Source organism: Streptomyces cylindrosporus, from assembly GCF_022698165.1.
GTDB classification, from domain to species: Bacteria; Actinomycetota; Actinomycetes; order Streptomycetales; family Streptomycetaceae; genus Streptomyces; species Streptomyces cylindrosporus.
This window is the reverse complement of sequence record NZ_JALDAY010000005.1, coordinates 341,119-397,045: the sequence shown is the minus strand read 5'-3', so window position 1 is coordinate 397,045 and position 55,927 is coordinate 341,119. Positions and strand designations below refer to the sequence as shown.

At 70.1% G+C, this 55,927-nt stretch carries 53 protein-coding genes, 1 tRNA gene and 1 riboswitch (2 of these 55 running past the window's edge); of the genes, 30 read left to right on the top strand and 24 right to left on the bottom strand.

The window, feature by feature from the left end; all coding sequences use genetic code 11:
* On the top strand, positions 1-2,747 hold the 3' portion of the coding sequence (locus tag MQP27_RS18115; protein ID WP_242766226.1) for a hypothetical protein. Its footprint begins 442 nt before the window's first position; the window shows 2,747 of its 3,189 coding nt (coding positions 443-3,189); the start codon falls outside the window, past its left edge; its stop codon occupies positions 2,745-2,747.
* Positions 2,748-2,761: 14 nt separating this feature from the next.
* On the opposite strand, the gene MQP27_RS18110 is transcribed toward MQP27_RS18115, so the two are convergent.
* On the bottom strand, positions 2,762-4,357 hold the full coding sequence (locus MQP27_RS18110; protein WP_242766225.1) for a Na+/H+ antiporter: 1,596 nt from the start codon (positions 4,355-4,357) through the stop codon (positions 2,762-2,764).
* Positions 4,358-4,444: 87 nt separating this feature from the next.
* Between MQP27_RS18110 and MQP27_RS18105 the strand changes: the two genes are divergently transcribed.
* The 3 genes from MQP27_RS18105 (at position 4,445) to MQP27_RS18095 (ending at position 6,494) form a co-directional block, all read left to right on the top strand.
* A complete protein-coding gene (locus MQP27_RS18105; protein ID WP_242766224.1) occupies positions 4,445-4,705 on the top strand; it encodes a UBP-type zinc finger domain-containing protein in 261 nt (86 codons plus the stop codon).
* A gap of 269 nt (positions 4,706-4,974) precedes the next feature.
* Positions 4,975-5,388: an ATP-binding protein gene (locus tag MQP27_RS18100; protein ID WP_003992877.1), complete on the top strand. Its 414-nt coding sequence runs from the start codon at positions 4,975-4,977 to the stop codon at positions 5,386-5,388.
* A 17-nt stretch (positions 5,389-5,405) separates the two neighbouring features.
* The gene (locus MQP27_RS18095; protein WP_372511222.1) at positions 5,406-6,494 is read left to right on the top strand and encodes an RNA polymerase sigma factor SigF; all 1,089 of its coding nucleotides are present in this window, start codon (positions 5,406-5,408) and stop codon (positions 6,492-6,494) included.
* Positions 6,495-6,496: 2 nt separating this feature from the next.
* On the opposite strand, the gene MQP27_RS18090 is transcribed toward MQP27_RS18095, so the two are convergent.
* Positions 6,497-6,946 (bottom strand): hypothetical protein, encoded by a 450-nt coding sequence (locus MQP27_RS18090; RefSeq protein WP_242766222.1) that lies wholly within the window; start codon positions 6,944-6,946, stop codon positions 6,497-6,499.
* A gap of 171 nt (positions 6,947-7,117) precedes the next feature.
* On the opposite strand from MQP27_RS18090, the gene MQP27_RS18085 reads away from it, so the two are divergent.
* Together MQP27_RS18085 and MQP27_RS18080 are read left to right on the top strand one after the other, a co-directional pair.
* A complete protein-coding gene (locus MQP27_RS18085) occupies positions 7,118-8,086 on the top strand; it encodes a diacylglycerol/lipid kinase family protein (RefSeq protein ID WP_242766221.1) in 969 nt (322 codons plus the stop codon).
* Positions 8,087-8,405: 319 nt separating this feature from the next.
* A complete protein-coding gene (locus MQP27_RS18080) occupies positions 8,406-8,663 on the top strand; it encodes a WhiB family transcriptional regulator (protein WP_006142322.1) in 258 nt (85 codons plus the stop codon).
* Positions 8,664-8,833: 170 nt separating this feature from the next.
* Here the strand turns inward: MQP27_RS18080 and MQP27_RS18075 are convergent, their stop codons facing one another.
* Together MQP27_RS18075 and MQP27_RS18070 are read right to left on the bottom strand one after the other, a co-directional pair.
* A complete protein-coding gene (locus MQP27_RS18075; RefSeq protein ID WP_242766537.1) occupies positions 8,834-10,300 on the bottom strand; it encodes a sensor histidine kinase in 1,467 nt (488 codons plus the stop codon).
* A 421-nt stretch (positions 10,301-10,721) separates the two neighbouring features.
* Positions 10,722-11,342 (bottom strand): TetR/AcrR family transcriptional regulator, encoded by a 621-nt coding sequence (locus MQP27_RS18070; RefSeq protein WP_242766220.1) that lies wholly within the window; start codon positions 11,340-11,342, stop codon positions 10,722-10,724.
* Positions 11,343-11,437: 95 nt separating this feature from the next.
* Here MQP27_RS18070 and MQP27_RS18065 point away from each other — a divergent pair, with 95 nt between their 5' ends.
* Positions 11,438-12,190, top strand: a complete 753-nt coding sequence (locus MQP27_RS18065) for an SDR family oxidoreductase (protein ID WP_242766219.1) — start codon at positions 11,438-11,440, stop codon at positions 12,188-12,190.
* A 223-nt stretch (positions 12,191-12,413) separates the two neighbouring features.
* On the opposite strand, the gene MQP27_RS18060 is transcribed toward MQP27_RS18065, so the two are convergent.
* On the bottom strand, positions 12,414-13,484 hold the full coding sequence (locus MQP27_RS18060; RefSeq protein ID WP_242766218.1) for an SIS domain-containing protein: 1,071 nt from the start codon (positions 13,482-13,484) through the stop codon (positions 12,414-12,416).
* 256 nt (positions 13,485-13,740) lie between these two features.
* Here MQP27_RS18060 and nagB point away from each other — a divergent pair, with 256 nt between their 5' ends.
* On the top strand, positions 13,741-14,526 hold the full coding sequence (nagB, locus tag MQP27_RS18055) for a glucosamine-6-phosphate deaminase (protein ID WP_242766217.1): 786 nt from the start codon (positions 13,741-13,743) through the stop codon (positions 14,524-14,526).
* Positions 14,527-14,790: 264 nt separating this feature from the next.
* Here the strand turns inward: nagB and tnpA are convergent, their stop codons facing one another.
* Entirely contained in the window at positions 14,791-15,207 is a 417-nt protein-coding gene (tnpA, locus tag MQP27_RS18050) for an IS200/IS605 family transposase (protein WP_242766216.1), read from the bottom strand.
* A 25-nt stretch (positions 15,208-15,232) separates the two neighbouring features.
* Between tnpA and MQP27_RS18045 the strand changes: the two genes are divergently transcribed.
* Positions 15,233-16,474, top strand: coding sequence for an RNA-guided endonuclease InsQ/TnpB family protein (locus MQP27_RS18045; RefSeq protein WP_242766215.1), 1,242 nt, complete (start codon positions 15,233-15,235; stop codon positions 16,472-16,474).
* Positions 16,475-16,531: 57 nt separating this feature from the next.
* Here MQP27_RS18045 and MQP27_RS18040 read toward each other — a convergent pair whose 3' ends face one another.
* The 4 genes from MQP27_RS18040 to MQP27_RS18025 form a co-directional block, all read right to left on the bottom strand.
* Positions 16,532-18,610, bottom strand: coding sequence for a glycoside hydrolase family 3 protein (locus MQP27_RS18040; protein ID WP_242766214.1), 2,079 nt, complete (start codon positions 18,608-18,610; stop codon positions 16,532-16,534).
* A gap of 8 nt (positions 18,611-18,618) precedes the next feature.
* On the bottom strand, positions 18,619-19,482 hold the full coding sequence (locus tag MQP27_RS18035; protein ID WP_242766213.1) for a carbohydrate ABC transporter permease: 864 nt from the start codon (positions 19,480-19,482) through the stop codon (positions 18,619-18,621).
* On the bottom strand, positions 19,479-20,468 hold the full coding sequence (locus MQP27_RS18030; RefSeq protein WP_242766212.1) for a carbohydrate ABC transporter permease: 990 nt from the start codon (positions 20,466-20,468) through the stop codon (positions 19,479-19,481). The genes MQP27_RS18035 and MQP27_RS18030 overlap by 4 nt, the downstream gene beginning before the upstream one ends.
* An 87-nt stretch (positions 20,469-20,555) precedes the next feature.
* Positions 20,556-21,836, bottom strand: a complete 1,281-nt coding sequence (locus tag MQP27_RS18025; protein WP_242766211.1) for an extracellular solute-binding protein — start codon at positions 21,834-21,836, stop codon at positions 20,556-20,558.
* Between the two features lie 306 nt (positions 21,837-22,142).
* Between MQP27_RS18025 and MQP27_RS18020 the strand changes: the two genes are divergently transcribed.
* The 10 genes from MQP27_RS18020 to MQP27_RS17975 all read left to right on the top strand — a co-directional run bounded on the left by MQP27_RS18020 (position 22,143) and on the right by MQP27_RS17975 (position 34,436).
* Positions 22,143-22,907, top strand: a complete 765-nt coding sequence (locus MQP27_RS18020; protein ID WP_242766210.1) for a GntR family transcriptional regulator — start codon at positions 22,143-22,145, stop codon at positions 22,905-22,907.
* A gap of 87 nt (positions 22,908-22,994) precedes the next feature.
* Positions 22,995-25,133, top strand: a complete 2,139-nt coding sequence (locus MQP27_RS18015) for a carbon starvation CstA family protein (RefSeq protein WP_242766209.1) — start codon at positions 22,995-22,997, stop codon at positions 25,131-25,133.
* Positions 25,105-25,305 carry a CstA-like transporter-associated (seleno)protein gene (locus MQP27_RS18010; protein WP_242766208.1) on the top strand — a complete coding sequence of 67 codons (201 nt, stop codon included), beginning with the start codon at positions 25,105-25,107 and terminating at the stop codon, positions 25,303-25,305. The genes MQP27_RS18015 and MQP27_RS18010 overlap by 29 nt, the downstream gene beginning before the upstream one ends.
* 116 nt (positions 25,306-25,421) lie before the next feature.
* Entirely contained in the window at positions 25,422-25,673 is a 252-nt protein-coding gene (locus MQP27_RS18005) for a DUF3311 domain-containing protein (protein WP_242766207.1), read from the top strand.
* On the top strand, positions 25,670-27,289 hold the full coding sequence (gene mctP / locus MQP27_RS18000) for a monocarboxylate uptake permease MctP (RefSeq protein WP_242766206.1): 1,620 nt from the start codon (positions 25,670-25,672) through the stop codon (positions 27,287-27,289). Before MQP27_RS18005 ends, mctP begins: the two co-directional genes overlap by 4 nt.
* A 107-nt stretch (positions 27,290-27,396) precedes the next feature.
* Entirely contained in the window at positions 27,397-27,900 is a 504-nt protein-coding gene (locus MQP27_RS17995; RefSeq protein ID WP_242766205.1) for a GNAT family N-acetyltransferase, read from the top strand.
* A 53-nt stretch (positions 27,901-27,953) separates the two neighbouring features.
* Positions 27,954-28,083, top strand: a riboswitch (cobalamin riboswitch).
* A gap of 124 nt (positions 28,084-28,207) precedes the next feature.
* Positions 28,208-30,553 carry a ribonucleoside-diphosphate reductase subunit alpha gene (locus tag MQP27_RS17990; protein ID WP_242766204.1) on the top strand — a complete coding sequence of 782 codons (2,346 nt, stop codon included), beginning with the start codon at positions 28,208-28,210 and terminating at the stop codon, positions 30,551-30,553.
* Positions 30,553-31,563 (top strand): ribonucleotide-diphosphate reductase subunit beta, encoded by a 1,011-nt coding sequence (locus MQP27_RS17985; protein WP_242766203.1) that lies wholly within the window; start codon positions 30,553-30,555, stop codon positions 31,561-31,563. Before MQP27_RS17990 ends, MQP27_RS17985 begins: the two co-directional genes overlap by 1 nt.
* A 261-nt stretch (positions 31,564-31,824) precedes the next feature.
* On the top strand, positions 31,825-33,873 hold the full coding sequence (locus MQP27_RS17980) for a putative Ig domain-containing protein (protein WP_242766202.1): 2,049 nt from the start codon (positions 31,825-31,827) through the stop codon (positions 33,871-33,873).
* A 110-nt stretch (positions 33,874-33,983) separates the two neighbouring features.
* A complete protein-coding gene (locus MQP27_RS17975) occupies positions 33,984-34,436 on the top strand; it encodes a hypothetical protein (RefSeq protein ID WP_242766201.1) in 453 nt (150 codons plus the stop codon).
* Here the strand turns inward: MQP27_RS17975 and MQP27_RS17970 are convergent.
* The gene (locus tag MQP27_RS17970) at positions 34,403-34,579 is read right to left on the bottom strand and encodes a hypothetical protein (protein WP_242766200.1); all 177 of its coding nucleotides are present in this window, start codon (positions 34,577-34,579) and stop codon (positions 34,403-34,405) included. The two genes, MQP27_RS17975 and MQP27_RS17970, sit on opposite strands and share 34 nt — an antisense overlap.
* A 93-nt stretch (positions 34,580-34,672) precedes the next feature.
* Here MQP27_RS17970 and MQP27_RS17965 point away from each other — a divergent pair, with 93 nt between their 5' ends.
* Positions 34,673-35,638, top strand: coding sequence for a GlxA family transcriptional regulator (locus MQP27_RS17965; protein WP_242766199.1), 966 nt, complete (start codon positions 34,673-34,675; stop codon positions 35,636-35,638).
* Positions 35,639-35,648: 10 nt separating this feature from the next.
* Here the strand turns inward: MQP27_RS17965 and MQP27_RS17960 are convergent, their stop codons facing one another.
* From MQP27_RS17960 to MQP27_RS17915, 10 genes are all read right to left on the bottom strand, one after another.
* On the bottom strand, positions 35,649-37,031 hold the full coding sequence (locus MQP27_RS17960) for a bifunctional albaflavenone monooxygenase/terpene synthase (protein WP_242766198.1): 1,383 nt from the start codon (positions 37,029-37,031) through the stop codon (positions 35,649-35,651).
* Positions 37,028-38,116: an epi-isozizaene synthase gene (gene cyc1 / locus MQP27_RS17955; protein ID WP_242766536.1), complete on the bottom strand. Its 1,089-nt coding sequence runs from the start codon at positions 38,114-38,116 to the stop codon at positions 37,028-37,030. The genes MQP27_RS17960 and cyc1 overlap by 4 nt, the downstream gene beginning before the upstream one ends.
* A gap of 297 nt (positions 38,117-38,413) precedes the next feature.
* A complete protein-coding gene (def, locus tag MQP27_RS17950; protein ID WP_242766197.1) occupies positions 38,414-39,064 on the bottom strand; it encodes a peptide deformylase in 651 nt (216 codons plus the stop codon).
* A gap of 61 nt (positions 39,065-39,125) precedes the next feature.
* Positions 39,126-40,106: a tetratricopeptide repeat protein gene (locus MQP27_RS17945; protein WP_242766196.1), complete on the bottom strand. Its 981-nt coding sequence runs from the start codon at positions 40,104-40,106 to the stop codon at positions 39,126-39,128.
* A gap of 108 nt (positions 40,107-40,214) precedes the next feature.
* Positions 40,215-41,426 (bottom strand): HD-GYP domain-containing protein, encoded by a 1,212-nt coding sequence (locus tag MQP27_RS17940; RefSeq protein ID WP_242766195.1) that lies wholly within the window; start codon positions 41,424-41,426, stop codon positions 40,215-40,217.
* A gap of 634 nt (positions 41,427-42,060) precedes the next feature.
* The gene (locus tag MQP27_RS17935) at positions 42,061-43,419 is read right to left on the bottom strand and encodes an HD-GYP domain-containing protein (protein WP_242766194.1); all 1,359 of its coding nucleotides are present in this window, start codon (positions 43,417-43,419) and stop codon (positions 42,061-42,063) included.
* Between the two features lie 130 nt (positions 43,420-43,549).
* Positions 43,550-43,861: a mycothiol system anti-sigma-R factor gene (rsrA, locus tag MQP27_RS17930; RefSeq protein WP_242766193.1), complete on the bottom strand. Its 312-nt coding sequence runs from the start codon at positions 43,859-43,861 to the stop codon at positions 43,550-43,552.
* Positions 43,858-44,541: an RNA polymerase sigma factor SigR gene (sigR, locus tag MQP27_RS17925; RefSeq protein WP_242766192.1), complete on the bottom strand. Its 684-nt coding sequence runs from the start codon at positions 44,539-44,541 to the stop codon at positions 43,858-43,860. Before sigR ends, rsrA begins: the two co-directional genes overlap by 4 nt.
* A 256-nt stretch (positions 44,542-44,797) precedes the next feature.
* Positions 44,798-45,427: an alpha/beta hydrolase family protein gene (locus MQP27_RS17920; protein WP_242766191.1), complete on the bottom strand. Its 630-nt coding sequence runs from the start codon at positions 45,425-45,427 to the stop codon at positions 44,798-44,800.
* 1 nt (position 45,428) lies between these two features.
* Positions 45,429-46,244 carry an SOS response-associated peptidase gene (locus tag MQP27_RS17915; RefSeq protein WP_242766190.1) on the bottom strand — a complete coding sequence of 272 codons (816 nt, stop codon included), beginning with the start codon at positions 46,242-46,244 and terminating at the stop codon, positions 45,429-45,431.
* Between the two features lie 50 nt (positions 46,245-46,294).
* Between MQP27_RS17915 and MQP27_RS17910 the strand changes: the two genes are divergently transcribed.
* The 4 genes from MQP27_RS17910 (at position 46,295) to MQP27_RS17895 (ending at position 49,883) form a co-directional block, all read left to right on the top strand.
* Positions 46,295-47,014, top strand: a complete 720-nt coding sequence (locus MQP27_RS17910) for a M50 family metallopeptidase (RefSeq protein ID WP_242766189.1) — start codon at positions 46,295-46,297, stop codon at positions 47,012-47,014.
* Between the two features lie 125 nt (positions 47,015-47,139).
* The gene (gene aroA / locus MQP27_RS17905) at positions 47,140-48,459 is read left to right on the top strand and encodes a 3-phosphoshikimate 1-carboxyvinyltransferase (protein WP_242766188.1); all 1,320 of its coding nucleotides are present in this window, start codon (positions 47,140-47,142) and stop codon (positions 48,457-48,459) included.
* Between the two features lie 13 nt (positions 48,460-48,472).
* Positions 48,473-49,483: a ribosome small subunit-dependent GTPase A gene (gene rsgA / locus MQP27_RS17900; RefSeq protein WP_242766187.1), complete on the top strand. Its 1,011-nt coding sequence runs from the start codon at positions 48,473-48,475 to the stop codon at positions 49,481-49,483.
* Between the two features lie 76 nt (positions 49,484-49,559).
* Positions 49,560-49,883, top strand: coding sequence for a DMT family transporter (locus tag MQP27_RS17895; protein WP_242766186.1), 324 nt, complete (start codon positions 49,560-49,562; stop codon positions 49,881-49,883).
* A 52-nt stretch (positions 49,884-49,935) separates the two neighbouring features.
* Here MQP27_RS17895 and MQP27_RS17890 read toward each other — a convergent pair whose 3' ends face one another.
* A complete protein-coding gene (locus tag MQP27_RS17890) occupies positions 49,936-50,541 on the bottom strand; it encodes a TetR/AcrR family transcriptional regulator (RefSeq protein ID WP_242766185.1) in 606 nt (201 codons plus the stop codon).
* 169 nt (positions 50,542-50,710) lie between these two features.
* Here MQP27_RS17890 and hisN point away from each other — a divergent pair, with 169 nt between their 5' ends.
* The 6 genes from hisN (at position 50,711) to MQP27_RS17860 (ending at position 55,472) form a co-directional block, all read left to right on the top strand.
* Entirely contained in the window at positions 50,711-51,511 is an 801-nt protein-coding gene (gene hisN, locus MQP27_RS17885; protein WP_242766184.1) for a histidinol-phosphatase, read from the top strand.
* A gap of 159 nt (positions 51,512-51,670) precedes the next feature.
* A complete protein-coding gene (locus MQP27_RS17880) occupies positions 51,671-52,069 on the top strand; it encodes a CBS domain-containing protein (protein ID WP_242766183.1) in 399 nt (132 codons plus the stop codon).
* Between the two features lie 68 nt (positions 52,070-52,137).
* Positions 52,138-52,557 carry a Fur family transcriptional regulator gene (locus tag MQP27_RS17875; protein WP_242766182.1) on the top strand — a complete coding sequence of 140 codons (420 nt, stop codon included), beginning with the start codon at positions 52,138-52,140 and terminating at the stop codon, positions 52,555-52,557.
* Positions 52,558-52,696: 139 nt separating this feature from the next.
* On the top strand, positions 52,697-53,464 hold the full coding sequence (locus MQP27_RS17870) for an ABC transporter ATP-binding protein (RefSeq protein WP_242766181.1): 768 nt from the start codon (positions 52,697-52,699) through the stop codon (positions 53,462-53,464).
* A complete protein-coding gene (locus MQP27_RS17865; protein WP_242766180.1) occupies positions 53,461-54,333 on the top strand; it encodes an ABC transporter permease in 873 nt (290 codons plus the stop codon). The genes MQP27_RS17870 and MQP27_RS17865 overlap by 4 nt, the downstream gene beginning before the upstream one ends.
* A complete protein-coding gene (locus MQP27_RS17860; protein ID WP_242766179.1) occupies positions 54,330-55,472 on the top strand; it encodes an ABC transporter substrate-binding protein in 1,143 nt (380 codons plus the stop codon). Before MQP27_RS17865 ends, MQP27_RS17860 begins: the two co-directional genes overlap by 4 nt.
* Before the next feature lie 67 nt (positions 55,473-55,539).
* On the opposite strand, the gene MQP27_RS17855 is transcribed toward MQP27_RS17860, so the two are convergent.
* Together MQP27_RS17855 and MQP27_RS17850 are read right to left on the bottom strand one after the other, a co-directional pair.
* A tRNA-Met gene (locus tag MQP27_RS17855) sits at positions 55,540-55,613 on the bottom strand.
* A 73-nt stretch (positions 55,614-55,686) separates the two neighbouring features.
* Positions 55,687-55,927, bottom strand: the 3' end of a protein-coding gene (locus MQP27_RS17850) for a tetratricopeptide repeat protein (RefSeq protein WP_242766178.1). It continues 1,580 nt past the right edge of the window; the window shows 241 of its 1,821 coding nt (coding positions 1,581-1,821); the start codon falls outside the window, past its right edge — the gene reads right to left on this strand; it ends in the stop codon at positions 55,687-55,689.

Below are 55,927 nucleotides of genomic sequence, written 5' to 3'. Positions count from 1 at the left end.
CCGGTTCCGTGCGCAGATGGTGCGACGGGCCCCTGCGCCCGTTCCTGAGCACGTGGTCGACTCCCGCCCGTTCGTACGAGCTGTACCACGCCAGCGCACGGGAGTTCTTCGGCGGCGAACCGCCGGCCGACGCGGCGGCCCAGGACCGCCTGCTCGCGCTGGCCGCCGGGCTGAGGGCCCGCACGACCGCCGCGCACGGCCGTATCTCGGACCACTACCTGGACGCCTACGGCGGTCTGGACGCCGCGCTGCCCCTGCTGGCCGAGGATCCCTCCCTGGGCGGCCTCGACGGCGGCTACGCCCTGCGCCATCTGTCCACCCACCTGCTGGCGGCACAATCCCCAGAGCGGCTGCACGGCCTGCTCACGGCCGAGGTGGACAGGGGGTCGTACGCAGCCGAGAACATCTGGTTCACGGCCCACGACCACGCCGGCACCACGGATGCCTATCTGGACGACCTGTCGCGCGCTCAGCAAGCGGCGGAACAGGCCACGGAGGAGGCACTCCAACACCGCCGTCCGGCCCCGTCTTTCGTGCACGAGCTGCGCTACGCATGGATGCGGGCGAGCATCAGGAACCTCACGGACCAGATCCAGCCCCGGCTGCTGGAGCGGCTGGTGGCGACAGGGGTGTGGGGGCTGGAGCGGGGGCTGGCGCACGCCCGGCGGGCCAGCGATCCGTTCCAGAAGGCACGGGCGCTGCTGGCGCTGCATCCGCATGTTGGGGCGGGGCTTCGGGACGAGCTGGCGGAGGAGGCGTTGCGAGCGACGCGGGAGACAGCGAGAATCACGCGCTTCCGGCTGTTCGATTTCCAGGTCGAATCGCCGGCGATGGTACTTCCGATCCTGCCTGCCGAGAGGCGTGCTGCTCTCGCCGAGGAGCTTTTCCAGGAACTGGAACAGAATGATTTCCTCGACGCGCGCACGCGGGCCGAATTCACGGGCGAACTCATCGAACACCTGCCTCCCGAACGGCGGTCGGCAGTGGCTCGGTCGGCTTGGCGGGCCGCCACGTCTCCGCCGCACGGAATCATCTTCCCGCAAGCCATCGCGACCACAGTGCGCCGCGCAATGCCCTGGCTGACGTCCGCAGAGCAGGCCGCAGCGGTTTCGGATGCGCTCGCGGTCATCAGGAACAACCTGACTGCCGGCGCTTTCGTCACAGCGTTCGGGGAACTGCTGTCAAATCTCGAAGGGGAGCTACGGGACGCGGCCTGGCAGGAGGCGCTGGAAACAGCTCGTACCAGCGAATTCGCCAATCATGGCCCGCAGTTGCTTGCCTCCCTGCTTCCGTACGCTCCGAAGGCTCGACGACAGGCCCTCTTCGAGGAAGCGTCGACGATGGTCCGCTCCCTGCCGCGGGGCCCCGCGCAGACCAACGCGATCATCGCGTTGCTGCCGCACATGGAGGAGGGGCAAAGACAGGCCGAACTCTCCCGCCTGCTGAGCGAACCGGCTCTGCGATACGCGACGCTTGATCAGCTTGCTCAGTGGCTGACCGCGGCTCAACTGCGCGAAGCGCTGCGCCGTGTCCGGCTCCGCGATGTGCACGCACGCGTGGAGCGACTGGCGGGCCTCGCCGCCTTGCTGCCGCCGGACCGGCGAACCTTGGCCCGCGACTTCCTCGTCGGTCTCGTCCACAGCGCACCGGCCGGACAGGACCGGGCTCTGGCGCTCGCCGGCCTGCTCCCGTTGCTGCCCGAGGGGCAGCGTAAGGACTTCGCCGCCGAGGCACTACGGCACGCCGAGGACCTCCCCTCACCGGAGGATGAGCTACAGGTCCTCGACCTGCTGGTCGGCCACCTCGATGGGGACACCCGGGCGTCCGTGATCCACAGGGCGTTCACCGCCTGGACCACGATCCCCCTGCTCATGCATCACAGGTCGAAGAGCTTCCCAGGGCTGTTTCCCCAGGAACTGATGACCAAGGCCCTCGAAGGCATCGAGACGAGATCCTTCGTATCCGACACGCTCTCCCGGCTGTCGCCCCACCTGGACCAAGAGAACCTGGAACGCGCCCTCGACCTGGCAAGGAGGCGCCCCAGAGCCCTGGATCGCGCCGACGCCATGATCAGGATCGCGGCCTCGCTCACTCCTCGACAGCTCGGACTCGTACTGGCCGATCTACGAGAGATGCCACCCGATGAAAGCGTCTACGCGCTGCCCCAGCTGGTGAAGTTCCTGCCGACCGAACAGCGGGCCCAGGTCGCGATCGACTCCGTGCGGACCGCGCGCGAGTCCCGCTACGAGGGAGTGCTCACGCATGCCGTGGCGGCCGTTCACGAGTATCTGGGCGCGGACCGGGACCGCTTGGTCGCAGAGGCACTCAAGGCACCACAGAACCGCAGCACCAGCCATGCGCGATCCGCACTCCTGCCCGCCCTCGCCGAGCCGAGCCGCCGTGAAGTGGCCGCCCAGCTCATCGAACTGAGCCGTCCCTCCGCCAGGAACGGATATGGCACCCTGCCCTCCGGTTTCGTGGACCAGTTCACCCCCGCCTGGGTCGACGACCTGCTCCTGACGGACGACCCCCGCCCGCTCAGCCCTGCCTACCTCCGCGCGGACTGCGGAGACGGCCACGACGGCTTGCTCCGCTTCGCCCGGCTGTTCCGCCGCTGTGCGCCCTGGGCCGACCCGGCCCTCCTGCTGCCCGTCGCCGAGACGGTCCTCGGCCGCTACGCCGACCAAATCGGCACCCCGCATGCCGTCTTCGACGCCACGGACGACGTACTCACCTGGTGGCCGTGACCCGAACACCACCCCTACGCCGTCTCCCGGTAAGCCGCCGCCTCCTCGAGGTCCAGCCTCCGCAGCAGGGTTCGCAGCATCTCGTCGTCGATGTAGCGGCCGTCCCGGAGGCGTACGAACATCGCTCGTTCCGCGCCGATCATCTCGCGGGACAGACGGCGGTAGGTGTCGTCGACGGATTCGCCGGTGACCGGGTTGGTCTGGCCGAGGCGTTCCCAGACGGCGTTGCGGCGGCGTTCCAGGACGTCGCGGAGGCGGTCGGCGAGGGGCGGGGGGAGAGTGTTGCGTTCGTCGGTGAGGAGTTCGTCCAGGCGCTGTTCGGCGACCCGGGAGGCCTGGGCCTGGGCGTTGGCCTCCGCGAGGGTCTCGGCCTGGGCGTCCTTGGCGGGGAACTTCACCAGGCGGATCAGCGGGGCCAGGGTGAGGCCCTGCACCACCAGGGTGCCGATGACCGTCGTGAAGGTCAGGAAGAGGATGAGGTTGCGCTGCGGGAAGTCGCCGCCGCCGTCCACCGTGAGCGGGATCGAGAACGCGATCGCCAGGGAGACCACGCCCCGCATCGCGGCCCAGGAGGTGACGATCGGGCCTCTCCAGGTGGGGTTCTCCTCGCGCTCCCTGATGCGGGAGGAGAGGAGACGGGGAACGAACGTCCCCGGGTAGACCCACAGGAACCTGGCCGCGACGACCACCACGAAGATCGCGAACGCGTACCAGGCGGCGTCGACACCCTCGTACTCCCCAAGGCCTCTGAGCACGATCGGCAGTTGCAGGCCGATCAGCGCGAACACCGCGGACTCCAGGACGAAGGCGACCATCTTCCAGACGGCCTCCTCCTGGAGGCGGGTGGCGAAGTCGACCTCCCAGTTGCGGTGTCCGATGTAGAGGGCGACGACCACGACGGCGAGGACACCGGAGGCGTGCACCTGCTCGGCGACCGCGTAGGCGACGAACGGGATCAGCAGCGACATGGTGTTCTGGAAGAGGGCCTCCTTCACGTGCGTGCGCAGCCAGTGGATCGGCAGCATCAGCACCAGGCCGACGACGACACCGCCGACGGCCGCCAGCAGGAACTCGCCGACCCCGCCGATCCAGGAGGCGCCCTCGCCGACCGCGGCCGCAACGGCGACCCGGTAGGCGGTGATCGCGGTCGCGTCGTTCAGGAGGGACTCGCCCTGGAGGATCGTGGTGATCCGGGAGGGCAGTCCGACCCGGCGGGCGACCGCCGCGGCCGCCACCGCGTCCGTCGGCGCCACCACCGCGCCCAGCACCAGAGCGGCGGGCAACGGCAGCTCCGGGACGATCAGATAGGCCGCCCAGCCGACCGCGAAGGTCGCGAAGAGCACGTATCCCACGGACAGCAGCGCCACCGGCCGCATGGTGGCCCGCAGGTCGAGGTACGAGCTCTCGACGGCCTCCTTGTGCAGCAGCGGCGGCAGCACCAGCGGCAGCACGATGTCCGGGTCGAGCGTGTAGTCGGGCACCCCCGGGATGTACGACACCACAAGGCCGGCCGCGACCAGCCACAGCGGGGCCGGCACCGGGGTGCGCCGGGCGGCCGCGGCGATCGCCGCGCTGCCCGCCACCAGCAACAGCAGTGGCATCACGTCCATGAACCTCGCCCGCCCTCGCTCATCGTCGTACGCCCGCCCTCTGTTTTTCCGCGCGGCCATCCGCGCGCCCGTCGTAACCTGGCAATCATGAAACAGTGCACGCACGCCGACGCGCTGCCGCTCCCGGATCCCGAGCCGCGGAGCGAGACCTGCCCCGAGTGTCTGCGGGACGGCACACACCCGGTCCAGCTGCGGCTGTGCCTCACCTGCGGCCACGTCGGCTGCTGCGACTCCTCGCCGGGCCGGCACGCCACGGAGCACCACAAGGACTCGGGCCACCCGATCATGCGCACGCACGAGCCCGGCGAGAACTGGCGTTGGTGCTTTGTCGACCACGTACTTGTGTGACCCTGGAGGACCGGGGACGGCCCGCGATCCGGACGGTTCGACCGTCTGACGTCTGGGTACGTCAACCCGGCGCGCGTTCTTCCCAATTGGAGCCGCAGACCCCTAGACACGGAGCGTGTCCACAGGTTTACTGTGAGTGACGGCAAGGGGTCGGGGTCCCGGGGACAGGAAAGTTGAGAGCGCGATAGCGTCACCGCTGAACCACACTTCGCGTTACCCCGGGGGGCGACCCTCGGCCCCGAAAAGCTTGTACCACCTTGGAGGTGAGGGTGTCCCAGATCGCAGGCGAGCCCGCGACCCAGGACTTCGTGGAAGTCCGGCTGCCGGCCGCGGGTGCCTACCTGTCGGTGCTGCGTACGGCCACGGCCGGCCTCGCGGCCCGTTTGGACTTCACCCTCGACGAGATCGAGGACCTGCGCATCGCGGTGGACGAGGCCTGCGCGATCCTGCTCCAGCAGGCCGTGCCCGGCTCGGTGCTCAGCTGTGTCTTCCGGCTCGTCGACGACTCTCTCGAGGTGACCGTCTCGGCCCCGACCACGGACGGTCACGCCCCCTCGCGGGACACCTTCGCCTGGACCGTCCTGTCCGCCCTCGCGGGCAAGGTCTCCTCCGCCGTGGACAAGGACAAAACCGTTTCGATCAGCCTCTACAAACAGCGCGGCGCGGGACCCGGGCCGGCGTGAGGACAGGGGACGGGCCGGTGCGTGACGAAGAGCGCGGCACACGGGAGCTGCCGGCCGAGGGCACAGGCGGGTCCCGACGCACAGGGGACGGCATCGACGGCATCCCCGAGCAGGCCCGGCCGCATCCGGAGGACGACGCCGACGGCAGTGCGGCGGCCGGCTTCCCGGAGGACGGACGGCGGGATCGGGAAGGTGCCGCGCCGAGCACGCCCCTGGACGGGCGGAACGGGTTCTCCCCGCTCCGACCGGAGGCGAAGGCTCGGCGAAGGACAACGGGCGGGACGATGAGCGAGCACGAGCGAGACGACCAGCAGGGCACGCAGACCCTGCAGCAGGCCACCCAGCACGACCCACAGGACCGCAGCGGAGCGCGGGCGATGTTCGTCGAGCTGCGCGGACTGAAGGACGGCACCGCCGAGTACGCGGAACTGCGCAACAAGCTGGTCCGTATGCACCTGCCGCTCGTCGAGCACCTCGCGCGCCGCTTCCGCAACCGCGGCGAGCCGCTGGACGACCTCACCCAGGTCGCCACCATCGGCCTGATCAAGTCGGTCGACCGCTTCGACCCGGACCGCGGTGTCGAGTTCTCGACGTACGCGACCCCGACGGTCGTCGGCGAGATCAAGCGCCACTTCCGCGACAAGGGCTGGGCGGTCCGCGTGCCGCGCCGGCTCCAGGAGCTGCGCCTCGCGCTCACCACGGCGACCGCGGAGCTCTCCCAGCAGCACGGCCGCTCCCCCACGGTCCACGAACTCGCCGAGAAGCTGGCGATCTCGGAGGAGGAGGTCCTGGAGGGCCTGGAGTCGGCCAACGCCTACTCCACGCTGTCCCTGGACGTCCCCGACACCGACGACGAGTCCCCGGCCGTCGCGGACACCCTGGGCGCGGAGGACGAGGCCCTCGAGGGCGTCGAGTACCGCGAGTCGCTCAAGCCGCTGCTGGAGGACCTGCCTCCCCGAGAGAAGCGGATCCTTCTCCTCCGCTTCTTCGGCAACATGACCCAGTCCCAGATCGCGCAGGAGGTCGGCATCTCCCAGATGCACGTCTCCCGCCTGCTGGCCCGCACCCTGGCCCAGCTCCGGGAGAAGCTCCTCGTGGAGGAGTAGGCCTACTGCTCGCCGTCCTGCGCGCGGCCCGGGCCCCTGATGCCGAGGGCCTGGGTCGTGGCCGGGTTGACCAGCAGTACCAGGGAAGCGACGGCGACGACCGCCAGCGCGATCCCGGCCGGGATCGCCACGCTGTCGGCCTGAAGCAGGTTGTAGGCCACAGGCAGCGCCATGATCTGCGTGATGACCGCCGGGCCCCGGCTCCAGCTCCTGCGCCCGAGCAGCCCACGCGCCGCCAGCAGCGGCAGCAGGGCGAGCACGATCAGCGTGATCCCGCCGGTCACCGCGGACCCGCGGTCGTCCGGGTCGCCCGCGAGACCCTCCACGAGCATCCAGATCCCGCCGACGATCAGCGCGATCCCCTCCAGCGCGGCGAGCGCGGCCGCGTACGTCAGTCGGCGCGGGCGGGGGCCGGTGGCTTCCTCGGTGGCGTGGGTCTTCTCACTGGTCACCCCTGAAGGGTAGCCCTGGGGGCACCGGCCGCCGCCCGGGTGTCCCCGGGGGACGCGCACCCGTGCGGCGAGGTTGAGCCGGCCGCCCGTGGCGAGACTCACGCGTCCTCCTCTTACCTGATCCCTACCTCGGCCTGTGCCCAGTACCACCCAGTAGGTACGCTGCAACTCATGCGTGCACTTCTCGTGGTCAACCCGGCGGCAACCACCACAAGCGCACGTAGGCGCGATGTGCTGATCCACGCGCTCGCGAGCGAGATGAAACTCGAGGCGGTCACCACCGAGTACCGCGGCCACGCGCGTGACCTGGGCCGGCAGGCCGCGGAGAGCGACGACATCGACCTGGTGGTCGCCCTCGGCGGCGACGGCACGGTCAACGAGGTGGTCAACGGCCTGCTGCACGCCGGCCCCAACCCCGACGGCCTGCCCCGTCTCGCGGTGGTCCCCGGCGGCTCCACCAACGTCTTCGCCCGCGCCCTGGGCCTGCCCAACGACTCCGTCGAGGCGACCGGCGCCCTGCTGGACGCCCTGCGCGAGGGCAGTGAGCGCACCGTCGGTATGGGCATCGCCGCGGGCACGCCGGGCACCGAGGACGAGGCGGTGCCGGCCCGCTGGTTCACCTTCTGCGCGGGGCTCGGCTTCGACGCGGGCGTGGTCGGACGGGTCGAGCAGCAGCGCGAGCAGGGCAAGAAATCCACGCACGCCCTTTACCTGCGCCAGGTCGCACGGCAGTTCCTTCAGGAGCCCAACCGCCGGCACGGCACGATCACGCTGGAGCGGCCCGGCGAGGAACCGCTCACGGATCTGGTGCTGTCCATAATCTGCAACACCTCGCCGTGGACGTATCTGGGCAATCGTCCGGTGTACGCGGCACCTAAGGCTTCGTTCGATACCGGGCTCGACGTAGTCGGTCTCAGCCGGATGTCGACCCTCACGGCCGCCCGGTATTCCACGCAATTGCTCACTTCGTCCCCCGAGCGCGGGGTCCACGGCAAGCACGCTGTGACCCTGCACGACCTGGACCAGTTCACCTTGCATTCGAAGGTGCCTCTGCCCCTTCAGATGGACGGCGACCACCTCGGGCTGCGTACGAGCGTGACGTTCACAGGCGTACGCCGTGCACTGCGTGTGATTGTGTGAGCAGAAGGGGCTAAAGTCCTTTCACTCGAACGTTTAGGCCAGGATCCACCCCATGGAAGTACGGCTGTGACCTAGTCGACACCGAGGAATCAAAAAAAACTTTCCGGAAGGGGTTGTATCCGCCGCTGAGGTTTGCGAGTCTCTACGTGGCGGTCGGGACAGCCCGCAACACCAGCGTCCACAGACCACCGGAACCCCTCTTCAAACCACAGGACCTCGCCAGGGAACCTGGCGCTCGGCCCTTCACTTGTTGAGGGATTCGTGAAAGCGTTCACATTCACAAGCAACCTGCACGTAATACCAAGGAGAGGTAGCAGCCATGGACTGGCGTCACAACGCCGTTTGCCGCGAGGAAGACCCCGAGCTCTTCTTCCCCATCGGCAACACCGGTCCTGCGCTGCTGCAGATCGAGGAAGCCAAGGCCGTCTGCCGTCGCTGCCCCGTCATGGATCAGTGTCTGCAGTGGGCGCTCGAGTCCGGCCAGGACTCCGGCGTCTGGGGTGGTCTCAGCGAGGACGAGCGCCGCGCCATGAAGCGCCGCGCCGCCCGCAACCGGGCCCGTCAGGCCTCCGCCTGACAACACCCGCCCCGCACAGCCTGAGCTTGGCGGCGCGTACAGCGAGTACGCATCTCCCGCCCCCGAGCCGCAGCGCGCAGTAACCCCCGGTGCGCCTAGCAATAGAGCAGCAACGAGCGATCGGCCCCGGATCTTCGGATCCGGGGCTCTTTGCTGTGCACTTGGCTGTGCTACTTGTTGGCCCGCACCGGTACGTCCAGGATCACCCGGGTCCCCCGCTCGGGCGCCGGCACCATGTCGAACGTACCGCCCAACTCGCCTTCCACCAGGGTCCGTACGATCTGCAGCCCCAGGTTGCCCGCGGTGCGCGGGTCGAAGCCCTCGGGCAGGCCGACGCCGTCGTCCTGGACGGTGACCAGGAGGCGGGCCTCCTTGGTGGTGCCGCCGCGGACGGCCGACACCTCGACCGTGCCGGTGTCGCCCTCGCGGAAGCCGTGTTCGAGGGCGTTCTGGAGGATCTCCGTGAGGACCATGGAGAGCGGGGTGGCGACCTCGGCGTCGAGGATGCCGAAGCGGCCGGTGCGGCGGCCGGTGACCTTGCCCGGCGAGATCTCGGCCACCATCGCCAGCACCCGGTCGGCGATCTCGTCGAACTCGACGCGCTCGTCCAGGTTCTGGGAGAGCGTCTCGTGCACGATCGCGATCGAGCCGACCCGTCGTACCGCCTCTTCGAGCGCTTCCCGCCCCCGGTCGGACTCGATGCGCCGGGCCTGCAGGCGCAGTAGCGCCGCGACCGTCTGGAGGTTGTTCTTCACCCGGTGGTGGATCTCCCGGATGGTCGCGTCCTTGGTGATCAACTCGCGCTCGCGGCGGCGCAGTTCGGTGACGTCCCGGAGCAGGACCAGCGAACCGATGCGCGTGCCCTTGGGTTTGAGCGGGATCGCGCGGAACTGGATGACCCCGTCGTGCGCCTCGATCTCGAACTCGCGGGGCGCCCAGCCGCTGGCGACCTTGGCGAGCGCCTCGTCCACCGGCCCACGGGTGGGGGCGAGTTCGGCGGTGGTCCGGCCGAGGTGGTGGCCGACCAGGTCGGAGGCGAGGCCCATGCGGTGGTACGCGGACAGCGCGTTCGGGGAGGCGTACTGGACGATGCCGTCCGCGTCGAGGCGGATCAGGCCGTCGCCGACGCGCGGGGCGGCGTCCATGTCCATCTGCTGGTTCGCGAACGGGAAGGAGCCGGCCGCGATCATCTGCGCGAGGTCCGAGGCGCTCTGGAGATACGTCAGCTCCAGGCGGCTCGGGGTGCGCACGGTGAGCAGGTTGGTGTTGCGGGCGATGACGCCGAGGACTCGCCCTTCACGTCGTACCGGAATGGACTCGACCCGGACCGGGACCTCCTCGCGCCACTCGGGGTCGCCCTCGCGCACGATCCGGCCCTCGTCGTGGGCCGCGTCCAGCATGGGGCGGCGGCCGCGCGGGACGAGGTGGCCGACCATGTCGTCCTGGTAGGAAGTGGGGCCGGTGTTGGGCCGCATCTGGGCCACCGAGACATAGCGCGTGCCGTCGCGGGTGGGCACCCAGAGCACCAGGTCGGCGAAGGAGAGGTCGGAGAGCAGCTGCCACTCCGAGACCAGCAGATGGAGCCACTCGAGGTCGGAGTCGTCGAGGGCGGTGTGCTGGCGGACCAGTTCGTTCATGGAGGGCACGTGTGGAGCGTACCTGGCGGTATGTACCTGGCCGAAAAGCGGCTTGAGAGGCGGCTTGGAAAGCGGCTCGGAACACCCGCGGGCCGCGGCGCCTGAGAGGGACCCTCAACCCTCCCGGCACCGCAGCCCGGAGCAATATCGGCCGCGGGGTGTGCGGTCCCGGTACCGGCCGAAGGTTGAGGAGCCGGGGCAGTCAGGGCAGAGAGCTCCGGTTCCTCCGTCCGTCCTCCTGTGCGGGGAGGGCGGAAGCTTTGGTGGTTCTGCGGTTGGTCCTGCGTCGCACTGTTTCAATTGTGGACTAGACCACTAGGCGTGTCCATGCGTTGGAGCCTGTTCGTTGTTGTTATTTCCCGACCCGGCTCCACTTGATCGGACGCCCTGACATCCACCACGCAGCCTAACCCGTGTGGGTTCATGTGCGGGGCCAGATGGCCATGGCAATTTCCGCGAGCGCTTCCAGTTCCTCCCGGCTCGCCCCGTCCCGCGCCTGTTGGGACATGCCCTGGATGATCGCGCCGGTGTGCCGGGCAAGGGCGGCGGCGTCGAGGCCGGCCGGGAGCTCGCCCGCCGCGACGTCGGCGGTGATACGGCGTTCGATGGCGGCGATGTTGGCGTTGCGCCGATCGCGCAGGGACTCCTCGACCTCGGGGCTCGCGCAGTGGGTGGCCGCGTGGATGACGAGGCAGCCGTGCGGGCGGCCGGGCGCCGTGTACTCGGCGGCGGCCTCGCGCAGCATGCGGGCGACGGCCGCGCGGGCGGTGGGTTCCTCGGCGAGGGCCCGGTCGCCGAAGGAGCCGTACCGCGCGCCGTAGACGCCGACGACCTCCTCGAACAGCGCCCGCTTGTCGCCGAAGGCCGCGTACAGACTCGGGGCGCCGATGCCCATCACCCGGGTGAGGTCGGAGACGGAGGTCCCCTCGTACCCATGCTCCCAGAACGCCATGACCGCCTTCTCCAGCGCGGTCTCACGGTCGAAGGAACGGGGTCGGCCGCGCGGCCTGACCTTGGTCTTCGTGTCGTCGCCGTCCACCATGGAGTGGATTGTATAGCGGGTGCTAGAGAAATGTCGGCGGGCTGTTGTACGGTCTTTCTGTAGCGACCGCTAGGGAATTGTGGAGGGGTGTCGGCATGGGTGTGCTCGCGGGCAGGACGGCTCTGGTCACCGGGGCGAGCAGGGGCATCGGTCGGGGGATCGCCGAGCGGCTGGGGCGCGACGGGGCACGGGTCGCGGTGCACTACGGGAGTAACGAGCGGGCGGCGAAGGAGACGGTGGCCGCGATCGAGGCGGCGGGCGGCTCGGCCTTCGCGATCGGGGTCGAGCTGGGGCGGCCGGGGGACTCGGCGGCCCTGTGGGAGGAGTTCGACCGGCACGCGGACGGACTGGACATCCTGGTGAGCAACGCGGCGATCGGGAACTCCCGGCCGATCGACGAAATAGCGGAGGACGAGTACGACAGGCTCTTCGCGGTGAACGTGAAGGCGCCGTTCTTCCTCGTCAAGCAGGGCGCGGCGAGGCTGCGGGACGGCGGCCGGATCATCAACATCTCGTCGGGACTCGCCCGCAACGCCGTGATGCCGCACAACATGGCGTACGCGATGACCAAGGGCGCCCTGGACGTCTTCACCCGCGACCTGTCCAAGGTGCTGGGCCCCCGGGGCATCACGGTGAACTCGGTGGCGCCCGGGATCATCGACACGGACAACACCGCGGAGCTGCTGTACGGCGCCCCGGACGGCTGGGACCGGGCGGCGGCGTTCTCCGCGCTGGGCCGGGTGGGCGAGACGGCGGACGTCGCGGACGTGGTGGCGTTCCTGGCGTCGGACGCCGGCCGGTGGGTGACGGGGGGATGGGTGGATGTGACGGGGGGTTCGCTGGTTTAGCGGTGCGAGTGGGGTGGGGTTGGGTGAGGTCCGGGTCGGGTGGCGTCCAGGGCAGGTGATGTCCGACGTGACGGATGGTTGGGCCTGGCGGATGTCCGGGGCGGCGGGCCCCTCGCTCCGTGGGTCTTGGCTCGGCGGGCCCCGGCTCCGTGGGTCTCGGCTCGGCAGGCCCCCGGCTCAGCGGATGTCCGACGCGACGGGCCCTGGCTCGATGGGCCCCCGCTCAGTGGGTCTCTGTGACCTTCGCCAGGGCGCGAGGGGCGTCCGGGTCCTGGCCTCGGGCGATGGTGACCTCGTAGGCCAGCAGTTGGAGGGGGATGATCTCCAGGATCGGCTGGACCTCCTCGGCCACGCCCTCCGTGGGCAGCACGAAGCCCGCCGAGGCCTGCTCGACCTGGTGCCGGGGGCCGACGACGAACAGGTCGGCGCCGCGGCCGCGGAGCCGGTCGAGCACGGGCTGGAGCGCTTCGCCGCCCTTGCCGTCGGTGACGACCGCGATGACCGGGGAGACGTTGTCGACCATGGCGAGGGGGCCGTGCAGGAGGTCGGCGCCGGAGTAGGAGAGGGCGGGGATGTAGCTGGTCTCCATCAGCTTGAGGGCGGCTTCCTTGGCCGTGGGGTAGCCGTAGCCGCGGGAGGTGATGACCATGCGCTCGGCGAAGCGGTAGCGGGCGGCGAGGGCGCGGACCTCGTCCTGCCGGGCGAGCAGTTGCTCGGCGAGGTCGGGGAGCGGCTTGGCGGCGCCGCCGTCGCCGCCGCGCAGGCCCTCGACGAAGAGGTACAGGGCGAGGAGGGAGGCGGTGTAGGTCTTGGTCGCCGGGAGGGCCTTCTCCGGTCCGGCCATGACGTCGACGTGGTACTCGGAGACGCCGGCGAGCGGTGAGCCGGGGTTGTTGGTGACGGCGAGGGTGATCGCACCGGCCTCGCGGGCGGCGCGGGTCGAGGCGACCAGGTCCGGGGAGCCGCCGGACTGGCTGACGGTGATCACCAGGACGTCGGTGAGGTCGGGGCGGGCGCCGTAGGCCGTGGTGGTGGACATCGAGGTGAGGCCGCAGGGCAGGCCGAGGCGGATCTCCAGGAGGTACTTGGCGTAGAGGGCGGCGTTGTCGGAGGTGCCGCGGGCGGTGAGCAGGACGAAGCGGGGGTTGCGGGCGGCGATCTCCTGGGCCACCTGCCGGATGCCGGGGGCGCCCTCCTCCAGGAGCCGGCGCAGCACGGCGGGCTGCTCGCCCATCTCGCGGGCCATGATCCGGCCGGGGACGTCGTTCTTCGGGGCCGGGGTCGTGGCGGTCATCGTGGGTCCTCCGGGTGGGGCGGTGAGCTGTCGGGGCGTCGGGGCCGTAGGCGGGCAGCATCCATTCCACTCCCCCAGGGCGAATGGTGCCTGTCCTCCGTATGGATTGCCGATGCCGCGGGCTCGGTGCGATCCCTCTCCCGCCCCTCTCCAGTCCCCCTCCTCCCCTTTCGTTCACCTCTTTCACCTGGGCGTCAGGGGGCGCCTCTGTTAGATTGGTCTAAACCACATAGCCCTTCAGATCGGCAGGCCCAGCGTGGAAGTTGTCATCGTTCCGGACGCCAAGTCGGGCGGCGAGCTCATCGCCGAGGCAATGGCACGGCTCCTGCGGCGCAAGCCGGACGCGTTGCTCGGAGTGGCCACCGGGTCGACTCCGCTGCCCATTTACGAGGCGCTCGCGGCGAAGGTGCGGTCCGGGGCCGTGGACGCCTCGCGGGCGCGGATCGCGCAGCTCGACGAGTACGTGGGGTTGCCGGCCGAGCATCCGGAGTCGTACCGGTCGGTGCTGCGGCGGGAGGTGCTGGAGCCGCTCGGGATCGGGATGGACGCGTTCATGGGGCCCGACGGGACGGCGGCGGACGTGCAGGGGGCGTGCGAGGCGTATGACGCGGCGCTCGCGGAGGCGGGCGGGGTGGATCTGCAGTTGCTCGGGATCGGGACCGACGGGCACATCGGGTTCAACGAGCCGTGTTCCTCGCTGGCCTCGCGGACGCGGATCAAGACGCTGACCGAGCAGACCCGGGTGGACAACGCGCGGTTCTTCGAGGGTGACATCGACCAGGTGCCGCATCACGTGATCACCCAGGGGATCGGGACGATTCTCGAGGCTCGGCATCTGGTGTTGCTGGCGACGGGTGAGGGGAAGGCCGACGCGGTCGCGGCGACGGTCGAGGGGCCGGTGGCGGCGGTGTGTCCGGCGTCGGCGTTGCAGTTGCATCCGCATGCGACGGTGGTGGTGGACGAGGGGGCCGCGTCCAAGTTGAAGCTGGCGGACTATTTCCGGCACACGTTCGTCAACAAGCCGGAGTGGCAGGGGATTTAGCGGGTTCGTCCACCAGGATCGGTACAGAGCCCCACACCCCTTGGTGCACCGCAGGCGCCGGCCCCTGGATGGGACCGGCGCCTGCGTCGTCGTAACAGCTACCGGGATCTATTCGCAGTGCTCCGGCCTTCAGACCGGGGGTGAAGCGAATCTGTCGGTGTGACGCGGAGCGTCACCGAGACTGGTCCGGTGGAGCCGGTTGGAGGTGTGTCGCCTGCGGCGCGAAGCGCCGCGATTGCGTCTCCCGGCGGAGCCGGGTGACGCTCACCCCGGCCGGTTCTGCTGTTCGATGTACTGCCTGACTACGGAGAGCGGGGCGCCGCCCACGGTGCCGGCGAAGTAGGACCCGGACCAAAGCTTGTTCGCCCGCCAGTAGTGGCGCACCAGATCGGGGAACTCTTGGCGCAGGCGGCGGGAGGAGACGCCCTTGAGGGAGTTGACCAGCTTGGTGACGGCGACCTTGGGCGGGAAGTTCACCAGCAGGTGGACGTGGTTGTCCTCGCCGTTGAACTCCACCAGCTCGCACTCGAAGTCCCCGCAGACGGACCGCATGATCTCCTCCATGCGCCTCAGGTGGGCATCGGTGAACACCTTGTGCCGGAACTTGGTCACAAAGACCAAGTGGACATGCATCGCGAATGTACAGTGCCGACCAGCTCTGATCTTCTGCATCTCAGCCATAACCCAACTATGTAGTGTGGCCGGTATGCAGCTTCGGTACGGCTTCCGCCTGTACCCGGACGCCGCCCAGCAGACCGCGTTGGCGAGGGCGTTCGGGTGCGCCCGCGTGGTGTTCAACGACGCGGTCCGGGCGCGTGAGGACGCCCGAAAGGCCCAGCAGCCCCTCCCGACGGCCGGCCAGCTGTCCCGGAAGCTGATCACCGAGGCGAAGCAGACAGCCGGGCGGTCCTGGCTGGGCGAGGTCTCCGCGGTGGTGCTCCAGCAGTCCCTGCGCGACGCGGAGGCCGCCTACCGCAACTTCTTCGCCTCCCTGAAGGGCACCCGCAAAGGCCCGAGACTGGGCGCACCGCGTTACAAGTCCCGCAAGGATCACCGGCAGTCGATCCGGTTCACCGCGAACGCCCGCTGGAAGATCACCGACAGCGGCCGCCTCGACCTGCCGAAAATCGGCGCGGTCAAGGTCAAGTGGAGCCGCTCCCTGCCGGCGGTGCCGTCCTCGGTCACCGTCATCAAGGACCCGGCAGGGAGGTACTTCGCCAGCTTCGTCATCGAGACCGACCCGGCCGCCGACGCCACCGCCCTGCCCGACGCCAGCCCGGACAGCAGTGTAGGCATCGACCTGGGCCTGACCCACTTCGCAGTCCTGGACGACGGCACGAAGATCGACTCCCCCCGGTTCCTGCGCCGGGCGGAGAAGAAGCTGAAGAAGGCCCAGCGCGAACTGTCGCGCAAGCAGAAGGGATCGAAGAACCGCGAGAAGGCCCGCCTGAAGGTCGCCCGCGCCCACGCCGCCGTCGCTGACGCGCGCAAGGAGTTCTGCCACCAGCTCTCCACCCGGATCATCCGTGAGAATCAAACGGTGGCCGTGGAGAACCTGTCGGTGGCCGGACTCGCGCGCACCCAGGTGGCCAAGAGCGTGCACGACGCGGGCTGGTCGATGTTCGTGAACATGCTGGAATACAAGGCCAAACGGTACGGGCGCACGTTCGTGCAAATCGGCCGGTTCGAGCCGACCACCCGGACCTGCTCGGCCTGCGGACACCTCGACACACCCAAACCCCTGCACGTCAGAGAATGGGACTGCCCCGCCTGCGGGGCCCAACACGATCGCGACATCAACGCCGCGAAGAACGTCAAAGCCGCCGGACAGCGCGGTTCGAGCCTGTGGAGCACCGGTAAGACCAACCCCCCAGCACCACCGGGGGCGCGGCACGGCGTGAAGAAGCAGGAAGCCACGGAATCCCTCACCGATCGCCGTGCCGCGTAGCGGCACGGCGATCGGTAGGGACGGCCAGAATCACCGGGCTTCAGCCCGGTGAGCATGTCAATCCCCCGCGATGACCTCCGCCGCCGCCCTTCCGCACACCCTCGCCGCACCGTGAGTTGCGATGTGGAGGGCTCCCCGGGTGGGCGCCTGAGGCAGGCCCATTTCGATGATGATGGTGTCGGGGCGGGTGCGGAGGAGGGTGTCCAGGGCCTTGGTCATCCACGGGTGGCGGTGTTCGTCCCGGACCACGGCCACGACGCGGCGGGGGCCGGCCGCGGCCAGGGCGGCCAGGCCCGCGTCGTCGCCCGTGAAGGTGCCGGTCTCCGTGCCGGGGAGCAGGCGGGAGAGTTCCGCGGCCACGCCCCAGGGGGTCTCGTCGCCCACCGCGATGTTGGCCATGGGGGTGAAGGCGGCGACGTAGGGCGGTTCGGTGAGCGGGGTGAAGCCGTCCGGACCGGTGACCCGCAGGGCCCGCCGCGCCGCACGCAAGCCGACTTCGTCATCGCCGCGCACACCAACGCCCTTGGCCCCGCCCCCCTCAGCCACCACAGCTCCGGCCCCGGATCCGGCTGCGACTCCAGCCTCAGCTCCGGGTCCGGCTGCGACTCCAGTCCGGGCCCCGCCTCCAGTTCCAGCCCCGACTCCGGCTCCGGCCTCCGTCCCGGCTCCGACCCCAGTCCTGGCCCCGATTCCATCTCCAGCCTCAGCGCCGACTCCAGTCTCAGTCCCAGTCCCGGCTCCAGCTGCGACTCCGACTCCAGTCCCGACCCCGATCCCAGTTCCAGACGCAGCCGCAGATCCGGCCCCAGTTTCAGCTCCGGCCGCAGTCCCGGCCCCGGCTCCCAGTCCCTCTTCTGCTCCAGCTCCAGCCGCCGCCGAAGTCCCAGCCGACGGCGAAGCCCCATCCGAAGCCGAGTCCCCAACCGAAGCCGAGGGCCCAGCCGACGCCGAGGGCCCAGCCGACGCCGAGACCCCAATCGGCGCCGAAACCCCCGCCGATCCAGCCGCCCCAGCCGCTCCCGACGCCCCAGTCACGCCGGTCCTCCCAGCCCCGCCGGCCACCTCAGCCCCGCCAGCCGCCCCAACCACTCCCGACGCCCTATCCGCCCCCGCGGCCCCCGCGGCCCCCGCCACCCACCGAGCCAACCCCCGCACCCGTTCCGCCGCCTCCGCGAGGCGTTCCTCTGGGAGGGTGCCCGTGCGGACCGCTGTGGTCAGGGCGTCGCGCAGGCGGCGTACCGTCTGCTCGTCGGACAGGCCGCCGCCCACGCAGATCGCGTCCGCGCCGGCGGCGATCGCGAGGACGCTGCCGCGTTCGATGCCGTAGGTCGCGGCGATGGCCTGCATCTCCATGCCGTCGGTGACGATCAGGCCGTCGTAGCCGAGTTCACCGCGCAGGAGATCGGTGAGGATGCGGTGGGACAGGGTCGCCGGGTGGTCCGGGTCCAGGGCCGGGACCAGGATGTGCGCGGTCATGATCGCCCGGGTGCCGGCGGCGATCGCCGCGCGGAACGGGGGGAGTTCGCGGTCGGCGAGGACCTCGGCCGTGGCGTCGATGCGTGGCATCGCGTGGTGGGAGTCGACCGCCGTATCACCGTGGCCGGGGAAGTGCTTGGTGCAGGCCGCCACTCCGGCGGACTGGAGGCCGGTGACGTAGGCCGCGGTGTGGCGGGCGACCAGGTCGGGCGTGGCGCCGAAGGAGCGCACGCCGATGACCGGGTTGGCGGGGTTGGAGTTCACGTCGGCCGAGGGGGCCCAGTTGAAGTTCACGCCGCAGGCCGCCAGGCGGCGGCCGAGTTCCGCGGCGACCTCACGCGTCAGCTCGGCGTCGTCCACCGCGCCCAGCGCGTTGTTGCCGGGGAAGGACGAGCCGGTGCGCACCTCCAGGCGGGTGACGTCGCCGCCCTCCTCGTCGATGGCGACCAGGACGTCGTCCCGTTCGGCGCGCAACTGGGCGGTCAGAGCGGCCACTTGCTCGGGCGTGGCGATGTTGCGGCCGAACAGGCCGACCGAGGCGAGGCCCTCGCCGAGGCGGCGCAGCAGCCAGTCGGGGGCCGTGGTGCCGGTGAAGCCGGGCTGCAGGACCGTCAGGGCGTCGCGGGTGAGAGTGTCCGTGCCGCTGGCGAATGTCGTCATCGGTCGCGTCATCCCTTCACGGCGCCGGCGGTGAGACCCGCGGCCATCTTGCGCTGGACGAGCAGGAACAGCACGACGATCGGCACCGCCATCATCGTGGCACCGGCCATCATCGGGGCGTATTCGGTGCCGTGCTTGGTGGTGAAGTTGCCGAGCCAGACGGTCGCGGTCTGGTTCTCCTGGCTCAGCAGCATCAGGGCGTAGAGGTACTCGTTCCACGCCTGGATGAAGCCGTAGACCGAGGTGGCGACCATGCCGGGGGCCAGCAGCGGGAAGACCACGCGGATGAAGGCGCCGGTGCGGGAGCAGCCGTCGACCATCGCCGCCTCCTCCAGCTCCTTCGGGATGTTGACGATGAAGCCGCGCAGGGTCCACACCGTGAAGGGCAGGATGAAGGTCAGGTACGTGATGATCAGGCCGGAGAGCTTGTCGTACTGGCCCAGGTCGTTCAGGAGCAGGAAGACCGGGATGATCATGGCGACCAGCGGGACCATCTGGACCGCGAGGATGCCGACGATCACGATCTTGCGGCCGCGGAAGGCGAACCGGGAGATGGCGAGCGCGGCCAGCATGCCGACGACGATGCCGATCACGACCACCGTCAGCGACACGACGAGGCTGCGGCCGACCGGCCCCCAGAAGTCGGCGATGTCCAGCGCACGGCTGAAGTTGGACAGGGTGAAGCCGGTGGGCAGCACGCTCGGGTCCGGGTCGATGGCGTCCTTGGCCGGCTTGAAGGCCGTGTTGAGCATCCAGTAGACGGGGAAGCCGGCGGCCAGGAAGACCAGGAGACCGAGCAGGTTCCAGCCGAGCTTGGACTTGCGGGGCCGGGAGGCGGCAGCCACGGCCCGCCCGGTGGTGATCGCGCTCATTCGACCTCTCCGATCTTCAGCATCTGCCGCATGTAGACCGCGACCACACCCAGCAGCAGTACGACGGTGATCAGGGCGATCGCCGAGCCCTGCGCGTAGTCGTTGACGACGAAGGCGCGGTCGTAGGAGTAGGTGGTCAGGAGTTGGAACTCCTGCTCGGGATGGCCGTTGCGCATCACGAAGACCTGGGGGAAGACGCCCATGTCCCAGATGACCGACAGGGTCGTGAGCATCACGACGATCGGCTTGAGGATGGGCAGGGTGACGTACCGGAAGACGCCCCAGGCGCCCGCGCCGTCGAGGCGGGCCGCCTCCTCCAGTTCGGCCGGGACCTGGGTGAGTCCGGCGCTGAGGGTGATGACGACGAAGGGCACCGCGCCCCAGACCACCAGGAGCATGATCACGGCGAGGCCCTGGGGGCCGCTGGCGAACCAGTTGTGGCCGATCAGGTCCACGCCCGGCAGCTTGCTGAGGAGCGCGTTGAGGATGCCGTAGTCCGCGTCGAACAGCCACTTGAAGACCGTGGTGGCGACGATGATCGGCATGCCCCAGCTGGCCACGAGCGCGATGTTGACGAGGGTCTTCACCCAGCCGGAGACCCGCTGGAGCAGCAGCGCGATCAGCATGCCGGCGACCATCGTGAAGATCACGCAGCCGGCCGCGAAGACGATCGTACGGACGACGACCTGCCAGAACTCGCTGTCGCTGAGCACGTTGGTGAAGTTGTCGAAGCCCACCGACTCGGCCGGCTGGAAGCCCCACAGCTGGGACTGCCCGAACTTCTGGAACGACAGCGTGACGAGCCGGACCAGCGGATAGCCCATGACCAGGGCGAGGATCGCCAGACAGGGCGCGAGCAGCAGCCAGGGCGTGGCCGCGCCGCCCGAAGTCCGGCCTCTGCGTGGCCTGTTCGGGGCGGCCGGTGGTGGCGGCGCCTGACGCGGGGGCGGCACCTTGGCGGGTGTGGTCGTGTCTGCGGCACTCATCGCGCGCTCCTCAGCGGTCCCTCAGGTCGTACGAGGAGCAGGGCCCCGTCCTCCGCGAGGGAGGCCGTACGGGGCCCTGCTCACAGGTCACTTGGTGTTGATGACCTTGTCGATCGCGGCGTCCGCTTCCTTCGCGGCGGCCTCGACCGTCTGCTTGCCGGTGCCGATGTTCTGCAGCATCGTCTGCAGGACCTGGGCCTTCTCGACCTGACCCCAGCCGGGCGCCATCGGGACGAACCAGTTGGACTCGGCCGCGGTGGCCGGGACCGCCGTCGCGGGGTCGTCCTTCAGAGTCGCGAGGTCGGTCTTGTTGTTGGGCAGGTTGCCCTTGGCCATCAGGCCCTTCTGGCCGGAGGGGCCGGTGAAGGCGTTGATCCACTCGGCGGCGACGCCCTGCGCCTTGGACTTGACCGGGATCGCGAGGTCCGAACCGCCCAGGAAGACGGGCATGTTCTTGCCGGACGGACCCGGCATCACGAAGTTCTCGAGGTTGTCCTTGAGCTTGCCGGTCTTGTCGTTCTTCGGGTCGGCCGCGGTCGCGCCCTCCCACGCGGCGCCGAAGATCATGCCGGACTTGCCCTGGCCGTAGACGATGTAACGGTCGGACTCGTCCTTGGTCTTGTCACCGTGCATGTACTTGTCGATGACGTTCTTGAACTCGGTCAGGCCCTTGACGGACTCCGGCGAGGAGAGGTTGCCCTTCCACTGACCGCCCGACTCGGTGGCGATGGAGCCGCCGGCGTCGTAGACGAAGGACATGGCCGCGTACCAGTCACGGGTGGGCTGGTACCAGGCGGAGAACTTGTTCCCCTCCTTCTTCTGCACCTTGTCGAGGGCGGCGGTGAGCTCGGCGTACGTCTTCGGCGGGGTCTTCACGCCGACCGAGGCGAAGACGTCCTTGCGCCAGTTGGCGACGCGGCCACCGGCGTAGTACGGGACGCCGTAGGTCTTGCCCTGGTAGGTCACGGAGGCCTTGAGGCCGTCGAGCCACGCGGAGGAGTTGGTGAACTTCGAGGCGTCCACGGGGGCGAAGGCGCCCTTGACCATGTAGCCGAGCATCTCGGTGTTGCCCATCTCGACCACGTCCGGCGCCTTGTCGGTGGCGAGGACCGCGTCGAGCTTGGTGTTCTTGTCCGGCCAGCCGTAGTACTCGTGCTTGATCTTGATGCCGGGGTGGGCCTTCTGGACGGCCGCGTCGGCCGCCTTCACCAGGTTCGGCCAGTTGTTCTGGGCGTCCACGGTCAGCCAGACCGTCAGTTCCTTGGCGTCGGCGCCCCCGCCCGACGAATCCTTGTCGTTGCCCCCGCACGCCGCGATGGACACCATCATGCCCGCGATACCGATCGCGGCTATGAGCTTGCGCTTCACGCCACCCTCCTCAGGGATGCCCACACCTCCCCGCTCATGCGCCGGGACCTGAACCAATGGTGTAGACCAGTACGGGGAGCTTGGACCAGACCACGAAGCCTGTCAAGGGTCCTCGAAACGGCCCTGACCAGCCGTTATGCGACCTACATATGCAGGAACCTTTAAGTAAGAAGCCAGCGAAATCAGCACCGCCGGAGTAATCTCGTCCGCTAGACCACTTGGCCCCGTGGACTAGACCAACAGAAGCGGCGACGGTATACAGAAGGATCACGAAGTGACCCGCATCCGGAGCCGGGAAGGCAGAGCATGAGCAGCGACGTCAGCAGTGCGGACAACGAGGGCGGCGCAGGCGTCCGTACCGCGCGCGTGCCCAAGTACTACCGCCTGAAGAAGCACCTGCTCGACATGACGGAGACACAGTCGCCCGGCACCCCGGTACCGCCCGAGCGCACCCTCGCCGCCGAGTTCGACACCTCCCGCACGACCGTGCGCCAGGCGCTCCAGGAGCTGGTCGTCGAGGGCCGCCTCGAACGGATCCAGGGCAAGGGCACGTTCGTCGCCAAGCCCAAGGTGTCGCAGGCGCTGCAACTCACCTCCTACACCGAGGACATGCGGGCCCAGGGCCTCGAACCCACCTCGCAGCTCCTGGACATCGGCTACATCACCGCCGACGACCGCCTCGCCGAGCTCCTCGACATCACGGCCGGCGGCCGGGTCCTGCGCATCGAGCGCCTCCGCATGGCCAACGCCGAGCCGATGGCCATCGAGACCACGCACCTCAGCGCCAAGCGCTTCCCGGCGCTGCGCAGGTCGCTCGTCAAGTACACGTCCCTCTACACCGCCCTCGCCGAGGTGTACGACGTCCATCTCGCCGAGGCCGAGGAGACCATCGAGACCTCCCTGGCCACCCCGCGCGAGGCGGGCCTGCTCGGCACGGACGTGGGCCTGCCGATGCTGATGCTCTCCCGCCACTCGTACGACAGGACGGGCGAGCCGGTGGAGTGGGTGCGGTCGGTGTACCGGGGGGACCGCTACAAGTTCGTGGCACGACTTAAGCGCCCGCAGGACTGACCTGCCGCAGTACTGCACGCGGTGTAGCGCAACGTCGCTTCCTGCTCTACGGTCCTCCCGTCTCCGTATGGACGGGAGGACCTCGCTGTGCGTACCGCGAACGTCCGAACCATCGTCATCTGGACCCTCGTCGCACTGATCGGCGCCACCGGCTGGGCCGTGCTCGCGCTCGCCCGGGGCGAGGACGTCTCGGCCGCCTGGATGGTGGCGGCCGCCCTCGGCTCGTACGCGATCGGCTACCGCTTCTACGCGAAGTTCATCGCGAACCGGGTGCTGAAGGTCGACGGCACCCGGGCCACCCCGGCCGAACGCCTCGACAACGGCATCGACTTCCACCCCACCGACCGCCGCGTGCTGCTCGGCCACCACTTCGCGGCGATCGCCGGCGCCGGCCCGCTCGTCGGACCCGTGCTCGCCGCGCAGATGGGATACCTGCCCGGCACCATCTGGATCATCGCGGGGGTGATCTTCGCCGGGGCCGTGCAGGACATGGTCGTACTGTTCTTCTCGACCCGGCGGGACGGCAGGTCCCTGGGCCAGATGGCCCGCGAGGAGATCGGCCCCTTCGGCGGCGCGGCCGCGCTGGTCGCCGCCTTCGCCATCATGATCATCCTGCTCGGCGTGCTGGCCCTGGTCGTCGTCAACGCCCTCGCCGCCTCCCCCTGGGGCACCTTCTCCATCGCGATGACCATCCCGATCGCCCTGCTGATGGGCTTCTACCTACGGGTACTTCGCCCCGGCCGGGTCGCCGAGGTCTCCCTCATCGGCGTCGCCCTGCTGCTGCTCGCCCTCGTCGCGGGCCGCTGGGTCGCCGAGTCGTCCTGGGCGGACGCGTTCACGCTGGCGCCCTCGACGCTCGTCATCTGGCTGGTGGCGTACGGCTTCATCGCCTCGATCCTGCCGGTGTGGATGCTCCTCGCACCCCGCGACTACCTCTCCACGTTCATGAAGATCGGCACGATCGCCCTGCTGGCGCTGGGCGTCGTCATCGCGCTGCCCACGCTGAAGATGGACGCGGTCACGGACTTCGCATCGCGCGGCGACGGCCCGGTCTTCGCCGGCTCCCTCTTCCCCTTCGTGTTCATCACCATCGCCTGCGGGGCGCTGTCCGGCTTCCACTCCCTCATTTCGAGCGGTACGACGCCGAAGATGATCCAGAAGGAGACGCAGGTCCGCATGATCGGCTACGGCTCCATGCTGATGGAGTCGTCGGTCGCGATCATGGCGCTGGTCGCGGCGAGCATCATCGATCCGGGCCTGTACTTCGCGATGAACGCGCCGGCCGGCGTGATCGGCACCACCGTGGACAACGCCTCGCAGGTGGTGAGCAGTTGGGGCTACCACATCTCCCCCGCCGACCTCGCGCAGGCCGCGAAGAACGTCGAGGAGTCGACCCTGCTGTCCCGCACCGGCGGCGCGCCCACGCTCGCCGTCGGCGTCTCGGAGATCTTCTCCAAGGTCACCGGCGGGAGCCTGCGCGCCTTCTGGTACCACTTCGCGATCATGTTCGAGGCGCTGTTCATCCTGACCGCGCTGGACGCGGGCACCCGGGTGGGCCGGTTCATGCTCCAGGACACGCTGGGCAACGTCATCCGGCCGTTCAAGAACGTGAGTTGGAAGCCCGGCCTGGTCATCACCAGCGGGATCGTCTGCGCCCTGTGGGGCTACTTCCTCTGGGTCGGCGTGCACGAGCCGCTCGGCGGGATCAACCAGCTCTTCCCGATCTTCGGCATCTCCAACCAGCTCCTCGCCGCCGTCGCCCTGGCCGTCTGCACGACCCTGCTGGTGAAGTCCGGACGCCTCAAGTGGGCCTGGATCACGGCGGTTCCGCTCGCCTGGGACGCCACGGTCACCCTGACCGCCAGCTACCAGAAGGTGTTCTCCAGCGACCCCAAGGTCGGCTTCTTCAAACAGCGTTCGGTCTTCCAGGACGCGATCGACGCCGGGAAGGTGCTGCCGCCGGCCAAGAACATGGACGACATGCACACCGTGGTCACCAACTCCACGGTGGACGGCATACTTTCGGCCGTTCTCGCGGTCCTGATCATCGTCGTCATCGCGGACGCGCTGCGCGTCTGCGTCCGCCATGTCCGCCGCCCGGCCCTGTCCACGCTCAGCGAGTCGCCGTACGTCGAGTCCCGGATCACCGCGCCGGCGGGCCTGATCCCGACGCGGGAGGAGAAGGAGGAGGCACGCCATGCGGTCGGCGCTGGTACGAGTGGCTAGGAGTGTGCGCTGGTACGTGCGCGAGCTGACCGATGAGTCGGCGTACGAGCGGTACGTGGCGCACGTACGAAAGGATCATCCACAGGCCGAGGTTCCGTCCCGGCGGGAGTTCGAGCGGATGCGGACCGACCGTCAGGAGGAGGATCCGCGGCAGGGCTTCCGCTGTTGTTGACCGCCTTCACAGAATCGACATACCGATATACGGACGAGGTCTTCCGCTGACGCGACACCGTGACCTAGATTGCCTGCGCGTTACACAGGTGATCAGTGAGGGGACGGAGCCGCGGTATGTCTGAAGTGCCTGAAGCGAGACCACCGTTGGTGACCCCGGTCCGGGTGGTCATCGCCGTCTGCCTGATCGCGCCCTTCGTGGCGATGCTCTGGGTCGGCTCCTACGCCAAGACCGATCCGGCGTTCATCGGGATCCCGTTCTTCTACTGGTACCAGATGCTGTGGGTGCTGATCTCCACGGCGCTCACGATGACCGCGTACAAGCTGTGGCAGCGCGACCAGCGTGGCCGCCGAGGGGGTGCCGAGTGAAGGACGGCGTGAACGGCGTCGCGCTCGGCGTCTTCATCTTCTTCTTCCTGGCCGTCACGGTCATGGGCTTCCTGGCGGCGCGCTGGCGCAAGGCCGAGAGCGAGGCCTCGCTCGACGAATGGGGCCTGGGCGGACGGTCGTTCGGCACCTGGATCACCTGGTTCCTGCTCGGCGGCGACCTGTACACGGCGTACACCTTCGTCGCCGTGCCGGCGGCGATCTACGCGGCGGGCGCGGCCGGCTTCTTCGCGGTGCCGTACACGATCCTGGTGTACCCGCTGATCTTCACCTTCCTGCCCCGGCTGTGGTCGGTCTCGCACCGCCACGGGTACGTCACCACCTCCGACTTCGTGCGCGGACGCTTCGGCTCCAAGGGCCTGTCGCTGGCGGTGGCGGTCACCGGCATCCTGGCGACGATGCCGTACATCGCGCTCCAACTGGTCGGCATCCAGGCCGTGCTGGACGTGATGGGCATCGGCGGCGGCACGGACTCCAACTGGTTCGTGAAGGACCTGCCGCTGCTGATCGCCTTCGGCGTGCTGGCCGCGTACACCTACTCGTCGGGCCTGCGGGCTCCCGCCCTCATCGCGTTCGTGAAGGACGCGCTGATCTACATCGTCATCGCGGTGGCGATCATCTACATCCCGATCAAGCTGGGCGGCTTCGACGACATCTTCAGCGCGGCGAACGACAAGTTCACGAAGGCGGGCGCGGGCGCCATCGTCTCGCCCCCTGCGGCCCAGTGGACGTATGCCACGCTGGCGTTGGGCTCCGCGCTCGCGCTGTTCATGTACCCGCACTCGATCACCGCGACGCTCTCCTCGAAGAGCCGTGAGGTGATCCGCCGCAACACCACGATCCTGCCGCTGTACTCGCTGATGCTGGGGCTGCTCGCGCTGCTGGGCTTCATGGCGATCAAGAGCGGGGTCGACGTCACCAATCCCCAACTCGCCATCCCCCAGCTCTTCGAGGACATGTTCCCGAGCTGGTTCGCGGGCGTGGCGTTCGCGGCGATCGGCATCGGCGCGCTGGTGCCGGCGGCCATCATGTCGATCGCGGCCGCGAACCTCTTCACCCGCAACATCTACAAGGACTTCATCAAGCCGGACGCGACGCCGGAGCAGGAGACCAAAGTCTCCAAGCTGGTCTCGCTGCTGGTGAAGGTCGGCGCACTGGTCTTCGTCCTGACGATGGACAAGACGGTGGCGATCAACTTCCAGCTCCTGGGCGGCATCTGGATCCTGCAGACCTTCCCGGCGCTGGTCGGCGGCCTGTTCACGCGCTGGTTCCACCGCTGGGCGCTGCTGGCGGGCTGGGCGACGGGCATGATCTACGGCACGATCGCCGCGTACGACGTGGCCTCCCCGACCAACCCCGGCCAGAAGCACTTCGGCGGCTCCAACGCGGAGATCCCCGGCATCGGCGAGATCGGCTACATCGGCCTGACGGCGTTCGTCCTGAACGTCCTGGTCACGGTGGTCCTGACCTTCGTACTGAAGGCACTGAAGGCCCCGGAGGGCGTCGACGAGACCAACCCACGGGACTACACGGCGGACGCGGGCGACCCGGGCGTGGAGGTGGAACTCCCGCCGGCTACTGCGGGGGCCTCGCACTAGGCGCCCCAAAGGGGCGCGGGGAACTGCGCGACCAGCCACGACGAACCCGCAGCGGGCCGCCGAAAATCAACCACAACGGCGGCCCGCTTTCGTGCACACTCACCGCCATGGACATCCTGATCCGCCCGGCGGACCCCACCGAATACGCCCCCCTCGGCGAGATCACCGCCCAGGCCTACCTCCAGGACGGCCTCCTCGCCTTCGGGGACGAGGACGACTGGTACCTCGGCGAACTCAAGGACGTCGCCAAGCGCGCCGCCCACGCCGAGGTCCTGGTCGCCACCTCCCGCACGGAACTGCTCGGCGGTGTCACCTTCGTCCCCGCCCCCGGCCCCATGGCCGAGCTCGCCCGCCCGGGCGAGGCCGAGATCCGCATGCTCGCGATCGCCCACGCGGCCCGCGGCCGTGGCGCCGGCGAGGCACTCGTCCGCGCCTGCGTCGACCGCGCGAGAGCCGCGCGGTGCACCGGAGTCGTCCTGTCGACCCAGCACACGATGCACGCCGCCCACCGCATCTACGAACGCACCGGCTTCGTCCGCGCCCCCGGCCGCGACTGGAACCCGATCCCCGGCGACGACTTCACTCTCCTCACCTACGAGTTGACGCTCTGAGACGACACGCGACACAACATATGGGGTTGCTGTTCTCCCCCGGCACAAGATGTATGCTCATGCTCGCTGTCGCCGCAGGGGAATCCGGTGCGAATCCGGAACTGTCCCGCAACGGTGTACTTGTGCATGCCCTGGGCGTGTACGGGAGTCAGTCCGAGGACCTGCCGACAGTGCGCCCGGCCGCCGTGGCCCGGGTGCCATGACGTCCGGGCCTCGTGGAATGGGCCGGTGGACGCGACGCCGTGCGCGCTCGTGAGCTGCCCCCTGCCCTCCGCAAGGCCCCGTGCCCAGCGAGGGAGAGCCCCACGTGACCATCGCGCCAGCCGACCCGGCCTCAGCGATCACCCCTGTGGAAGTGGACGGTCCCGGAACCGCGTTGCTGCGGACCCTGACCGAGCTGACCGCCGACCTCCCCGACGCCGACCCCGGCCGGGTCGCCGCCGCCGCACTGCGCGGCCGGTCGGCGCGGGCCGACGAGTCGGAGCTGCGTGAGCTGGCCACCGAGGCCGCCGCGGGCCTGATCTCCGAGGACCCGGCGTACAGCAGGCTGGCGGCCAGGCTCCTCACCATCTCCATCGCGGCCGAGGCCGCGTCCCAGGGCGTCACCACCTTCACCGGGTCGGTGGCCGTCGGCCATCGCGAGGGCCTCATCGCCGACCGCACGGCGGAGTTCGTGCGGGTCCACGCCGACCGCCTCGACGCGCTGATCGACCCTCAGGGCGACGACCGCTTCGGCTACTTCGGCCTGCGCACCCTGCACAGCCGCTACCTGCTCCGGCACCCGATCACCCGCAAGGTCATCGAGACGCCCCAGCACTTCATGCTCCGGGTGGCGAGCGGCCTCGCCGAGGACGACACGATCCGCGCCGTGGACGAAGTCGCCGCGCTCTACGGCCTGATGAGCCGCCTCGACTACCTCCCCTCCTCCCCCACCCTCTTCAACTCCGGCACCCGGCACCCCCAGATGTCGTCCTGCTACCTCCTCGACTCCCCGGTCGACGAGCTGGACTCCATCTACGACCGCTACCACCAGGTCGCCCGCCTCTCCAAGCACGCCGGCGGCATCGGCATCGCCTACTCCCGCGTCCGCAGCCGCGGTTCGCTGATCCGCGGCACCAACGGGCACTCCAACGGCATCGTCCCGTTCCTCAAGACGCTCGACGCGAGCGTCGCCGCCGTGAACCAGGGCGGCCGGCGCAAGGGTGCCGCCGCGGTCTACCTGGAGACCTGGCACTCCGACATCGAGGAGTTCCTGGAGCTGCGCGACAACACCGGCGAGGACGCCCGCCGTACGCACAACCTGAACCTCGCGCACTGGATCCCGGACGAGTTCATGCGCCGGGTCAACGCCGACGAGCAGTGGAGCCTCTTCTCCCCCGCCGACGTGCCCGAGCTGGTGGACCTGTGGGGCGAGGAGTTCGACGCGGCCTACCGCGCGGCCGAGGAGAAGGGCCTCGCCCGCAGGACCATCCCGGCCCGTGACCTGTACGGCCGGATGATGCGCACCCTCGCGCAGACCGGCAACGGCTGGATGACCTTCAAGGACGCCGCCAACCGCACGGCGAACCAGACGGCCGAGCCGGGCCATGTCGTGCACTCCTCCAACCTCTGCACGGAGATCCTGGAGGTCACCGACGACGGGGAGACCGCGGTCTGCAACCTGGGCTCGGTCAACCTCGGCGCGTTCGTCGCCGACGGGGACATCGACTGGGAGCGCCTGGACGAGACGGTCCGTACGGCCGTCACCTTCCTCGACCGCGTGGTCGACATCAACTTCTACCCGACCGAGCAGGCGGGCCGGTCCAACGCCAAGTGGCGTCCCGTCGGCCTCGGCGCGATGGGGTTCCAGGACGTCTTCTTCAAGCTGCGGCTGCCCTTCGACTCGCCGGAGGCCAAGGCCCTCTCCACGCGGATCGCCGAGCGGATCATGCTCGCCGCGTACGAGGCCTCCGCCGACCTGGCCGAGCGCAACGGCCCGCTGCCGGCCTGGGAGAAGACCCGTACCGCCCGCGGAGTCCTGCACCCCGACCACTACGGCGTACAGCCGAACTGGCCCGAGCGCTGGGCGGCGCTGCGCGAGCGGATCGCTGCGGTCGGCATGCGCAACAGCCTCCTCCTCGCGATCGCGCCCACCGCCACCATCGCCTCGATCGCCGGCGTCTACGAGTGCATCGAGCCGCAGGTCTCCAACCTCTTCAAGCGCGAGACCCTGTCCGGCGAGTTCCTCCAGGTCAACTCGTACCTGGTCAACGACCTCAAGGAGCTCGGTGTCTGGGACGCCCGCACCCGCGAGGCGCTGCGCGAGGCCAACGGCTCGGTGCAGGACTTCGCGTGGATCCCGGCCGAGGTGAAGGCGCTGTACCGCACGGCGTGGGAGATCCCGCAGCGCGGCCTGATCGACATGGCCGCGGCCCGCACCCCGTACCTCGACCAGTCCCAGTCCCTGAACCTGTTCCTGGAGACACCGACCATCGGCAAGCTCTCGTCGATGTACGCGTACGCCTGGAAGCAGGGCCTGAAGACCACGTACTACCTGCGCTCGCGCCCGGCGACCCGCATCGCCCGCGCCGCACAGGCGACCGTCCCGGTACAGACCGTGGACGCCGTCGCCTGCTCCCTGGAAAACCCCGAGTCCTGCGAGGCCTGCCAGTAATGCCCAGCAATCAGAACCTGCTCGACCCCGGCTTCGAGCTGACGCTGCGCCCCATGCGCTACCCCGACTTCTACGAGCGCTACCGGGACGCCATCAAGAACACCTGGACCGTGGAGGAGGTCGACCTCCACTCGGACGTGTCCGACCTCGCGAAGCTCACCCCCGCCGAACAGCACCTGATCGGCCGCCTGGTGGCCTTCTTCGCGACGGGCGACTCGATCGTCGCGAACAACCTGGTGCTGACGCTCTACAAGCACATCAACTCCCCCGAGGCGCGGCTCTACCTGAGCCGCCAGCTGTTCGAGGAGGCCGTGCACGTCCAGTTCTACCTGACGCTGCTCGACACCTACCTCCCCGACCCGGAGGACCGCGCCGCCGCGTTCGCCGCGGTGGAGAACATCCCCTCCATCCGTGAGAAGGCGCAGTTCTGCTTCAAGTGGATGGACTCGGTGGAGAAGCTGGACCGCCTTGAGTCCAAGGCCGACCGCCGCCGCTTCCTGCTGAACCTGATCTGCTTCGCCGCATGCATCGAGGGCCTCTTCTTCTACGGCGCCTTCGCCTATGTCTACTGGTTCCGCAGCCGGGGCCTGCTGCACGGTCTCGCGACCGGCACCAACTGGGTGTTCCGCGACGAGACCATGCACATGTCCTTCGCGTTCGACGTGGTCGACACCGTCCGCAAGGAGGAGCCGGAGCTCTTCGACGACGAGCTGCGGCAGCAGGTCACCGACATGCTGCGGGAGGCCGTCGAGGCCGAGCTGCAGTTCGGGCGCGACCTGTGCGGCGACGGCCTGCCGGGCATGAACACCGAGTCGATGCGCCAGTACCTGGAGTGCGTGGCCGACCAGCGCCTGACCCGCCTCGGCTTCGCCCCGGTGTACGGCTCGGAGAACCCCTTCTCCTTCATGGAGCTGCAGGGCGTCCAGGAGCTGACCAACTTCTTCGAGCGCCGCCCGTCCGCGTACCAGGTGGCCGTGGAGGGCACGGTCGACCTCGACGAGGACTTCTAGGTCTCGGCCCTGGGACGGCCCATGGAGCTTCCATGGGCCGTCCATGCGTCGGCTATGGAGCGGCAAAGTTCTTCCTGGGCATCTGGCTCCGCCTCCTCGGCCCCGGCTACGTTCTGCCCGTCCCGCCATGTCCACAACACATGCACAGGACACTCAGATGTGTCATGCCCATGACGGCATTGCGCACCGCCGCCGCTACGCGCGTCACAGGCCTGCCACCTGCGTCGAGAACCCCACTCCAACGACGGAGGCAGTACCCCTATGCGTGAGAAGACCGGACGGAGTCTGCGAAGACTCCTGACCACCGCCATACCCGCCCTCGCCCTGGGCCTCGCCGGACTCGTCGCGGCGCCCGCGCACGCGGCACCGGCGGCGACCCACACCACCCGGGTCGCCCAGAACGCCAAGGCCCTCACCTCCCCCGACCGGCAGGCCTTCCACTCCACCGGCAAGGCGGGGCAGAAGGTGCCCACCAAGCACCTGTGCGCCACGGCCGCCCCCGGCCAGGCCGCCTGCTTCGCGCAGCGCCGTACCGACATCAAGCAGCGGCTGGCCTCCGCGGTCGCCGCCGCCGCGCCCTCCGGCCTCTCCCCGGCCAACCTGCACAGCGCCTACAACCTGCCCTCGACCGGCGGTTCCGGTCTGACGGTCGCCGTGGTCGACGCCTACAACGACCCCAACGCCGAGTCGGACCTGGCGACTTACCGCTCGCAGTACGGGCTGTCCTCCTGCACCAAGGCCAACGGCTGCTTCAAGCAGGTCAGCCAGACCGGCTCCACGACCTCGCTGCCCTCCAACGACACCGGCTGGGCCGGCGAGGAGGCGCTGGACATCGACATGGTCAGCGCCGTCTGCCCGAACTGCAACATCATCCTCGTCGAGGCCAACTCCGCCACCGACTCCGACCTCGGCACCGCCGAGAACGAGGCCGTGGCCCTCGGCGCGAAGTTCGTCTCCAACAGCTGGGGCGGCGACGAGTCCTCCTCCCAGACCAGCGAGGACACCTCGTACTTCAAGCACCCGGGCGTCGCGATCACCGTCTCCGCGGGTGACTCCGGCTACGGCGCCGAGTACCCGGCGACCTCCCAGTACGTGACGGCGGTCGGCGGCACGGCCCTGTCCACGTCCTCCAACTCCCGCGGCTGGACCGAGTCCGTGTGGAAGACCAGCTCCTCCGAGGGCACCGGCTCCGGCTGCTCGGCGTACGACGCGAAGCCGAGCTGGCAGACCGACACCGGCTGCACCAAGCGCATGGAGTCCGACGTCTCCGCCGTCGCCGACCCGGCCACCGGTGTGGCCGTGTACGACACCTACGGCGGCTCCGGCTGGGCGGTCTACGGCGGCACCAGCGCCTCCGCCCCGATCATCGCCGGTGTGTACGCCCTCGCCGGCACCCCGGGCTCCAGCGACTACCCGGCGAAGTACCCCTACAGCCACACGAGCAACCTGTACGACGTCACCAGCGGCAACAACGGCTCCTGCTCGACCTCGTACTTCTGCACCGCCACCACCGGCTACGACGGCCCGACCGGCTGGGGCACCCCCAACGGCACCACCGCCTTCGCCTCCGGCAGCACCTCCGGCAACACGGTGACCGTCACCAACCCGGGCAGCCAGTCGACCACTACCGGCAGCTCGGTCAGCCTCCAGATCAGCGCGACCGACAGCGCGGGCGCGACCCTGACCTACAGCGCCAGCGGCCTGCCGACCGGCCTGTCCATCAGCAGCTCGACCGGCAAGATCACCGGTACGGCGTCCACCGCCGGCACCTACCAGGTCACCGTCACCGCGAGCGACTCCACCGGCGCCTCCGGCTCGGCCTCCTTCACCTGGACCGTCGGCTCCAGCAGCGGCACCTGCACCTCGTCGCAGCTGCTCGGCAACGCCGGCTTCGAGTCGGGCAACACCACCTGGACCGCGTCGAGCGGTGTGATCACCAACTCCAGCAGCGAGTCGGCGCACGCCGGTTCCTACTACGCCTGGCTCGACGGGTACGGCTCCACCCACACCGACACGCTCTCCCAGTCGGTGACCGTGCCCAGCGGCTGCAAGGCCACCTTCACCTTCTACCTGCACATCGACACCGCGGAGACCTCCACCAGCACCGCGTACGACAAGCTGACGGTCACCGCCGGTTCGACCACCCTGGCGACGTACTCGAACCTCAACGCCGCCTCCGGCTACGCGCAGAAGTCCTTCGATCTGAGCTCGTTCGCGGGCTCGACCGTCACCCTGAAGTTCAGCGGTGTCGAGGACTCCTCGCTCCAGACCAGCTTCGTGGTCGACGACACCGCCGTCACGACCAGCTGATCAGCGCATGATCCCGGGCCCCGGTCGCCGCCTTCGCGGCCGGGGCCCCGGTGTGCTCCGGTGTGGATCCGTCACGGCCGGTCACACGTCACAGGGGAGAGGAGGCCCCCATGCGTCGAACGATCCCCCACACGACCGTCGCGCTCGCCGCGCTCACCCTGGTGCTGGCCGGCTGCGGCAGCCAGGCCGACAGCGGAAAGGGCGGCGACGGCGGCACCGTGTCGTCCTCCCCCACTACCACCCCCACGGGCTGTACGCCGGCCTCGACGCTCGACGTCCACGACAGCGGCCGTACCGTGTGCCTGGCGGTGGGCGAGACGCTGCGGATCAACCTGGACGGGACCGCCAAGCGGCCGTGGAAGCCGGTCTCCGGGAGCGGTTCCGTGCTGGAGGCGACCAACGCCGGGATCGTACTGCTGCCGGGCGACGCGAACGCCGCGTTCAAGGCGGTCAGGGACGGCAGGACCCGGCTCCGGTCCACGCGGCCGCTGTGTGCCGCCCAGCCGGGCCGGGTCTCGTGCCTGGGGATTCAGGAGTGGTGGGTCGCCGTGGTGGTGAAGTAGCGGCGGGCCTGCTGGGCCTTGCGGATCTGGCGGTCGACCCGACGGTCGTGAGCGATGCCGATGATCGACGGGAGGACCAGGAGAACGAGGATTCCGAGAACGGTCAGCATTCCGATCAGTCCTTCGAGGTGTGCCGTATCCATGTACACCACTGTCGCGCCGATAGCTCCTTACAAACAGTGGCAGGACTGCCGTAGACCCTCGAAATACTGCCAATCGTGCGGCACACTGGGGGCATGCTGAAAAACGTCGCCGCCGTCGTGCTGGACGGCGTGAACCCCTTCGAACTGGCCGTCGTCTGCGAGGTGTTCGGCACCGACCGCAGTGACGACGGACTGCCCGTGTACGACTTCGCGGTCGCCTCGGCCGAGGGGCCGGTGCTGAGCACCCGCGCGGGCTTCTCCATGCAGGTGGAGCACGGTCTGGAGCGGCTGGAGGAGGCCGATCTCATCGCCGTGCCGGCCGGCGCCTGCTTCGAGTCGCGCACCTTCCCGCCCGAGCTGCTGGAGTCCCTGCGGCGCGCGGTCGACCGGGGCGCCCAGGTGCTCAGCGTCTGCTCCGGCGTCTTCGTGCTGGCCGCGGCCGGGCTGCTGGACGGCCGGCGCTGTGCCGTGCACTGGCACCACGCGGACGAGCTGGCGCGGGCGTACCCGGGGCTGACCGTCGAGCCCGACGTCCTGTACGTCGACGAGGAGCCGGTGATCACCTCCGCGGGCACGGCCGCGGGCATCGACGCGTGTCTGCACATCGTGCGCAAGGAGCAGGGCCCGGAGGTCGCCAACAAGATCGCCCGGCGGATGGTCGTGCCGCCGCACCGGGACGGCGGGCAGGCGCAGTACATCGAGCGGCCGCTGCCGAAGAACTCGTACGACACCGTCGGCGAGGTGCTGGTGTGGATGGACCGGCACCTCGACGAGGACGTCACCGTGGAGCAGCTCGCCGAGCGCGCGCACATGTCGCCGCGCACCTTCGCCCGCCGCTTCCAGCAGGAGACGGGGACGACTCCCTACCGCTGGATCCTGCGGCAACGGGTGCTGCAGGCCCAGCGGTTGCTGGAGGCGACGGACGAGACGGTGGACTCGATCGCCGGCCGGACCGGGTTCGGCAACGCGGCCGCGCTGCGTCACCAGTTCGTGCAGGCGATCGGGACCACACCGCACGCCTACCGGCGCACCTTCAGGGGGCCGGAGGAGGCCGCCTGACCCGGGCCGCTCACCGTGGGGCCGCCCGCAGCCTGAGCTTGCGCGGACGCAGGGTGATGCCTATCCGGGGCCGGGCGTCGGAGCCGGACGCGTGCTCGAACGTGAAGGCGCGCACCGCCGCCGCGGTGAGCAGCGTCAGCTCGGCCATCGAGAAGTGGTCGGCCGGGCACTTGCGGTTGCCGACGCTGAACGGCTTCATCGCGTACTTGGGCACCTCCGTGTCCCGACCCGGCAGCCAGCGGTCGGGGTCGAACTCCTCGTTCCGTTCGAAGGAGCGCGGATCGCGTTGGATCGCGTACGGGCTGTAGACGATGTCGGCGCCGGCGGGAATGCGGTACCCGCCGAGCTCGGTGTCGGTGACCGCGCGCCGGGTCAATATCCACACGGACGGATACAGGCGCATTGTCTCGACGACCACATTCGCGGTGTACGTCAGCTTACGCACGTCCTCGAATGCGATCGGCCTCTCGCCCGCCACCGTATTCACCTCGGCCAGGATCTTGTCGGCCAGGTCCGGGTGCTCGGTGAGCACCAGGAGCAGTGAGATGAGCACTGCGCCGACGGTTTCGCTGCCGGCGGTGAGCATGGCGACGACCTGGTCGTGGATCTCCTGATCCCCGATCGGCTCGCCATTCTCGTCCCGCGCCGTCAGCAAAGCCGTCAGCAAATCGTCCGGATTTTGACCGGATGCCCGTCGGTCGGCGACGATCTCGTCGACCAGGAGATGCAAATCGGCCAGCGCCCGGTTGAATTCGCGATTGGCCGGGAGAGGCAGCCGATAAAGCGGTCCCAGGGGGATCACCATGCGTTGGTACATACCCCTGAACAGGGTGGTGAGCGCGGCGCTGACGCGTTCCGCCCGCTCGTCGGTGCAGCTGCCGCGCATGAGGCAGCTCACCGAGATCCGGACGACCGCCCGGAAGGCCTCGGTGGTCGCGTCGATGGTGCCGGCGGACCGCCAGCGGTCCATGAGCGCGGCGACCTCCTCCTCCATCACGGGCCCGTAGGCGTGAAGGGCGTCCTGCCGGAACGCGGGCTGGATGGTCCGCCGTTGGCGCCGGTGCGTCGGGCCGTTGGCGGTGGCCACGCCCTCCTTGCCGAGCAGGCTCTCCAGGGACTCCCACAGGGGTCCGGCGATGATGTAGTCGGGGCTGAGGGCGATGGCTCCGGTGAGTTCGGGCGTGGTGACGGCGTACACCGTCTTGGGGCCGAGCCGGAGCCGGACGACGTCGCCGTGGTCGCGCAGGCCGGCCAGGAAGGCCAGCGGGTCGCGGACGAGCTTCCAGCCGTGGCCGAGGAGCGGAACCCCGCCGTCGGCGAGCGGCGGCTCGGCCGACGGCCCTTCCGGTTCCGCATATATCTGCGGTTCGGACTTCACTGACTCGACGGTCATTTCTCACCTGCCGCTTCGTTGTTGACGTACGGGGGCGTGGACCGGTCGTCCCAACTGTCGACCATGTAACGGCCGGACTCGTGGTGGAACCAGTAGACGGCGGAGAACCAGCTCCGCATGGTTCCGACACAGTCCCGCACGGCAGTGGAAAGTTCTTTTCCGCGCACCGTGCCGTCGTCGAGATCGTCCGCGAACCGCAGTGTGCTGCGTTCCACCGAGATGAAATCGGATACGCATTTCAGAATGCGTCGCCTCACTTCGGCGATCGCTTCTTCCAGCGCCATTCCCTCGTGTTTGATGAGGCTGATTCCGAGGTTGTGGACCTCGTCGCCCGCTATTTCCTTCGGAAGCGAGCAGAGGTCGTTGTACCAGGCGGAGAATTCCTGGGTGAGCAGCGCCGCCCGCCGGAATGCCGGATGTTTCCGTACGTGGTCCGGGAGCTCACGTCCGGCGCTCGCCTCCAGCAAGTCGGTCCAGATCCAGTGCGCGAAGGTGAGCCGGCGCAGGGCGAGATAGTCCTCGACGGTGGGGATGATCCCCTCGATGCGGTTGTGGAACTCCCGGTCGTACGCCTCGATCACCGCGTGGAAGTGCCGGGCGAAGCGCGCGTTCCACCTCGCCGACACGAACGAGTACATGCGCACCACGCAGTCCGCGAACGCCGCGACCAGCGGATCGCGGTGGCGCAGGTGCTCGTGCGGCGAGTCCAGGGCCGTGTGCAGGCACAGCCTGAGCCGCTGCCAGGCCTCGGGCCGTCGGTGGATGATGTCGCGGTCGTGCCGGTCGTCCCAGGCGAAGAACCACGCGCTGTAGTCGGCTATCGCCTGCAGTACGTCGTCCGGGGCGGTCGGGTAGCACCCGGCCATGAGGTCGGTGTAGCAAAGCCCGTCGGCATATTCCGCCACCTTCTCCGGCGGCATCAGCCGTTTTTCGAGCAGCCAGGTGCGCGTCTTCTCCTGTAGTCGAGGCCAATACGGGTGCAGTTGCCGGGGAAACGCAGCCTCGATCACGGGGAGGGAGAGTGACGGTGGGACCGCGGTCGCCGCGGTCGCTGTCGTTGTGGTGCTGTGTGGGAAAGCAGGCACGAACAAACCCCTCTCAGCCGCCAGTTGGCGCACGCCCTTCCGCCATACCGGGCGTGCGCCGTTGCGTATCCCCGCACTTTCCATTCAGCACCACAACTGACCGATCTGGGAACGGATTTGCTCCATTCACCACCCCGAGGTGCCGAGAATCTCCCCTTGTATGACTGATTATGGATCACTACACACGCACATCCGATCGAACGTGCGACGGACAGACGAACGGCGCCTGGTCGGGGAGGTGAACCCGAACAGACGCCGTGCGCAGGGGAGTCGTGACCGCTTCTGGGGCCCCGGGGGTCAGTCGTTGGCGACCACGGGGTAGCGGGGCTCGTTCTCGGCCATCTGCCGCAGCGCGTCCTTGCGCTCGCGCTTGGAGAGCCGGTCGATGTAGAGGTAGCCGTACAGGTGGTCGGTCTCGTGCTGCAAACACCGGGCGAAGTAGCCGGTGCCGCGGACCTTGATCGGGTTGCCCTTCTCGTCCTGGCCGGTCACCTCGGCGTAGTCGGGGCGGGCGAGCGGCGCGTACGCGGTCGGCACCGAGAGGCAGCCCTCGTTGCTGTCGTCCAGACGGCGCTTCTCGGCGGGCAGGTCGACGAGCTTGGGGTTGCAGACGACGCCCACGTGCCGGACGCCCTCGTCGTCACCGCAGTCGTACACGAAGACCTTGAGGTCGACGCCGATCTGGTTGGCGGCCAGGCCCACGCCCTCGGCGGTGCGCTGCGAGGCGAACATGTCCGCGACCAGCTGCTGGAGCTCGTCGCCGAAGTCGGTGACGTCCCGGCACTCCTTGTGCAGCACCGGGTTCCCGACGACGGTGATGGGCCGCGAGGTCCCGCGCTCCCGCCAGGCGGCCTCGCGCTCCTCGCAGTCCTCCGTGTCGACGACGTACCCCTCGTCGTCGACGGGGAGCACGCCCGCGTGCTGCTGATCGGTGTCCTGCTGAGCCATGACCGACGTATGCCTTCCTACAAAACCAGGTGAAGTTGCTGATACAGGGTACGGCGAAGAATCAGCAGACCTCTTCGAGATCCCGCCAGTCACGTGAATCCGGGCTGTCGGCGACCCACCCGTCCAGCAGCCCCCGTACCAGCGAAGCCGGCGCGGCCACCCCGCACTCCCGCTCCGGCACCCACAGCTGTCCGTCGGTCCGGTGCCCCAGTGGGCCGGGGTGTCCCGGCTCGCTGTGGTCGTGCGGGTCCAGGTGCTCCCCGTCCCCCTCGTCCGACGGCATCCGCGACTCCGAGCACATCCGGCACAGCAGCCGCACCGACGACGACCAGTCCTCCGCGGCGAATCCCGCGTCCGCGGCGAGCTGCTCCAGCGCGTCCCGGTCCGCCTCGCTCGCCGCTTCCAGCAGCACCACCCAGGTCGGCACGGGCGACGGCGCCCACAGCTCGATCTCGTCGAAGACGGGGTAGGCGTGCCCGGCGGCGGTCGTCCGCTCACCGTGCGGCACCCCGTCGTGCAGCACGACCTCGCCCCAGCGCCGCCCGGACGAGGGCAGCGGGATCGACAGCACCTCGATGCGGGCGGGATCCAGCCGCCGCCCCCACACCACCTCGGCCTCCCCCTCCGGGGACAGCCGTACGGCGGCGCTGCCGAGGTCCATGCCCACCGGCTCGCCGGACGCCGTGGCGACGCCCGGCACCCGCAGGCCGTACGCCTGCCAGGCCCGCCGGGCCAGCGGCCAGTCCTGGAGGGCGGTGGCCGCGATGCCGACGTTCCACCAGTCGGGGGCCCCGGTCTCCCGGTCGAGCAGGGCGACGGCGCGCAGACCGGCCGCGCGGGCCTGCTCCCAGTCGTGCCGGAACTTGTGCAGCAGGGCGAGGTTGAACCAGGACTCGGACAGCCAGGGCTCCAGGTCGGCGGCACGTGTCAGCAGCGCTCCCGCGTCCTCGTACCGGCCGTCGCCGATGAGCGTGAACGCGCGGTCCGTGGCCTGCCGCCAGGAGGCGGAGGGCCGGTGCCGTCCCTTGCCGAAGATCCTCACGATTCCCGCCTGCCAGTTCCGTGGAGTGGGCTGGCTAGTACCGCCCCCGGACACCCTCTCATTCGCATCCAACCACGTGCGGCTGGAAGGGCGCTCATTACCCATGGGTTACCCAGCCGAGGGGAGGGTCAGACGGTCTCGCGCGAGGACGCGGGCCAACGACTCCACGACCTCGGGCGCGTAGTCCCCGGCGGGGGCCAGGCGCAGCTCCTCCAGCGCGGTGAACGGCCCGCCCGGACCGGCGTCGCGCACCTTCTCCTCGTACGCGTTCACCGCCCGTACGATCCGGGCGGCGACCGGCTGCTCCCGGTAGGGGTCGGCCTGCCGCTCCACCACGACGGCAACCGACGGGTCGACCCCGGTCTGGCGTACGACGGCCCCGCCGAGCAGCGCGATCCGGCGCTGCTCCGCTCCGGGCAGTACGGCGGTGGCGCCCGCCGGGACCGGGTCGACCAGGCTGAGCTGACCGATGTCGTGCATGAGGGCGGCGTACTCCAGGACGGTCAGCTCGGGACGGGTGAGGCCGAGGTCACGGCCGACGGCGCGGCTGAGCTCGGCGACGCGGCGGGCGTGGCCGGTCGGGGTGTAGCCCGCTATCTCGGTGGCGCGGGCCAGGGAGGCGATGGTCTGGCGGTAGGTGGTGCGCACGGCCGCGTACCGCTTGAAGGACAGCTGGGTCAGCAGCAGCGGCAGCGAGAACACGGGCAGCGCCCACAGGCCGACGACGGCGACCGCGAGCGCCATGACCGCGCCGGTCGCGCACACCGCCGACCCGATGCCGAGCAGGGCGTGCAGTTCGTCCCGCAGCAGCGGGCCGAAGGGCCAGCCGGTGCGGGAGTGGGCCAGGGCGGCGGCGAGTACGCAGTCGCACAGGGCGGTGAGGGTGAGCAGCGCGAGCAGCAGCAGGGCGTAGGCCGGGCCGCCCCACTCCTCGAACACGCCCCGGTTGTAGAGGGGTTGGAAGCAGACGGCGGCGAATCCGACGGTGAGCACACGCCGGGCGAGGTGGTCGAGGACCGGCCCCTGTCCGCGCGCGATGTGCGGCACGCTGCCGAGCAGCGAGGCGGCGAGCACCACGGCGACGACCTGCGCGACACCGTGCCGGCTGGGCTGCCCGGCATCGGCTCCGAGCAGCGCGTACGACAGTGCGGCGGCGGCCCCGAGCGGCGCGGCCTCCCGCACGCGGGCCCCGGTCCACCGCGTCACCTCCCCCACGGCCACGAGCAGCCCGAAGGCGAGCGCGGTGGGCCGCTCCTGGAGACCACTCCAGAGGGTGACACCGAGCGCCCCCGCGGCGACGAGACCGGCACAGGCGTGCACGAGACCGGTGAGACCCGACCGACACGGACTCCGCCGCACCGTCACCGACAACCTCCCACCAGAACACGACGACCTGCCACCAGAAGCCGTGCCGCCGCCGGGCCTCCCGACAGAACACGGCGGCCTCCCGGTACAAGGCGCACCAACGCCCAGCCTCCCGGCGGAAGGCAGACCGACAGCCAACCTCCCGGCAGAACACGGCGGCCTCCCGGTAGAAGGCGGGCCGACGGCCGGCCACCCGACAGGAAACGGCGGCCCCCCGACAGAAGCCGGACCGACGGCCAGCCACCCGAGAGAAGGCAGACCGACAGTCGGCCACCCGACAGAACACGGCGGCCTCCCGACAGAAGGCAGTCCGACGGCCGGCCACCCGGCAGAAGGCGTGCCGACGGCACAGGCGCACCCGCCCGGAGACGGACCCCCGCCATCGGCGCCTTCCGTCGAGCGCGGACGGGTGTCAGCCGCGTCCTCGCCCCACCCCCGACCGAAGTCCGCGCGCCACCCCTGACCGGAGTCCTCGCCGTGCCCCCGGCCGAAGTCCTCGCGCCACCCCCGACCGGAATCCTCACCCCGCCCCCGACCGAAGCCCTCGCGCCACCCCCAACCGAAGTCCCCGCCCCACCCCCGGCCGAAGTCATCGCCGTACCCCCGACCGCCCCACGGCCGAAGGCGCCGGCACCTCACGCTCGTGCCCCAGCCCCTGCCCCTCCCCTTGCTCCCGCTCCCGCCCCCGCTCCCGTTCCTCGTCGGCCGTCACCGCCGGATGCCAGCCCTGGTGTCCGAGCGCTCGGACCAGTGCCGTGACCATCCGTGGGTCGAACTGCGCACCCGCGCACCGCTCCAGCTCCTCCAGCGCGGCCGCGACGGGCCGTGCCCGCCGGTAGGAGCGCGTGGAGGTCATCGCGTCGAAGGCGTCGGCGACCGCCACCACCCTTGCCGACTCCGGGATCTGACTGCCCATCAGCCCGTACGGGTACCCGCTGCCGTCCAGCCGCTCGTGGTGGTGGAGCACAGCGGCCCGCGCCTCCCCCAGAAAACCGATTCCGCGCACCATCTCGTGGCCGTACTCGGGATGCAGCTCGATCACCCGCCGCTCCTCGGGAGTCAGCGGCCCGTCCTTGCGCAACAGCCGTGTGGGCACGCCGAGTTTGCCGACGTCGTGCAGGATCCCGGCGAAGCGCAGCACCTCGACCCGCTGGTCGTCCATGCCCAGTTCACGCGCGATCATCATCGAGGCCTGCCCTACCCGCTCGCTGTGCCCGCGGGTGTACCCGTCCTTGATGTCGACGGCCTGGACGAGCGCGCGGATGGTCGCCTGGTGCGCGGCCCGCTCCCGGTGGTACTGCGCGAACACCCACCAGGACACACACATCGGCAGCAGCACGAGCAGCGCGGCGACGGGCCCGTACGGGCTGCGCCACAGCACGGCCATCATCAGCCCGGCGAGCCCGTGCACGGCGACGGGAGCGAGGGACCGTACGAACAGACCACGCCAGGCCCGCCGCACCGGCACCCGCTCGGCGAGCGCGAGGATCCCGCCGTCCAGGACCGTCAGCACCAGGCAGAAGACGAGGACCGCGGCACCGGCGGGCACGAGGGCGTAGGGGAAGTCGGAGCCGACGACCGCGTCCCGGCCGCCGAGCGCCCAGTGCACACGGCCCGCGGCCCAGACGGCGAGCACCAGTTGGGCCGCGCGCCAGATCCGCCGTAGCGCGTACGGCCGTTGCTCGACCCGGGAGAGCAGCGCGCCCGGCAGCGGGACCAGCGCGGCGGCGGGCGGCGGCAGCAGGAAGGCTCCGGCGAGCAGCACGGGGTAGAACGTTCCGGCGAACCGCCAGCGGGCGGCGGCCTGTTCACAGCCCGCGTACACCGCGGCGAGAAGGGCCACCGCCCACCAGGGCGTGTGCGTCTCGGGAAGCGGGAGCACGCAGCACAGGGCGCCGAGCACCGCACAGGCGACGTACGCACGCGCCCGTGCCGGAACCACCTCCATCACGCCCCTCCCCGGCCGAGCCTGCTCAGGCCGACGAGCCTAGGGGCGGTATGGGCGAGCGCGCGGGCTTATGAACGGCGAATTAGCACGTTCGAGTGACGACAGCCCGTTCCAGGAGTCTCGGGGAGGCTCAGGACTCCTGCGGCGTCGCGGGGGACGCGGTGAGGTCGTGGTCCGGCACCGCCTGTCCGGAGCGGATCAGGTCGAGCCGCCCCAGGACCTTGGCGCGCAGGTCGGTCGGTACGTCGTCATGCCCGCAGCACCGCTTGACCAGCTTCTTCACGGCCTCTTCCAGGCCGTACTTCTCCAGGCACGGCGAGCACTCCTGGAAGTGCTGCTTGAACTTGGCGCGGTCGACGTCCGGCATCTCGCTGTCGAGGAACTCGTAGAGATGATCGAGGACCTCGCTGCAGTCCGTCTCGTGCGGCTCTCCGCAGCTCATGAGCCCGAGCCTTTCGCTTCGTTCGACTCTCCGGCGCCGGCCGGGACCAGCCCGCGCTCACGGGCGTAGTCCTCGAGCATGCCGCGCAGTTGACGGCGGCCCCGGTGCAGCCGGGACATCACCGTACCGATGGGTGTCCCCATGATGTCCGCGATCTCCTTGTACGCAAAGCCCTCTACGTCTGCGAGGTAGACGGCGATGCGGAATTCCTCGGGGATCGCCTGGAGCGCTTCCTTCACGTCCGAGTCCGGCAGGTGGTCGAGCGCCTGCGACTCCGCGGAGCGCAGACCGGTCGACATGTGCGACTCGGCACGGGCGAGCTGCCAGTCCTCGATCTCCTCCGCCGCCGAACGCTGCGGCTCACGCTGCTTCTTGCGGTAGGAGTTGATGAAGGTGTTCGTGAGGATCCGGTACAGCCACGCCTTGAGATTGGTGCCTTCGCGGAACTGGTGGAAGGACGCGTACGCCTTCGCGTACGTCTCCTGCACCAGGTCCTCCGCGTCGGCCGGGTTGCGCGTCATGCGCAGCGCGGCCGAGTACATCTGGTCGAGGAACTCGAGCGCGTCCCGCTCGAAGCGCGCGCTGCGCTCCGCCGTGGACTCCGCGCCTGTGCCCTGGCCCTCGGGCAGCTCCGCCTGGCCGTTGTCGGTCCCTGCGTCGGTACCGGTGACCGGACCCACCTCCTCAAGATTCCGGGCAGGACCGAAACCGGACCCACCGGAATTGGAGGATAGACGACGACCCGTCCCCGCCGCCCCTCGAATAGGGGTGGTCTTGGCCGCAGTCAGCACCGTCCAGTCCAGGTCAGCGCTGCGCGAACGGCTCGGGCATACGGTCGAACCCATGCGGCGGACTTCCTCTCCACGACGTCGGTGCTGGTGGTTCAGCACTTCTGTCCGGCTCAACAGAGGCCCGCCCCGCAACATTCCCGGCCCGTTACGCCAGTGACCCGGTCCACTCCACGACCGCGTCCGTGATCAGCGCCACGGCCCGCTCCTGCGAGATCTCCGCCCGCTTGGGCACGGCGAAGCCATGATCGCCGTACGCCACCTCGACCAGCGTGTACGCCCCGTCGGGGAACTCCGCGGGCTTCCCGAAGGGATCGTTCCCTCCTTGTACGACGAGGGTGGGCACCCCGGATCCGAGCAGCTCCTCGGCGCGGGACTTCTCCGGCTTGCCGGGCGGGTGCAGCGGGAAGCTCAGGGCGAGGACGGCGTGCGCGCCGAGTTCGACGGCCGTACGGCAGGCGACCCGGGCCCCGGCGCTGCGGCCGCCGGAGATCACCGGCAGGCCGGGCTTGCTCACGGTCGGCCAGATGCCCCGCCATCCCACGTCGAGCGTCTTCGGCGCGGGCGCCAGCTTCTTCCCGGCCACCCGCCACGGCTGCTCGACGAGCGCGACGGTCACGCCGTGGGCCGGCAGCACGGTGGCCAGCGCCTGCAGATCACGCGCCTCGATGCCACCGCCCGCCCCATGGCTCACGGCCAGCACCAGCCGTGCCTGCTTCGCGGGGTGCCAGGTGACGCGGGCGTCCCCCGCGTCCGTACCAACGATCTCGGTCCTCACGTCAGAAGAGTGTGCCCTCTTCGGGGCCCTCCAGCTCCTTCAGCAGCTCCGGGCCGTTGTTGCGGACGTTGCTGACGGCGGTGGAGACCGGGTACGCGCGCATCAGGCCGGGCGGCGGGGGCTCCAGCAGCGTGCGCAGGTCGTCGAGGTCGGTGCGGGACGGGTCGAGCCAGGTGTCCCAGCGGTCGGGGGTGAGCATGAGCGGCATACGGGGGTGGATCTCGGAGAGGGTGAAGGGGCCCTCGGCCGGGGCGACGGCCAGCGGGGTCGTCTCGGCCTCCGTGGTGATGACCGAGCAGGTGACCCACCAGGCCTGCGGATGGTCGTCGGGCAGGGTCTTGTCGCGCCAGAACTCGTACAGCCCGGCCATCGCGAACACGGAACCATCGGCGGGCAGCACGAAGTACGGCTGCTTGCGCGGCCGCTTCTTCTTGCCCTCGACCTCCAGGTCCCGCTCGCCCTTGCCGGTGACCCACTCGTAGTAGCCGTCGGCGGGGATGATGCAGCGGCGCGAGGAGAAGGCCCGCTTGTACGAGGGCTTCTCGTGGATGGTCTCGGCGCGGGCGTTGATCATCCGGGCGGCGCCCTCGGGGGACTTCGACCAGGACGGGACCAGGCCCCACTTCAGCTTGCGCAGCTGGCGAACCGGGGTCGGGTCGTCGGCGTCCTTCAGAGGGCGGTCGAGGACGGCGTAGACCTCCTTGGTCGGGGCCACGTTGTAGTCGGGCGCCAGGGCCTCCTCCGGCTCCCACTTCTCGATCTCAAAGATTCCTGCGAGATCCTCGGGCCTACGACTAGCTGCATACCGTCCGCACATACGTGCCACACTGCCAGATCCGCCGAGCCGCTTGGGAGCCACCGCCGACAATGGACAGCACCGCCTCCTCACTCGCCTCCCTGTGGGACCGGGTCTTCGGCACCCAGCCCGACCCCGATCTGTGGGTGGTGATCGCCACTCTCGTCGCCGCGCTCGCCGTGACCGTCCCGCACAACGTCTGGCGCCTCTCACGCAACGCGATCACCATCGCCCACGAGGGCGGCCACGGCCTGATCGCGCTGCTGACCGGCCGCCAGCTCACCGGCATACGCCTGCACTCCGACACCAGCGGCCTGACCGTCAGCCGCGGCAAGCCGCACGGCATCGGCATGATCCTCACCGCGGCCGCCGGCTACACCGCGCCCCCGCTGCTCGGCCTCGGCGGCGCGGCCCTGCTGGCCGCCGGTCACATCACGCTGCTGCTGTGGCTGGCGACGGCGCTGCTGGTGGCGATGCTGGTGATGATCCGCAACGCGTACGGCGCCCTGACGGTCGTCCTGACCGGCGGCGCCTTCCTGCTGGTGTCGTGGCTCGCGGGGCCCCAGGTGCAGGCGGCGTTCGCGTACGCGGTGGTGTGGTTCCTGCTGGTCGGCGGGGTGCGCCCGGCGTTCGAGCTGCAGGCGAAGAGGAGCAGGGGCGGCGCGGGCGACTCGGACGCGGACCAGCTGTCGCGACTGACGCACGTACCGGCGGGGCTGTGGTTGTTCCTGTTCCATGCGGTGAGCTTGTGCTCGCTGATGGGTGGGGGCAGGTGGCTGTTGGAAGTATGACCGCGTCCCGAAGGGACGCAGGTCATCAGGGGCGCGGGGCTGTATCGATCAGCGGCTCCGCCGCGGGGCGCGACCAGCCACGACGGCGCAGCAGCCGAACCGCTGCCTCCTTATACAGTGAACCCATGGCCCAAAACCCCGCCGCAGACACCGCCCTCTGGCCCGCCCCCCAAGCAAGCGGAGCCGTCGACGCGACGGTCCACGTACCGGGGTCGAAGTCGGTCACCAACCGCGCCCTCGTCCTCGCCGCCCTCGCCTCCGAACCCGGCTGGCTGCGCCGCCCCCTCCGCTCCCGGGACACCCTGCTGATGGCCGGCGCCCTGCGCGCGATGGGCGTCGCCATCGAGGAGGGCGTGGGCCCCGACGGCACCGGCGAGACCTGGCGGGTGCTCCCCACCGGCCTGCACGGCCCGGCCACCGTCGACGTCGGCAACGCCGGCACCGTCATGCGTTTCCTGCCCCCCGTCGCCGCCCTCGCCGACGGCGAGATCCGCTTCGACGGCGACCCCCGTTCGTACGAGCGTCCCCTCCACGGCGTGATCGACGCCCTGCGCGTGCTCGGCGCCCGGATCGACGACGACGGCCGGGGCACGCTGCCGCTGACCGTGCACGGGGGCGGGGCGCTGGACGGCGGTCCGGTGGAGATCGACGCGTCCTCGTCGTCGCAGTTCGTGAGCGCCCTGCTGCTGTCCGGCCCGCGCTTCAACCAGGGCGTCGAGGTCCGGCACACCGGCTCCACGCTGCCCTCCCTGCCGCACATCCGCATGACCGTGGACATGCTGCGCGCGGTCGGCGCCCAGGTGGACACGCCGGAGTCGGGCGGCGAGCCCAACGTGTGGCGGGTGACGCCGGGCGCGCTGCTCGGCCGCGACCTGACCATCGAGCCGGACCTGTCCAACGCCCAGCCCTTCCTCGCCGCGGCCCTGGTCACCGGCGGCAAGGTCGTCATCCCGGCCTGGCCCGCGCGGACGACGCAGCCCGGCGACCGGCTGCGGGAGATCTTCACCGAGATGGGTGGCTCCTGCGAACTCACCGAGTACGGTCTCGAGTTCACCGGTTCGGGTGCGATCCACGGCATCGATGTGGACCTCGGCGAGGTCGGCGAGCTGACCCCCGGCATCGCGGCGGTGGCCGCCCTCGCGGACTCCCCGTCGACCCTGCGCGGCGTCGCCCACCTGCGTCTGCACGAAACGGACCGGCTGGCCGCGCTGACCAAGGAGATCAACGAGCTCGGCGGCGACGTCACCGAGACCGCCGACGGCCTGCACATCCGCCCGCGCCGGCTGCACGGCGGGATCTTCCACACCTACGAGGACCACCGCATGGCGACGGCCGGCGCGATCATCGGCCTGGCGGTCGAGGGCGTGCAGATCGAGAACGTGGCGACGACGGCGAAGACCCTGCCGGACTTCCCCGAGCTGTGGACCGGGATGCTCGGGGCGTAGGGGCGTAAGGGAGATGCGCCGCTACGGCAAGCACACCGACGAGGACGACATCCGCAGCCGCCCCAACCGCAAGGGCAACCGGCCCCGCACCAACATCCGCCCCAAGCACGAGGACGCGGCCGAGGGCCTGGTCCTCACCGTGGACCGGGGCCGGCTGACCTGTCTGGTGGACGACCGGATCGTGCTGGCGATGAAGGCCCGCGAACTGGGCCGCAAGGCGGCGGTGGTCGGCGACCGGGTGGCCCTCGTCGGCGACCTGTCCGGCAAGAAGGACACGCTCGCGCGCATCGTCCGCATCGAGGAGCGCACCTCGGTCCTGCGCCGCACGGCCGACGACGACGACCCGTTCGAGCGCGTGGTCGTCGCCAACGCCGACCAGCTCGCCATCGTCACCGCCCTCGCCGACCCGGAGCCGCGCCCGCGCCTGATCGACCGCTGCCTGGTGGCGGCGTACGACGGCGGCCTCGAACCCCTTCTGGTGATGACGAAGTCGGACCTCGCCCCGCCCGACAAACTCCTTGAGCTGTACGGCGATCTGGACATCCCCTTTGTGGTCACCAGCCGTGAGGAGCTGGAGAACGGCGACGCGGCCGAGCGGGTGCGCGAGGAACTCGACGGCAAGGTCACGGCGTTCGTCGGGCACTCGGGCGTCGGCAAGACGACCCTGGTCAACGCGCTCGTACCGGAGGAGCGCAGGCGCCTGACCGGCCATGTGAACGCGGTGACCGGCCGCGGCCGCCACACCACCACCTCGGCCCTGGCGCTGCCCCTGCTCGGGGACGGCGGCTGGGTGATCGACACCCCGGGCGTCCGCTCCTTCGGGCTCGCGCACATCGACCCGTCCCGGGTCATCCACGCCTTCCCGGACCTGGAACCGGGAACCGAGGGCTGCCCGCGCGCGTGCAGTCATGATGAGCCGGACTGCGCGCTGGACGAATGGGTCGCGGAGGGGCACGCGGATCCGGCCCGGCTGTATTCGCTGCGACGCCTGCTGGCGACCCGGGAGCGCAAGGAAGGTGACTGACCTCCGCGTTGTTTGGCTGTACGCGAGTTCGGTAAGTGCATAATCGCACCGAGCCGGACATACGGGAGGACAGCACATGGCGTGGCTGCTGGTGGTGGTGGCCGGGTTGCTGGAGACCGGTTTCGCGGTGTGCCTCAAGCTCTCGCACGGCTTCACCAGGCTCTGGCCTACGATCGCCTTCTGCGTCTTCGCCCTCGGCAGCTTCGGCCTCCTCACCCTCTCCCTGCGCAAGCTCGACGTCGGCCCCGCCTACGCCGTGTGGACCGGCATCGGCGCGGCCGGCACCGCGATCTACGGCATGATCTTCCTCGGCGACCTGGTGTCGGTCCTGAAGCTGGTGTCGATCAGCCTGGTGATCGTCGGCGTCATCGGCCTCCAGCTGTCGGGTTCGGCACACTGAGGCTCCGCCGGCTGCGCGGCGACGGGTCGTCGGTCCCTCCCTGCCCGACCCCTCACACCGTCTGCCGGGGCAGGGCCGTGCGGACCAGGTCCGAGACTCCGCCCTCGCCCGGCGGGGCCGCCACGCAGGACAGCGCGATCCGGACCACCAGCTCGCAGGAGCGGGCCAGTTCGGACGTCTCCGGCTTGCCCACCGCGGGCCCCGACAGCACCGCCACCGCCCGGTCGCGGACGATCGCCACGAAGTCGCCGGGCGAGGGCAGCGGGCCGTCGGCCCGGCGCTGCGCCGGCACCGCGGAGGAGGACGGCACCGCGGACAGCGTCGGCGAGGGCAACCGCTCGCTCCAGCAGCCGGTCAGCATGGCCCGTACCAGCGCGTTCTCACGGGCCGTGGACGCGGTCCACTCGGCGGTCGCGGTCAGCCGTTCCCTGGCGTCGCTGTGGGTGGCGAGCGCCCGCTCGACGCCGGCCAGGTAGGCGTCCGCCTCCCTTCTCACCAGCGCCCGGGCGAGCCCCTCCTTGCTGCCGAACTCGTTGTAGAGGGTCTGCCGGGACACTCCGGCCGCCGCGGCCACGTCCACCATCCGCACGGCGGACCACGGCCGGCGCGCCAGCGCCGTGTACGCGGCGTCGAGTAGGGATTCCCGCGCTGCAGGCATCATCGCCTCCCTGGGGCGGAGCGACTCTGCGCCCCAGATTTGACGCGCACGAAAGCACTGTCAAGGGTTCGCGGGGGCATGCGGGGGCGCCCGTCCGTCACCATGTGCCGCCAGACCGTGACCAAGGCCCGGTAGCCCCATGCCGACCACGGCGGATAGCGTTCGTTCCATGCCGGACTACCTCGACGATCTCCGTTTCGCCCACGTCCTCGCGGACGCCGCCGACGCGGCCACCATGGACCGCTTCAAGGCCCTCGACCTCAAGGTCGAGACGAAGCCGGACATGACGCCGGTGAGCGAGGCGGACAAGGCCGCGGAGGAGCTCATCCGCGGCCAGCTGGGACGCGCCCGGCCGCGGGACGCGATCCTCGGCGAGGAGTACGGCGTCGAGGGCACCGGCCCGCGGCGCTGGGTGATCGACCCGATCGACGGCACCAAGAACTACGTGCGCGGCGTCCCGGTGTGGGCCACGCTGATCTCCCTGATGGAGGCCGGCGAGGGCGGCTTCCAGCCCGTGGTCGGCGTCGTCTCCGCGCCCGCGCTCGGCCGCCGCTGGTGGGCCGCGAAGGGCCACGGCGCGTTCACCGGGCGCAGCCTGTCCTCCGCCTCCCGCCTGCACGTCTCCCGCGTCTCGAAGCTGACGGACGCCTCGTTCGCGTACTCCTCGCTCTCCGGCTGGGAGGAGCAGGGCCGGCTGGGCGGCTTCCTGGACCTGACCCGCGAGGTGTGGCGCACGCGCGCGTACGGCGACTTCTGGCCCTACATGCTGGTGGCCGAGGGCGCGGTGGACATCTGCGCGGAGCCCGAGCTGTCCCTGTGGGACATGGCCGCCAACGCGATCATCGTGACCGAGTCCGGCGGCAGCTTCACCGGCCTCGACGGCCGCCCGGGCCCGCACAGCGGCAACGCGGCCGCGTCGAACGGCCTGCTCCACGACGAGCTGCTGGGCTACCTGAACCAGCGCTACTGAGCGACACATGTAGGGCACATATGAGCGCACGCGCCCTCAATTGGCTGCCCGCGCCCCCTTGTTGACCCCCGCTTTACCTGCCACTCTGAGAGTCCCCCCACTTGTGAATTTGTGAATCCGTGAACTAGCACTCGGATTCCCGAGGAGGTGGCTCCATCCATGCTCGTCCGCGACGCCATGAGCACGGTGGTCCTGACCATCGGCCCCGCCCACACCCTCCGCCAGGCAGCCGCCCTGATGTCCGCCCGCCGGGTCGGCGCGGCGGTGGTCCTCGACCCCGACGCCGGCGGCATCGGCATCCTGACCGAACGCGACATCCTCAACTCCGTGGGCCTGGGCCAGAGCCCGGACACGGAGCTCGCGGCCGCCCACACCACCACCGAGGTGGTGTTCGCCGCGCCGTCCTGGACCCTGGAGGAGGCCGCCCAGGCCATGGCACACGGCGGCTTCCGCCACCTCGTCGTCATGGACCGCGGCGAGACGGCCGGGATCGTCTCGGTCCGCGACATCATCCGCTGCTGGGCACCGGCACGACAGCAGGTGGCCCTCCTGCACTGACCTCCATTAGACCGAGTCCAAAACCATATCTGTTCGCGACCTGGTCCCCTTCTGTTAGGCTGGGTCGTATGAGCGACCTTCTGGAACGGCTGCGCGGACGCGGCTGGCGGATGACCGCACAGCGGCGCGTCGTGGCCGAGGTTCTCGACGGTGAGCACGTCCATCTGACGGCCGACGAGGTCCACGCCAGGGCCGTCGCCAAGCTGCCGGAGATCTCCCGGGCGACCGTCTACAACACGCTGGGCGAGCTGGTCTCCCTCGGCGAGGTCCTCGAGGTCGCCACGGACAAGCGCGCCAAGCGGTACGACCCGAACGCGCACCGGCCGCACCACCACCTGGTCTGCGCCCGGTGCGGCGAGATCAAGGACGTCCACCCCAGCGGCAACCCGATGGCCGACCTGCCCGACTCGGAGCGCTTCGGCTTCAAGGTCTCCGACGTCGAGGTCACCTACCGCGGCATCTGCCCGAACTGCGCGGCGACGGCGTAACCCTTCATCGCGAAGAGCCCCGGCCCCTCAGGGGAGCCGGGGCTTCGTGCTGTCTACAGGCTTCCCGAATCTGACGGACCGTCATATCGTCGTGCGGCACCCACCCCCCTCTCGCTGCCGAACTCCGCAAGGAGCAACCGTGGGAGATCCGCACCCCAAACTCCATGCCACCGACCTGACCCGCGGCTTCGGCCGCCCGCCCCACGTCGTCGACGCGCTCGGTCCGCTCGAACTGACCGTCGCCCCCGGCGAGTTCGTGTGCGTCGTGGGACCGTCGGGTTGCGGCAAGTCCACGCTGCTGCGCATCGCGGCGGGCCTGCTGCGCCCCAGCACCGGCCAGTTGCGGATCCGCACGTCGAGTCCGCGCCCCGCCGCCATGATCTTCCAGGACTACGGCATCTACGACTGGAAGTCGGTCCGGGCCAACGTCCGCTTCGGCCTCGACGTCCAGCGCGTCCCGCGCCGCGAGGCGAACGCGCGCGCCGACGCCTGGCTGGACCGCCTGGGCCTGGCCGACTTCGCCGACGCCTACCCGGCGGCCCTGTCGGGCGGCATGCGCCAGCGGGTGGCGATCGCCCGCGGCCTGGCCGTGGAGCCCGAACTGCTGCTCATGGACGAGCCGTTCGCCGCCCTGGACGCCCAGCTGCGCACGATCCTCCAGGACGAACTGCTGGCCCTCACCCAGTCCCTGAGGACCACCACGCTCTTCATCACCCACAGCCTGGAGGAGGCGATCGTCCTCGGCGACCGCGTCCTGGTGATGTCCGCCCGCCCCGGCCGGATCATCGCCGAGCACCACCCGCCGTTCCCGCGCCCGCGCACCGGCGAGGTGCGCACCGACCCCGAGTTCACCGCGTTGAAGAGCGAACTGTGGGACCTGCTGCGGAAGGAGGCGGCACCGGCATGACGACCATCGCGCCCAAGAAGGAACCCGAGAGGGAATCGGTCCTGGTCCGCCGCCCGGGCCCGGAGGAACTCCACCCGTCCCGCACCCACCGCCGCAGGCGCGCCCTGCAACTCGCGCTCGCGGTGGCCGTCCCGCTGGTCCTGCTCCTGTGGTGGCAACTGGCCGCCGCCCAGGGCTGGATCGACGACCGCGTCTACCCCGCCCCCTCCACGATCCTGTCCGACGGCTGGGACCGCGCGGCGGCCGGCGACCTGTGGCCGGACGTGTGGGCGACCCTGAAGCGCGTCCTGGCCGGCTACGCGCTCGGCACGGCCGCGGGCTACCTGCTGGGCCTGCTGATGGGCTCCCTCTCCCTGGTCAGAGCCGCTCTCGAACCCCTCCTGGACGCCCTGTACGTGGTCCCGAAGCTCGCCCTGCTCCCGATCTTCCTGAACATGTTCGGCCTGGGCGAGGGCCCGCAGATCGCGTTGGTCGCGACCACGGTCTTCTTCTTCGTCTGGATCTCCACGATGTCGGCGGTGATCGCCATCCCGTCGGGCCACCGCGACGCGGGCCGCGTCTTCGGCGCCTCCCCCTGGCAGATGTTCCGCCACGTCCTGCTGCCCGCCTCCCTCCCGTCGGTCCTGGTCGGCGCGCGCATCGCGGCGGGCGTCGCCGTCCTGGTGATCGTCGCCTCGGAGCAGATCGCCGCGACGAACGGCCTGGGCCACCTCATCTTCGACTCGCGTGCGCTGTTCCAGAACGACGTGATGTTCGTCGGCATCGTCTGCGTGGCGGTCCTGGGCGTGCTCTTCTCCGAACTCATCAGACTGCTGGGCCGGTTGCTCACCCCGTGGGCACCGAGGGACCGCGGAAGGGGCCAGTCATGAAGAGGCGTGCATACGGCGCCGTCGTGGCCGTGGCGGCGCTGCTGGCGTCGGCCGCCTGCTCGGCGTCGCACACGGACGACTCGGCGACTCAGGCGGGCGCCCGGCAGCGCACGGTCCGCCCGGTGGAGGGCTGCGGCGCGAAGTCCTGGACGGACCCGGCCAACCTGTCTCCGACCCGCGCACCGGCCCGCTGCGACTCCGGCGCCCCCGCCCCGAAGCCGCTGCCCAAGACCCGCAAACTCACCATCGCTACGGGAACGCTGAGCGCCGAGTACGTGGCGCCCCTCGAAGTCGCCCTCGACAAGGGCGAGTTCAAGAAGGAGGGCCTGGACGTCACGCTGAAGGTCCTGCCCACGCCGGACGCCCTGCCGCTGCTGGCGAAGGGCGACATCGACGCGCTCTGGGCGGCTCCGGAGGCGGCCGTCATGAACGGCATCCGGGGCGGCTTCGACATCAAGTGGGTCGCCGGGAACTTCTCACCCGCGGCCGGCTCGAAGAGCGGACTGTGGGTGCGGCTGAAGAAGGGCGAGAGCGCCGCGTCCGTCCCGATGGCGGGCCGCACGCTGGGCACGATGATCGGCAAGGGCTCGGTGATCGCGTACCCCATGCAGAAGGCGCTCGCCTCGCACGGCGGCGGCCTCGACAGGATCCAGTACCGCCAGCTGGGCTCCGCCGACGTCCTCACGGCCCTCCGGAACGGCGGCGTCGACTCGGCCTGGCTCCTGGACCCGGTCTGGCGCAACGTCGACGGCAAGCCCGGCTATGCCTTCCTCGGCGGCCAGCCGCAGGGCGAGCCGCTGGGCGGCATGCTGTACGGCCGTTCCCTGCTGAACGGCGACGTGGACGCGGGGGTGGCGCTGCTGAGGGCGTACATCCGCACGGTGAACACGTACTTCGCGTCGGACTACAAGGCGGACGCGGCCTTCGTCACCTACCTGGCGAAACTCCTGAAGACCGACGGGACGATCCTGAAGTCGACCCCGTCCCTGCGCATGGACTGGGAGATCCGGGCCGGCACGACGACCCGTCTCCAGTCGGCGTACGCGGCGCAGGGAGCGGTCCAGGGCGGCGACCCGCTCCCCGAGGCGAAGACGGTGGACCGGTCCCTTTACGAGGAGGCGGTGGGCCACACTCCATAGACACGACTCGGGGCAGACACGACTCGGGGCCGGAACCCATTTCTGGATTCCGGCCCCAGGCCTTCAGTAGCGGGGACAGGATTTGAACCTGCGACCTCTGGGTTATGAGCCCAGCGAGCTACCGAGCTGCTCCACCCCGCGTCGGTGAACGCAACGTTACGTCAAGACCGCCGACGGAAGCAAATCGCTTTCGGCTCCCGTACGCACCGTGCCCTCACGCCGACAGTTCCTCCCGCAGCGCGTCCCGCAGCCGTGCCGCCCGCTCCGAGACCTCCCCCGGCCCCAAGGTCACCGCCCGGTCGGCCCACCGCTGTCCCTCCGCCAGCTCGCCCTGACGCGCGTAGACCAGGGCCAGCCGGAGCGCCGCCCGACCGTGCCCGGCGTCTGCGGCCCGGGTCCACCACACCGCGGCCTCCGGCTCGCTTCCCTCCCGGGCCAGCAGGAGCCCGAGATTG

What these genes read in the sequence shown, in the direction of transcription:
- MQP27_RS18110 (WP_242766225.1), bottom strand. Translation starts at nt 4,357, where the DNA reads ATGGACGTGATGCCACTGCTGTTGCTGGTGGCGGGCAGCGCGGCGATC.
- MQP27_RS18105 (WP_242766224.1), top strand. Translation starts at nt 4,445, where the DNA reads ATGAAACAGTGCACGCACGCCGACGCGCTGCCGCTCCCGGATCCCGAG.
- MQP27_RS18085 (WP_242766221.1), top strand. Translation starts at nt 7,118, where the DNA reads ATGCGTGCACTTCTCGTGGTCAACCCGGCGGCAACCACCACAAGCGCA.
- MQP27_RS18080 (WP_006142322.1), top strand. Translation starts at nt 8,406, where the DNA reads ATGGACTGGCGTCACAACGCCGTTTGCCGCGAGGAAGACCCCGAGCTC.
- MQP27_RS18075 (WP_242766537.1), bottom strand. Translation starts at nt 10,300, where the DNA reads ATGAACGAACTGGTCCGCCAGCACACCGCCCTCGACGACTCCGACCTC.
- MQP27_RS18070 (WP_242766220.1), bottom strand. Translation starts at nt 11,342, where the DNA reads ATGGTGGACGGCGACGACACGAAGACCAAGGTCAGGCCGCGCGGCCGA.
- MQP27_RS18065 (WP_242766219.1), top strand. Translation starts at nt 11,438, where the DNA reads ATGGGTGTGCTCGCGGGCAGGACGGCTCTGGTCACCGGGGCGAGCAGG.
- MQP27_RS18060 (WP_242766218.1), bottom strand. Translation starts at nt 13,484, where the DNA reads ATGACCGCCACGACCCCGGCCCCGAAGAACGACGTCCCCGGCCGGATC.
- tnpA (WP_242766216.1), bottom strand. Translation starts at nt 15,207, where the DNA reads ATGGCTGAGATGCAGAAGATCAGAGCTGGTCGGCACTGTACATTCGCG.
- MQP27_RS18045 (WP_242766215.1), top strand. Translation starts at nt 15,233, where the DNA reads ATGCAGCTTCGGTACGGCTTCCGCCTGTACCCGGACGCCGCCCAGCAG.
- MQP27_RS18040 (WP_242766214.1), bottom strand. Translation starts at nt 18,610, where the DNA reads ATGACGACATTCGCCAGCGGCACGGACACTCTCACCCGCGACGCCCTG.
- MQP27_RS18035 (WP_242766213.1), bottom strand. Translation starts at nt 19,482, where the DNA reads ATGAGCGCGATCACCACCGGGCGGGCCGTGGCTGCCGCCTCCCGGCCC.
- MQP27_RS18030 (WP_242766212.1), bottom strand. Translation starts at nt 20,468, where the DNA reads ATGAGTGCCGCAGACACGACCACACCCGCCAAGGTGCCGCCCCCGCGT.
- MQP27_RS18020 (WP_242766210.1), top strand. Translation starts at nt 22,143, where the DNA reads ATGAGCAGCGACGTCAGCAGTGCGGACAACGAGGGCGGCGCAGGCGTC.
- MQP27_RS18010 (WP_242766208.1), top strand. Translation starts at nt 25,105, where the DNA reads ATGCGGTCGGCGCTGGTACGAGTGGCTAGGAGTGTGCGCTGGTACGTG.
- MQP27_RS18005 (WP_242766207.1), top strand. Translation starts at nt 25,422, where the DNA reads ATGTCTGAAGTGCCTGAAGCGAGACCACCGTTGGTGACCCCGGTCCGG.
- MQP27_RS17995 (WP_242766205.1), top strand. Translation starts at nt 27,397, where the DNA reads ATGGACATCCTGATCCGCCCGGCGGACCCCACCGAATACGCCCCCCTC.
- MQP27_RS17985 (WP_242766203.1), top strand. Translation starts at nt 30,553, where the DNA reads ATGCCCAGCAATCAGAACCTGCTCGACCCCGGCTTCGAGCTGACGCTG.
- MQP27_RS17980 (WP_242766202.1), top strand. Translation starts at nt 31,825, where the DNA reads ATGCGTGAGAAGACCGGACGGAGTCTGCGAAGACTCCTGACCACCGCC.
- MQP27_RS17975 (WP_242766201.1), top strand. Translation starts at nt 33,984, where the DNA reads ATGCGTCGAACGATCCCCCACACGACCGTCGCGCTCGCCGCGCTCACC.
- MQP27_RS17970 (WP_242766200.1), bottom strand. Translation starts at nt 34,579, where the DNA reads ATGGATACGGCACACCTCGAAGGACTGATCGGAATGCTGACCGTTCTC.
- MQP27_RS17965 (WP_242766199.1), top strand. Translation starts at nt 34,673, where the DNA reads ATGCTGAAAAACGTCGCCGCCGTCGTGCTGGACGGCGTGAACCCCTTC.
- MQP27_RS17960 (WP_242766198.1), bottom strand. Translation starts at nt 37,031, where the DNA reads ATGACCGTCGAGTCAGTGAAGTCCGAACCGCAGATATATGCGGAACCG.
- def (WP_242766197.1), bottom strand. Translation starts at nt 39,064, where the DNA reads ATGGCTCAGCAGGACACCGATCAGCAGCACGCGGGCGTGCTCCCCGTC.
- MQP27_RS17935 (WP_242766194.1), bottom strand. Translation starts at nt 43,419, where the DNA reads ATGGAGGTGGTTCCGGCACGGGCGCGTGCGTACGTCGCCTGTGCGGTG.
- rsrA (WP_242766193.1), bottom strand. Translation starts at nt 43,861, where the DNA reads ATGAGCTGCGGAGAGCCGCACGAGACGGACTGCAGCGAGGTCCTCGAT.
- MQP27_RS17915 (WP_242766190.1), bottom strand. Translation starts at nt 46,244, where the DNA reads ATGTGCGGACGGTATGCAGCTAGTCGTAGGCCCGAGGATCTCGCAGGA.
- MQP27_RS17910 (WP_242766189.1), top strand. Translation starts at nt 46,295, where the DNA reads ATGGACAGCACCGCCTCCTCACTCGCCTCCCTGTGGGACCGGGTCTTC.
- aroA (WP_242766188.1), top strand. Translation starts at nt 47,140, where the DNA reads ATGGCCCAAAACCCCGCCGCAGACACCGCCCTCTGGCCCGCCCCCCAA.
- rsgA (WP_242766187.1), top strand. Translation starts at nt 48,473, where the DNA reads ATGCGCCGCTACGGCAAGCACACCGACGAGGACGACATCCGCAGCCGC.
- MQP27_RS17895 (WP_242766186.1), top strand. Translation starts at nt 49,560, where the DNA reads ATGGCGTGGCTGCTGGTGGTGGTGGCCGGGTTGCTGGAGACCGGTTTC.
- MQP27_RS17890 (WP_242766185.1), bottom strand. Translation starts at nt 50,541, where the DNA reads ATGCCTGCAGCGCGGGAATCCCTACTCGACGCCGCGTACACGGCGCTG.
- hisN (WP_242766184.1), top strand. Translation starts at nt 50,711, where the DNA reads ATGCCGGACTACCTCGACGATCTCCGTTTCGCCCACGTCCTCGCGGAC.
- MQP27_RS17880 (WP_242766183.1), top strand. Translation starts at nt 51,671, where the DNA reads ATGCTCGTCCGCGACGCCATGAGCACGGTGGTCCTGACCATCGGCCCC.
- MQP27_RS17875 (WP_242766182.1), top strand. Translation starts at nt 52,138, where the DNA reads ATGAGCGACCTTCTGGAACGGCTGCGCGGACGCGGCTGGCGGATGACC.
- MQP27_RS17865 (WP_242766180.1), top strand. Translation starts at nt 53,461, where the DNA reads ATGACGACCATCGCGCCCAAGAAGGAACCCGAGAGGGAATCGGTCCTG.
- MQP27_RS17860 (WP_242766179.1), top strand. Translation starts at nt 54,330, where the DNA reads ATGAAGAGGCGTGCATACGGCGCCGTCGTGGCCGTGGCGGCGCTGCTG.